52 protein-coding genes (1 of these 52 running past the window's edge) are annotated in these 57,671 nt (G+C 36.4%); 16 read left to right on the top strand and 36 right to left on the bottom strand.

The window, feature by feature from the left end; genetic code table 11:
• Window positions 1-652: 652 nt before the first annotated feature.
• Window positions 653-1,387 carry a hypothetical protein gene (locus BC781_RS24060; RefSeq protein ID WP_109622860.1) on the top strand — a complete coding sequence of 245 codons (735 nt, stop codon included), beginning with the start codon at window positions 653-655 and terminating at the stop codon, window positions 1,385-1,387.
• A 76-nt stretch (window positions 1,388-1,463) separates the two neighbouring features.
• Here BC781_RS24060 and BC781_RS24065 read toward each other — a convergent pair whose 3' ends face one another.
• On the bottom strand, window positions 1,464-2,453 hold the full coding sequence (locus tag BC781_RS24065) for an aspartate-semialdehyde dehydrogenase (protein ID WP_109622862.1): 990 nt from the start codon (window positions 2,451-2,453) through the stop codon (window positions 1,464-1,466).
• A 315-nt stretch (window positions 2,454-2,768) separates the two neighbouring features.
• Here BC781_RS24065 and BC781_RS24070 point away from each other — a divergent pair, with 315 nt between their 5' ends.
• Window positions 2,769-3,254, top strand: coding sequence for an energy transducer TonB (locus BC781_RS24070; RefSeq protein ID WP_109622864.1), 486 nt, complete (start codon window positions 2,769-2,771; stop codon window positions 3,252-3,254).
• 41 nt (window positions 3,255-3,295) lie between these two features.
• On the opposite strand, the gene BC781_RS24075 is transcribed toward BC781_RS24070, so the two are convergent.
• A complete protein-coding gene (locus tag BC781_RS24075) occupies window positions 3,296-3,697 on the bottom strand; it encodes a (deoxy)nucleoside triphosphate pyrophosphohydrolase (protein WP_109622866.1) in 402 nt (133 codons plus the stop codon).
• A 112-nt stretch (window positions 3,698-3,809) separates the two neighbouring features.
• On the opposite strand from BC781_RS24075, the gene ruvC reads away from it, so the two are divergent.
• Window positions 3,810-4,373 carry a crossover junction endodeoxyribonuclease RuvC gene (ruvC, locus tag BC781_RS24080; RefSeq protein ID WP_109622868.1) on the top strand — a complete coding sequence of 188 codons (564 nt, stop codon included), beginning with the start codon at window positions 3,810-3,812 and terminating at the stop codon, window positions 4,371-4,373.
• A gap of 24 nt (window positions 4,374-4,397) precedes the next feature.
• Here the strand turns inward: ruvC and BC781_RS24085 are convergent, their stop codons facing one another.
• The 6 genes from BC781_RS24085 to BC781_RS24110 form a co-directional block, all read right to left on the bottom strand.
• Window positions 4,398-4,925 carry a DUF4269 domain-containing protein gene (locus BC781_RS24085; RefSeq protein ID WP_109622870.1) on the bottom strand — a complete coding sequence of 176 codons (528 nt, stop codon included), beginning with the start codon at window positions 4,923-4,925 and terminating at the stop codon, window positions 4,398-4,400.
• A gap of 36 nt (window positions 4,926-4,961) precedes the next feature.
• Window positions 4,962-6,125 carry an ABC transporter permease gene (locus BC781_RS24090; protein WP_109622872.1) on the bottom strand — a complete coding sequence of 388 codons (1,164 nt, stop codon included), beginning with the start codon at window positions 6,123-6,125 and terminating at the stop codon, window positions 4,962-4,964.
• Between the two features lie 61 nt (window positions 6,126-6,186).
• Entirely contained in the window at window positions 6,187-6,855 is a 669-nt protein-coding gene (locus tag BC781_RS24095) for an XRE family transcriptional regulator (protein WP_109622874.1), read from the bottom strand.
• Between the two features lie 106 nt (window positions 6,856-6,961).
• A complete protein-coding gene (locus tag BC781_RS24100) occupies window positions 6,962-8,203 on the bottom strand; it encodes a nucleoside recognition domain-containing protein (RefSeq protein ID WP_109622876.1) in 1,242 nt (413 codons plus the stop codon).
• A 121-nt stretch (window positions 8,204-8,324) separates the two neighbouring features.
• Window positions 8,325-8,933 (bottom strand): OmpH family outer membrane protein, encoded by a 609-nt coding sequence (locus tag BC781_RS24105; RefSeq protein WP_109622878.1) that lies wholly within the window; start codon window positions 8,931-8,933, stop codon window positions 8,325-8,327.
• A 210-nt stretch (window positions 8,934-9,143) separates the two neighbouring features.
• Window positions 9,144-9,893: a beta/gamma crystallin-related protein gene (locus BC781_RS24110; RefSeq protein WP_109622880.1), complete on the bottom strand. Its 750-nt coding sequence runs from the start codon at window positions 9,891-9,893 to the stop codon at window positions 9,144-9,146.
• A gap of 80 nt (window positions 9,894-9,973) precedes the next feature.
• On the opposite strand from BC781_RS24110, the gene BC781_RS24115 reads away from it, so the two are divergent.
• Window positions 9,974-12,010, top strand: coding sequence for a BatA domain-containing protein (locus tag BC781_RS24115; RefSeq protein ID WP_109622882.1), 2,037 nt, complete (start codon window positions 9,974-9,976; stop codon window positions 12,008-12,010).
• 155 nt (window positions 12,011-12,165) lie between these two features.
• Window positions 12,166-13,215, top strand: coding sequence for an FAD:protein FMN transferase (locus BC781_RS24120; protein WP_109622884.1), 1,050 nt, complete (start codon window positions 12,166-12,168; stop codon window positions 13,213-13,215).
• 79 nt (window positions 13,216-13,294) lie between these two features.
• Here BC781_RS24120 and BC781_RS24125 read toward each other — a convergent pair whose 3' ends face one another.
• Window positions 13,295-13,729, bottom strand: a complete 435-nt coding sequence (locus BC781_RS24125; RefSeq protein WP_146201772.1) for a hypothetical protein — start codon at window positions 13,727-13,729, stop codon at window positions 13,295-13,297.
• Between the two features lie 392 nt (window positions 13,730-14,121).
• Between BC781_RS24125 and BC781_RS24130 the strand changes: the two genes are divergently transcribed.
• On the top strand, window positions 14,122-15,429 hold the full coding sequence (locus BC781_RS24130) for an anthranilate synthase component I family protein (RefSeq protein WP_245935658.1): 1,308 nt from the start codon (window positions 14,122-14,124) through the stop codon (window positions 15,427-15,429).
• Window positions 15,430-15,464: 35 nt separating this feature from the next.
• Here the strand turns inward: BC781_RS24130 and BC781_RS24135 are convergent, their stop codons facing one another.
• The 13 genes from BC781_RS24135 to BC781_RS24190 all read right to left on the bottom strand — a co-directional run bounded on the left by BC781_RS24135 (window position 15,465) and on the right by BC781_RS24190 (window position 28,529).
• A complete protein-coding gene (locus tag BC781_RS24135) occupies window positions 15,465-15,926 on the bottom strand; it encodes a hypothetical protein (protein ID WP_109622888.1) in 462 nt (153 codons plus the stop codon).
• A gap of 14 nt (window positions 15,927-15,940) precedes the next feature.
• A complete protein-coding gene (locus BC781_RS24140) occupies window positions 15,941-17,392 on the bottom strand; it encodes a BCCT family transporter (RefSeq protein WP_109622890.1) in 1,452 nt (483 codons plus the stop codon).
• Between the two features lie 95 nt (window positions 17,393-17,487).
• Entirely contained in the window at window positions 17,488-18,213 is a 726-nt protein-coding gene (locus BC781_RS24145; RefSeq protein ID WP_109622892.1) for a head GIN domain-containing protein, read from the bottom strand.
• Between the two features lie 61 nt (window positions 18,214-18,274).
• Complete coding sequence (locus BC781_RS24150; RefSeq protein ID WP_109622894.1) at window positions 18,275-18,988, bottom strand: head GIN domain-containing protein; 714 nt, start codon at window positions 18,986-18,988, stop codon at window positions 18,275-18,277.
• A gap of 120 nt (window positions 18,989-19,108) precedes the next feature.
• Window positions 19,109-19,306 carry a hypothetical protein gene (locus BC781_RS24155; RefSeq protein ID WP_109622896.1) on the bottom strand — a complete coding sequence of 66 codons (198 nt, stop codon included), beginning with the start codon at window positions 19,304-19,306 and terminating at the stop codon, window positions 19,109-19,111.
• A complete protein-coding gene (locus tag BC781_RS24160) occupies window positions 19,299-20,105 on the bottom strand; it encodes a hypothetical protein (protein ID WP_109622898.1) in 807 nt (268 codons plus the stop codon). The genes BC781_RS24155 and BC781_RS24160 overlap by 8 nt, the downstream gene beginning before the upstream one ends.
• A gap of 64 nt (window positions 20,106-20,169) precedes the next feature.
• Window positions 20,170-23,016 (bottom strand): excinuclease ABC subunit UvrA, encoded by a 2,847-nt coding sequence (uvrA, locus tag BC781_RS24165; protein ID WP_245935659.1) that lies wholly within the window; start codon window positions 23,014-23,016, stop codon window positions 20,170-20,172.
• Between the two features lie 131 nt (window positions 23,017-23,147).
• On the bottom strand, window positions 23,148-24,797 hold the full coding sequence (locus BC781_RS24170) for a S41 family peptidase (protein WP_109622900.1): 1,650 nt from the start codon (window positions 24,795-24,797) through the stop codon (window positions 23,148-23,150).
• 188 nt (window positions 24,798-24,985) lie between these two features.
• The gene (gene rnpA / locus BC781_RS24175) at window positions 24,986-25,381 is read right to left on the bottom strand and encodes a ribonuclease P protein component (protein WP_245935660.1); all 396 of its coding nucleotides are present in this window, start codon (window positions 25,379-25,381) and stop codon (window positions 24,986-24,988) included.
• Window positions 25,382-25,438: 57 nt separating this feature from the next.
• The gene (locus BC781_RS25815) at window positions 25,439-25,564 is read right to left on the bottom strand and encodes a hypothetical protein (protein WP_262510279.1); all 126 of its coding nucleotides are present in this window, start codon (window positions 25,562-25,564) and stop codon (window positions 25,439-25,441) included.
• A 49-nt stretch (window positions 25,565-25,613) separates the two neighbouring features.
• Entirely contained in the window at window positions 25,614-25,772 is a 159-nt protein-coding gene (rpmH, locus tag BC781_RS24180; protein WP_109622905.1) for a 50S ribosomal protein L34, read from the bottom strand.
• A gap of 192 nt (window positions 25,773-25,964) precedes the next feature.
• Window positions 25,965-27,353 carry an aldehyde dehydrogenase family protein gene (locus BC781_RS24185; protein ID WP_109622907.1) on the bottom strand — a complete coding sequence of 463 codons (1,389 nt, stop codon included), beginning with the start codon at window positions 27,351-27,353 and terminating at the stop codon, window positions 25,965-25,967.
• A 267-nt stretch (window positions 27,354-27,620) separates the two neighbouring features.
• The gene (locus BC781_RS24190) at window positions 27,621-28,529 is read right to left on the bottom strand and encodes a nucleotidyltransferase family protein (protein ID WP_109622909.1); all 909 of its coding nucleotides are present in this window, start codon (window positions 28,527-28,529) and stop codon (window positions 27,621-27,623) included.
• A 237-nt stretch (window positions 28,530-28,766) separates the two neighbouring features.
• Here BC781_RS24190 and BC781_RS24195 point away from each other — a divergent pair, with 237 nt between their 5' ends.
• A complete protein-coding gene (locus BC781_RS24195) occupies window positions 28,767-29,960 on the top strand; it encodes a M28 family metallopeptidase (protein WP_158281576.1) in 1,194 nt (397 codons plus the stop codon).
• Between the two features lie 6 nt (window positions 29,961-29,966).
• Entirely contained in the window at window positions 29,967-30,980 is a 1,014-nt protein-coding gene (locus BC781_RS24200) for a metal-dependent hydrolase (protein WP_109622913.1), read from the top strand.
• Between the two features lie 65 nt (window positions 30,981-31,045).
• On the opposite strand, the gene BC781_RS24205 is transcribed toward BC781_RS24200, so the two are convergent.
• The 4 genes from BC781_RS24205 to BC781_RS24220 all read right to left on the bottom strand — a co-directional run bounded on the left by BC781_RS24205 (window position 31,046) and on the right by BC781_RS24220 (window position 35,370).
• Window positions 31,046-31,519, bottom strand: a complete 474-nt coding sequence (locus tag BC781_RS24205; RefSeq protein WP_109622914.1) for an Lrp/AsnC family transcriptional regulator — start codon at window positions 31,517-31,519, stop codon at window positions 31,046-31,048.
• Between the two features lie 362 nt (window positions 31,520-31,881).
• Window positions 31,882-32,595, bottom strand: a complete 714-nt coding sequence (locus BC781_RS24210; RefSeq protein ID WP_146201773.1) for a CAP domain-containing protein — start codon at window positions 32,593-32,595, stop codon at window positions 31,882-31,884.
• Window positions 32,596-32,642: 47 nt separating this feature from the next.
• Entirely contained in the window at window positions 32,643-33,998 is a 1,356-nt protein-coding gene (locus BC781_RS24215) for a sensor histidine kinase (RefSeq protein WP_109622916.1), read from the bottom strand.
• Entirely contained in the window at window positions 33,988-35,370 is a 1,383-nt protein-coding gene (locus BC781_RS24220; protein ID WP_109622918.1) for a sigma-54-dependent transcriptional regulator, read from the bottom strand. Before BC781_RS24220 ends, BC781_RS24215 begins: the two co-directional genes overlap by 11 nt.
• Window positions 35,371-35,746: 376 nt before the next feature.
• Here BC781_RS24220 and BC781_RS24225 point away from each other — a divergent pair, with 376 nt between their 5' ends.
• Together BC781_RS24225 and BC781_RS24230 are read left to right on the top strand one after the other, a co-directional pair.
• A complete protein-coding gene (locus BC781_RS24225; RefSeq protein WP_109622921.1) occupies window positions 35,747-37,417 on the top strand; it encodes a sensor histidine kinase in 1,671 nt (556 codons plus the stop codon).
• A gap of 87 nt (window positions 37,418-37,504) precedes the next feature.
• On the top strand, window positions 37,505-38,296 hold the full coding sequence (locus tag BC781_RS24230; protein ID WP_146201774.1) for a hypothetical protein: 792 nt from the start codon (window positions 37,505-37,507) through the stop codon (window positions 38,294-38,296).
• Between the two features lie 63 nt (window positions 38,297-38,359).
• On the opposite strand, the gene BC781_RS24235 is transcribed toward BC781_RS24230, so the two are convergent.
• Window positions 38,360-39,532 carry a thioesterase domain-containing protein gene (locus BC781_RS24235; RefSeq protein ID WP_109622924.1) on the bottom strand — a complete coding sequence of 391 codons (1,173 nt, stop codon included), beginning with the start codon at window positions 39,530-39,532 and terminating at the stop codon, window positions 38,360-38,362.
• Window positions 39,533-39,852: 320 nt separating this feature from the next.
• Between BC781_RS24235 and BC781_RS24240 the strand changes: the two genes are divergently transcribed.
• Window positions 39,853-40,620, top strand: coding sequence for a hypothetical protein (locus BC781_RS24240; protein ID WP_146201775.1), 768 nt, complete (start codon window positions 39,853-39,855; stop codon window positions 40,618-40,620).
• Between the two features lie 101 nt (window positions 40,621-40,721).
• Here BC781_RS24240 and BC781_RS24245 read toward each other — a convergent pair whose 3' ends face one another.
• Window positions 40,722-42,155 carry a glutamate synthase subunit beta gene (locus tag BC781_RS24245; protein ID WP_109622927.1) on the bottom strand — a complete coding sequence of 478 codons (1,434 nt, stop codon included), beginning with the start codon at window positions 42,153-42,155 and terminating at the stop codon, window positions 40,722-40,724.
• Window positions 42,156-42,657: 502 nt separating this feature from the next.
• Entirely contained in the window at window positions 42,658-47,085 is a 4,428-nt protein-coding gene (gltB, locus tag BC781_RS24250; protein WP_245935661.1) for a glutamate synthase large subunit, read from the bottom strand.
• 494 nt (window positions 47,086-47,579) lie between these two features.
• Between gltB and BC781_RS24255 the strand changes: the two genes are divergently transcribed.
• A complete protein-coding gene (locus BC781_RS24255; protein WP_109622931.1) occupies window positions 47,580-48,845 on the top strand; it encodes an aminotransferase class I/II-fold pyridoxal phosphate-dependent enzyme in 1,266 nt (421 codons plus the stop codon).
• 42 nt (window positions 48,846-48,887) lie between these two features.
• On the opposite strand, the gene BC781_RS24260 is transcribed toward BC781_RS24255, so the two are convergent.
• The 4 genes from BC781_RS24260 to BC781_RS24275 all read right to left on the bottom strand — a co-directional run bounded on the left by BC781_RS24260 (window position 48,888) and on the right by BC781_RS24275 (window position 51,312).
• The gene (locus BC781_RS24260) at window positions 48,888-49,331 is read right to left on the bottom strand and encodes a MarR family winged helix-turn-helix transcriptional regulator (RefSeq protein WP_109622933.1); all 444 of its coding nucleotides are present in this window, start codon (window positions 49,329-49,331) and stop codon (window positions 48,888-48,890) included.
• 10 nt (window positions 49,332-49,341) lie between these two features.
• Window positions 49,342-49,821, bottom strand: coding sequence for a glutathione peroxidase (locus BC781_RS24265; RefSeq protein WP_109622935.1), 480 nt, complete (start codon window positions 49,819-49,821; stop codon window positions 49,342-49,344).
• A gap of 197 nt (window positions 49,822-50,018) precedes the next feature.
• Window positions 50,019-50,582: a 30S ribosomal protein S16 gene (locus BC781_RS24270; RefSeq protein WP_109622938.1), complete on the bottom strand. Its 564-nt coding sequence runs from the start codon at window positions 50,580-50,582 to the stop codon at window positions 50,019-50,021.
• Between the two features lie 160 nt (window positions 50,583-50,742).
• Complete coding sequence (locus BC781_RS24275; protein ID WP_109622939.1) at window positions 50,743-51,312, bottom strand: hypothetical protein; 570 nt, start codon at window positions 51,310-51,312, stop codon at window positions 50,743-50,745.
• A 124-nt stretch (window positions 51,313-51,436) separates the two neighbouring features.
• On the opposite strand from BC781_RS24275, the gene BC781_RS24280 reads away from it, so the two are divergent.
• The 4 genes from BC781_RS24280 (at window position 51,437) to recG (ending at window position 55,179) form a co-directional block, all read left to right on the top strand.
• Window positions 51,437-52,063 (top strand): rhomboid family intramembrane serine protease, encoded by a 627-nt coding sequence (locus BC781_RS24280; protein WP_109622941.1) that lies wholly within the window; start codon window positions 51,437-51,439, stop codon window positions 52,061-52,063.
• Between the two features lie 6 nt (window positions 52,064-52,069).
• Window positions 52,070-52,348: a SelT/SelW/SelH family protein gene (locus BC781_RS24285; RefSeq protein WP_109622943.1), complete on the top strand. Its 279-nt coding sequence runs from the start codon at window positions 52,070-52,072 to the stop codon at window positions 52,346-52,348.
• Between the two features lie 129 nt (window positions 52,349-52,477).
• Entirely contained in the window at window positions 52,478-53,041 is a 564-nt protein-coding gene (locus BC781_RS24290) for a KdsC family phosphatase (RefSeq protein WP_109622944.1), read from the top strand.
• Window positions 53,042-53,076: 35 nt separating this feature from the next.
• Window positions 53,077-55,179: an ATP-dependent DNA helicase RecG gene (gene recG / locus BC781_RS24295; RefSeq protein ID WP_109622946.1), complete on the top strand. Its 2,103-nt coding sequence runs from the start codon at window positions 53,077-53,079 to the stop codon at window positions 55,177-55,179.
• Between the two features lie 31 nt (window positions 55,180-55,210).
• Here the strand turns inward: recG and BC781_RS24300 are convergent, their stop codons facing one another.
• From BC781_RS24300 to BC781_RS24310, 3 genes are all read right to left on the bottom strand, one after another.
• Window positions 55,211-55,789 (bottom strand): hypothetical protein, encoded by a 579-nt coding sequence (locus BC781_RS24300; RefSeq protein ID WP_109622948.1) that lies wholly within the window; start codon window positions 55,787-55,789, stop codon window positions 55,211-55,213.
• A 132-nt stretch (window positions 55,790-55,921) separates the two neighbouring features.
• The gene (gene lptC, locus BC781_RS24305) at window positions 55,922-56,518 is read right to left on the bottom strand and encodes an LPS export ABC transporter periplasmic protein LptC (RefSeq protein WP_109622950.1); all 597 of its coding nucleotides are present in this window, start codon (window positions 56,516-56,518) and stop codon (window positions 55,922-55,924) included.
• Window positions 56,519-56,808: 290 nt separating this feature from the next.
• Window positions 56,809-57,671 carry the 3' portion of a hypothetical protein gene (locus BC781_RS24310; RefSeq protein WP_146201776.1) on the bottom strand. Its footprint extends 682 nt past the window's final position, so only the last 863 of its 1,545 coding nucleotides appear in the window; the start codon falls outside the window, past its right edge — the gene reads right to left on this strand; the stop codon is at window positions 56,809-56,811.

A 57,671-nucleotide genomic window follows, 5' to 3' on the forward strand; every position in this document is an offset into this window, starting at 1 on the left:
ACTTACCTGATTACTACATAACTATTCTTTCAAAGAACTTTTGAGACTTTCTATCAGAATTTTAAAGCATTTAAAACTCTCAATCTCAATGTAAAAACTGACTTCTTCAGCCTCTATTTATTTCGTTTTCTGAGTCGTTTTCCTCAGAAGACGGATGCAAAGGTAAGAACTTTTTCTTTTCAACTCCAAAACTTTTTTCAAGTTTTTTTTTTGGAGTGTTTTGAGAAGCATTTCTTCAAAACCTTTACGCATGACATTGTTTTACGTCTTTTCAGTGAACGTTTTCACTGAAGACGGCTGCAAAGATAAGAGATTTAATTTGATCTTTCCAAATCTAATTTTGTTAAGCGATTTAAATAAAGTGAACTGACTTCATTTTCAGTATTTAAAGACTTAAGCTTTCTCTTATTTCTTTAGCAAACTTGTGTTTGAACCTTGTTTCCCAAGCGTGCTTCTCGTTTGAAGCGGGTGCAAAAGTGAGGGTTTTATTTGGACTGTGCAAACATTAAATGAATAAAATTTCACTCATAACATTTAACACACTGATTTTGTATTAGAAAAGTTACACATAGAATCTTCACTGCACTTTTTTTATACTTCGAGTTTCGTAAATTCGAAAAAAACATATTACCGTACACTAACTATATTAACAATGAAATTTGTATTTGTTTCATCTTTAATTTTGCTACTACTACAATCACTTTCTCTTTCTGCACAAGAGTTCAATTCTATTCAAGAAGTCGAAAACTACATGAAAACTCATGATGACTTCAAAAAGAGGATGGATGACGGTTGGTATAAAATCTATTTTGTAGAAGACAAAAAAGAAGAAAATTTAATTGAGGGCTTTGCCTTACTACATGATGGGTTTATTTCTCAAGTGTATTCTAAAGATGCTAACTACATCTTGAAGGTCCAATCAAATAATAGAGTTCACCATGGGAAAGGGACATTCTATGATTTGGTCTACGAAGAGACGGATAACATGGCTGAAGTAATTCCTCATCACAAATTCTCTGCATATTTTATTAAGAGTACAGTTGAGGAGAGTAACAAAAGCCCACACTTTGATGGCCATTGGATGGCATGGACTGATTGGTCTGGCGTAAATAAGAACCATGGCTATTTTATTTTCTTGAAAGAAAGTACTGCTGAAGAATACCAACTTGTTGGGTATTTGGACAAGCACACTGCTGACCAACCAAATTCATGTGTTCCTTCTGAAGGTGATTGGTTATACCTTCCGATGAAACAAGGGGAATATGATTATTTAGCGGTGAAAAATAGTGTAAAGGTTAATAGACATATGCCAACTAAATCGGGTAAGCTGAGAATTAAAGCTGACAATTGTCCTAAACTTTACCTTTCTAAGAAATTAAAATCATAATACTTTTTTAGGGGCAAAAGAAAAGGGATTCCAAAAATGGAATCCCTTTTTATATTTTTCGATTAATCTATAAAACTTAGATTAACTCATTTTTCACAAGGTATTCTGCGATTTGAACAGTATTGGTTGCAGCTCCTTTTCTAAGGTTGTCTGCCACAATCCACATATTCAAAGTATTTGCTTGAGACTCATCTCTTCTTAGACGACCAACAAAAGTTTCATCTTTATTATGCGCGGTCAATGGCATAGGATAAACATTATTTGCAACGTCATCTTGCACAATGATTCCATCTGCACTTTCTAAAATACTTCTCACTTCTTGAAGATCGAAATCCTCTTCAAACTCAACGTTTACAGATTCTGAGTGACCACCAATTGTAGGGATACGTACGGTAGTAGCTGTTACTTGAATAGTATCGTCACTTAGAATTTTCTTCGTCTCATTGATCATCTTCATTTCCTCTTTCGTATATCCATTATCCATGAATACATCAATATGAGGTAATACGTTAAGATCAATTTGGTGAGGATAAGCTTTTTCTCCTTCTACGCCTTTACGCTCATCCATTAACTGATCTACTGCTTTTTTACCTGAACCTGTTACTGACTGATAAGTAGATACCACAACACGCTTAATCTTATAACGGTCATGAAGTGGCTTTAATGCTACCACCATCTGAATAGTAGAACAGTTAGGGTTTGCAATAACCTTATCGTCTTTTGTTAACTCAGTAGCATTTACTTCTGGTACAATCAGCTTTTTGGTAGGATCCATTCTCCATGCTGAAGAATTATCAATTACTGTAGTTCCTACTTCAGCAAATTTAGGAGCAAACTCTAATGATGTACCTCCTCCTGCAGAGAAAATAGCTACATCTGGTTTTTCCTCAATTGCTTGTGGGATTGTAATAATCGTATATTCTTTTCCTTGGAATTCTACTTTTTTTCCAGCCGATCTTTCTGAAGCTACAAGCAGTAACTCATCAAACTGAAAATTTCTTTCTTGGATAACTCTGAGCATTTGCTCACCTACTAATCCTGTTGCGCCAACTAATGCTAGTTTCATTTTATTCGACGATTAAATTATCATATTCTCAAAAACAAAGTAAAAATAGAGTATTATTTTAAAATTATAAGCAGTAAAACCGTGATTTTTTTAAAACTTTTTGAAATGTGTTATAAAAATAACACTCTATAATAAAGTATGTTTGTTTTCATTCCTTCCAAATTCAAATCTGATTGCCTAACGTAATCACAAAGTATAATGTCGAAACTATTAAGTTTCATTAATTATGAAGACAGAACATATAAGTAGCTTCCACTTCAGATAAACTGAATTATTCTTATTTTTGGTTTAATGCATTAACGAAACCAAAAGGCTATGAATAAGAAATCATTTAAGATTTTTACTTTTTTGATATTGGTATTCACTTCTTTTCTGAGCAATGCTCAAGTAAAAGTTAATCCGAATATTAAATCCACTAGTGAAAAAACTATCCTTTATTATGTAGAACATTTCCCTGAAAGTAAAAGTGATCAAGTATACGACCTTAGTACAAGCGACCCTGCTGCACCACTTGGAGGAATGGGGTATTTTCTCAATCAACTTTATGATGAAGTGAAATACCCTAAACAAGCTGAAAAGAATAATGTATCGGGAAAAGTATTGGTCAGGTTTATTGTGGAAAAAGATGGTACTTTATCAAATATCGAAGTTGTAAAAGGCTTAGGTTATGGTTGTGATAAAGCATCTATCAAAGCAATTAAAAAAATGGGGAATTGGCGCCCTGCCGTTCATAAAGGAGAACGAGTAAGACAAAAGTGGCAACTCCCTATTGGTTTTGCACCGAGAAAACTAAGACAATAACCACATTTGAGTCTCCTTATCTTTCATCGATAAGGAGATTTTTATTTTTTAGTTTCCCTCATTAATAATTCTACAGTAGGAATATCTGCTTCTGCCCAAACTAAACTTTTAAGATTTTGGGGTGCCAACCAAATAGAACTTGCATGTTCATGTAATACAGGTTGTCCTTCTAAAATTTCAACTTCAAAAGTACTGAAATGCACAATGACCATTTCATACTCATGGGTATTGGAACAGATATGATTTTTCACTTTTACTCTACACCCTAATTCCTCCCAAATTTCTCTGACTAGACTTTCCTCTGCCTGTTCACCTTTCTCTATTTTACCTCCAGGAAATTCCCACAAATTGGGTAATGTCATATTTTCAGATCTTAAGGCACAAAAGATCTTACCGCTTTTATCTTTTATAACAGCACCGACCACATCAAATTCTTTTTTCATCAGTGTTCTCGTTTATATGTAATTCTAGAAAATAATAAGAAATCAGTTATAAACTTACTATGTTTCTTTAGGAGGACATATTCTAAAAAATATTTTTACGACCTTTGAAATTATGAAGGAGGTAAAGAAAGATAGGATCATACTAGGAATAGACCCCGGTACAAACGTAATGGGTTATGGCGTTATTCTTATTCAGAAAAACAAACCCAAACTTTTACAATACGGCGTTATTCACCTTCAGAAATATGGCGATCACTATACCAAACTTCAGAAAATCTATAAAAGAGTAGCTTCCATTATTGAAGAATTTGAACCCGATGAAGTTGCTTTAGAAGCTCCATTTTTCGGACAAAACGTTCAATCTATGCTCAAACTTGGCAGAGCACAAGGTGTTGCCATGTCAGCAGCCCTAAACAAAGGGATTCCAATCACTGAATATGCACCCAAAAAGGTAAAACAAGCAGTTACGGGAAGTGGACTTGCCTCTAAAGAACAAGTAGCTCGAATGCTGGAAAATATTCTTGGTTTTAAACTAAGAGAAAAAGAAATGCTTGATGCGACTGATGCCCTTGGTGTTGCTATCTGTCATTTCTATAATAATGGTGTCAATTTAAGTAAGGCTAAAAGTTGGGAGGCATTCTTGAAAGATAATCCTAATCGAATCAAGATAAAGTAGAACTTCAGTATTCTATTTTATCCTCTAATCTTCAAACTGTAAAAGTGCCTCATAAGGATTTCCCTCTAAACCTAATTCTTTGGCAAAGGCAGGTTCTGTTTTATACCCTTGTTTTTTCAATTCTATAATTTTCTTCCGAAATTCTTCACCTTTTTCTTCAATCAATTTAGCCTCCACAATCATATGTCTATAGGCATTCTGTTGTTTGGTGGGATTCTTCTGTCCAAAAATTTCGATTTCGAAACCAGCAATTTCAAAACTCGACACGACAGCTAAAGTTGATAACTTATGATTTTCCCAAATTTGAAATGTCGGTAAATCACCAAAAAGTCCTTCAATCTCTTTCCTAAAACTATCTTTATCCGAAAAGCAACAGATGATATCTAAGTCACTGCTTTCTATATCAATATTTATAGGTATTGTTCCTACCAAAATGGGTTGATACTTTTTCAGTTTTCCTAGAATATCATTATCGATCAACAGATTGAAAACTGCTTTTTGTTTTTCATTCCCTGCCTTCAGATAATTTATATCTTCAAAGTTTATATCCATTGCAATCCAACTTCACCCACAACCTCTTTTAACTATTTAAGAACGCATGGCTTCTGAAGGTTCAGTAATCGCACCGTACCAAGCAGGAATAATTGTAGCTGTGATATAAGGTACCACTGCCAAAGCAAGAATCATGAGTACATCTGACAAGTTGATAACAGGGAAAAGATTATATGATGGATACAATACTGACCAACCAATTAGGAATGGTTTTAACAAAGGCGCTTCAAAAATAAAAATATGAACGTAAGCCAAGATAATTCCCGTTAGGGTTGCCGAAAGAGAAATGATGGCACTTTCCCAAAGCTTCATCCAAAGTACATCTGAAATTTCCCAACCAATTCCTTTTAGTATTCCCAATTCTTTCTTCTCCTCATTACTCAAGCCAGAAGCTTTATCCCAAGCAAGAATCAAGAATGCGAGAATAGAAATAATAGAACCGTAAATGAAAATTCCTCCTCTCCAACCGAAAAGCGTTTCAAAAGTAGCCCTCAACTGATCTGAAGTCACTACCCGAATTCCTCCAAAACGTTGATCTATTTTCTTTCCGATATTCTCAACTTCATCTACATTATAAATTTCCAGGCTTATATCTGTGAACTGGTTTTGCTCCATTCCCAATACATTTCGAGCGGCGTCGGGATGAAGAATGATTAAATCTTTGGTCAATAAATCGGTATTGGCACTGAATGTTCCCACAATCTGAAAACGTTGCAAATGCCCTTCACTATCTTGAAGTCGGAAATAGTCTCCAATTTGTAAACCTCTTCCTTCTAAAAGACCTGTACCACAAAGTGCCATTTCTACACCAAGATCACCATCATGAATTGTTTCCAACATTTGTAGATGATTAGGTAACTTTTCATGTCCTAAAATAGTGAATACCGCTCCAGAAGATGTATCAAAATTATAGCCCCAAATTCTAGGAACTACAGATTTCACTCCTCTAATATCTTGCAAAGAATCTACCCAATTTTGGTTGACTAACTGTAGTCTTCCCCCTGCCAATTTTTGAACCCATAACTCAGGAATATCTTCCAACACCACTTGTGTTTCTTCCTTTAAAGAAGTAGTAAAAAACACAACTGAGGCAAAAAATCCGACCACAATCGTATAGACCAATATGATAGCGAGTTGCTTCTTCCAATGTCTCCCCAAAGACAATAATGCATACTCGAGTAGATTAAGTTGTTTGTTCATAGTCAATAAAAAAACGCCTACTTTTTGAATAGGCGTTTAATATAAGAATGAATATTTAATATCAGAATGAAATACGTTCGATACGTCCTTTTACTGCGTAAACTCCTAGTACTTGATCTTTCTGAACTTCGATATCATCGTAATGTTCATTTTCAGATACCAATCTGAAACACGTATCATCTTCGGCTTTACGGATATATTTCAGAAGTCTTTGCTCATTGGTTACAACTAGGTACATTTCGCCGTAATCAATAAAACCTGTATCGCTCAGTTTTTTACAAAGTACAATATCACCACTTTTTAAACGTGGGAACATTGAATCTCCCCAAACATTTACAGCAAAATCGCAATCAGAATAATTTGGTAGGTAGAAGAAATCTTTTACCATTTCGGCATTTTCTTCAAATACCAATGTATCTCCTGCTGTAGCCTCTATGTCAAAATGAGGAATTGCATTAGAATAATTAATACGCTTTTTCTCATCTTCTTCTTCTGAAAAGAACATTTTCCCTTTCCCAATGAATAGCCAATTCGGATTGAGATCAGGGTATGCTACAAAGAGTTTCTCTAATCGGGCAATACTGATTGATGACTGCCCCTTGATGATTTTTCCAATCATCCCGTTAGAGAGCCCCATCTGAAGTTCTAACTCTCTGTTCGTCAATTTCTGGTTAAAGAGAAATTCTCTCAAACGGACAGAAAAGCGATTTGCTGTAGCAAGATTTTCCATAACAAAAGAAAAATAAGGAATTACAAATAGGAAATATTCTAATTTTCTTGAAAATAAACTATATCCTAAACGAAATCAAAATATTCTCTAATTTTTTTCTAATTTTTTACGCTAACCATTCGAAAAATAGATAAGAAATTAGAATGGCAGCGATTACCCCCACAAAATCAGCCCATAAGCCACAAGTTACTGCATATCTTGTTTTCTTAATTCCTACAGATCCAAAGTAAACCGCAATGATGTACATTGTTGTATCTGTAGCGCCTTGCATTGTAGATGCTAAACGTCCTTGGAAAGAATCTGCACCATAAGACTCCATGATATCTACCATCAATCCTCTTGCTCCAGAACCACTTAATGGTTTCATCATAGCCACAGGTATTGTATCTACAAATTTAGGATCGAAACCAATAAACTCTACAGCTCTTTTTACCGCATCCATGATTAAGTCCATTGAACCAGATGCTCTAAAAATTCCGATAGCTACCAAAATTGCGACTAAGTAAGGGATGATAGTGATTGCGATATCGAAAGCACCTTTTGCTCCTTCCACAAACGCTTCGTAGACATTGACATTTCTATAAAAAGCCAAGCCCACAAAAGCTGTTATAATAGAGAAGAGAATTACACTACTCAAAGTCTGAGATACTACTTTTACTTGCTCTGGCGACATCTGTGAAAATGCGATAATGGTAAAAGCAATCAGAGCGACCAAACCACCCAAATAGGCAAGAATTACTGGTTGGAATAAATTAATTCGTTGGTAGATCGCTACTATGGTAAGTCCTGCTATTGTTGAAAATGCGGTTGCTAAAAGAATAGGGATAAATACATCTGCTGGATTTTCAGCTCCCATCTGTGCTCTGTATACCATAACAGAAATTGGGATCAGCGTAAGACCAGATGTATTTAAGGTCAAGAACATAATCATTGGGTCAGAAGCTGTATCTTTTTTGTCGTTCAGCTCTTGCATCTGCTTCATTGCTTTCAAGCCTAAAGGAGTTGCGGCATTGTCTAGCCCCAACATATTGGCTGCAAAGTTCATCACCATAGATGACATGGCTGGATGCCCTTGTGGAATAGCTGGGAAAATTCTTCTGAAAAATGGATCGACAAGTTTTGCCAAAATATTTACAGCACCACCTTTCTCTCCTACATTCATAATACCTAGCCAAAAAGCTAAAGTACCCGTAAGACCTATAGAAAGGTCAAAAGCTGTTTTTGACATATCGAATGTCATGTCAATAATATTCCCAAACACCTCCGTATCTCCCCAAAAAACCAACTTGATGGTTGCTACAGCAAATGCTATCAGAATAAATGCAACCCAGATATAATTCAAGACCATGAAATGAGTGTTGTTAAAAAATGAACGTATTTAGTTTTAGGTCAAAAAAAAACTTGTTCCCTACTACGGCTAGTTGTAGAGAACAAGTTTCTAAGTCGAAGAGTCTAAAAGTAATAGGTGATTACTTCTTCTCTGCCTCTGCTTCTTCAGCAGCCTCAGTCTTTTGCTCTTCTTCGTAAGCTTTGTTCAAACCTTCAATTACTGCTTCAGTGATATCTACAGTATTAGGCGTTGACCAAATAAGAGTAGCGTTAGCAGCATCTACACCAAGAACTACGCTAAAGTTTTGCGTTTTACAGTACTCGTCGATATATGCTTTTACTCTTTTTCTAATTTCTTCTCTCATCTCAACTTCTTCAGTCGCTAGACCTTGTGCTTGAGATTGTTGAGCTACAGCCAATTCGTCTCTTTTCAACAACAGTTCTTGTTGTTTCTTTTGCATGTCATTATTAGACATTAAGCCTGCTTGTGCTTTCTTTTGAAAACGGTCAAACTCTTGTTGAAGCTTTTGAGCTCTTGTCTGTAGTTGTTTCTCCCCTTTGTCTACTTTTTTACGGAAGTCCGCGAAACGGTCTTCAGCATAAGCATAATATGTAGATAAAGAATCGTTATTGATGATTGCGATCTTTTGTACATCCCCTTGAGCAGTTTGCACTGCACCTCCTTGTTGTTGACAAGCCGAAAACAGAGCCATCAAACCAAGTACCGTAACTATTAAAAACTTCTTCACTTGTACCTATGATTTATAATTCCTGTCAGAATAGTTTACCTAAAAAAAACAACAAGGATTATTCTTCCCGTTGAATACATTACCGAAAAGTATGATTTTTTTCGCCCATTGTCCAAATTTAGAAACTTAAAAAAGGTGAAAAAAAGAATCGGACTTTTACAGATTTCAAAGCCCGATTAAGATTTATTAGAATATTTTTAAAAACTTACATTACTCGACTCCTCTTATCTTATAATGTACTTTTCGGTAATACGGACGGAAATCTGTACCCGTATTTATATACATACTACCGAGCTTTTGTTCACTTACTCCATTGAGCTTGATTTTCTCAGAGCGAAGTACTTTTTCATCACCCCATGATTCTACAACAACATCAACCATTACTTCCGCTTCTATAGAACTCGGGTTTCTCAGATATACTTCCCCGCCATATATTCCTTTCTCTTCACTTAGAATAATCGTACTGAGTTGTGCTTTTGAAACACCTCTACTCTTGTAGATTTTCACCGAACTGATTTGGTCATCCCAATCAGGGTTAGCCTCTTCAGCACTCCAATTCCCTTGTATCTCCAGTCTTTCTCCTTGATAATTCTCTAATTTATAAACCACCGCCGTCCAACCAGGTGGTACACTTATCGAACTGATTCTATTGTACCATGGGTTAATTCTTGGTACAGTCCAATCTTCAGAAAGTATTACATTTTTCCCTTTAAATTCATGGAATTCGTATAAAACGACCCCTACTTGTCCCTGTTTTGTTTCTTGCGCTTGAATGTTTACGGAAAAAAGACTGAATAAAGCAACGAGAAGTACCCTTATCAGAAAAGGATACTTATTTTTGGTAAAGCCCTTCATATCAACAGATTGTTTTTCAGTAACTGAATTGTATTTTTCAATGAAAGAACATTTGAAAAAATGAAATAATTTCGCTCTCAAAGGTTCGAACTTAGTTTGTTGCATGAAGAATTGTTTTGTTGTCTTCCTTTATCGTTATTTAATATTGCAACTGCTGTCAGTGTAAATTAAAGCCAATAATAACTATGAGTTTTCTGATCCCGTCTGCCTTATATGCTTTAGCTTTGTTAGCTATCCCCATTATTATTCACCTTTTCAACTTCCAACGTGCCAAGAAGGTCTACTTTACCAATGTAGCTTTCCTAAAAGGGGTCAAACAAGTCACAAAGAATCGTAATCGATTGAAGCATATTCTGATTTTACTCAGTAGAATGGCATTTATGGCTTGTCTTATCATTGCTTTTGCAAGACCTATTTTACCTGTTGAAAATGGACAAGAAGTAAACTTAGGTAGAAATATCAGTGTATACCTTGATAACTCATTCTCCATGCAAAATGAACTGAGCAATCAGGCTGTCATGGATATTGGAAAGGATTATGTAGAACAGATCACTAATATCTTTTCTGACAAAGGCTTATACCAACTCATCGATAACTCATTTAGTGGAAACTCCTATTATTTTACAGAATCAACTCGATTAAAAGATAAGTTGGCGGAGTTAGACTATAGCAATATTAGTAGAGGTTTACAGCAAGTCTACGACAAGCAAAGCAATGTACTAAGAAGCTATGCTGAGGCTCCTTCAAATCAAATTTTCTGGATTTCAGATTTTCAAAAATCATCTGTAGGCGACCTTTCTGCACTAAAAACAGACACTTTAAATAAATTTTATATTATTCCTCTTTCTCCAGATCCTGCTCCTAACTTATTTGTAGATTCTGTTTGGTTGGAAAGTCCATTCATCAAAGCAAGAGAAAATAATATTCTTCATGCTAAAGTTGTAAATAGCGGTACTGATGATATTGTTGATCGACAAATCAAGCTCTTTGTTGGTGACGTTCAGGTATCGAGCTCCAATGTGAGTATTGAAGCAGGCAGTGATCAAACCATAGAAATGACCTTTGCTGTAAATCAGAAAGGGCAACATGCCTGTAGACTTAGTATTGAAGATTATCCGATTACTTTTGACAACGACTATTTCTTTGTGGTGAAAGTTGCTCCTCAGATCAATATTGTAGCCGTTACAGAAACGGATCAAGGCTATTTGAAAGGCGTTTATGGTAATGAAGATTTCTTCAACCTAACCGTTTATACAACTAAAAATGTAAACTACAACGCACTTTCAGAAGCTGACTTAATTATACTCTCTAATCTACCTAACATTAATTCTACACTCTCAAAAGAAATTAGCAAAGCTTTTCAGAAAGGTAAAAACATTGTGGTCTTCCCTTCTGAAAAAGCAGATTTCAAATCTTATTCGGCTAGTCTTGGAATGAATTTCAAAGCTGTAAATCAAGGTGGAGAACCCGCTCAAATCGGTATTCAGCCTCCTTCAGAAGAAATTCCATTTTTCAAGGATGTATTTGAAGATGTATCTCCTCGTATGAATATGCCTCAAGCAGCGCCTGTTTGTTATTGGAATTTGAGAGGAAACAACCTTTTAAAACTTAGAAATGACCGTCCATTTTTTAGTGAAGTTCCTGTCGGAGAAGGCAAGTTATTCCTATTTGCTTCACCACTAAATAATGATTTTACAAACTTCCATCAGCATGCGCTATTTGTGCCTGTAATGTATAATATGGCCATTGGCAGTAAAACCAAAGCCGTAAAACTAGCTTACTCTTTTGATGGTACACTTGCCAAAGTAGATGTTAAAGACCTAAAGCCAAACGATGTCGTTAAACTAACACATGGGGAAACAGAGCTTATTCCCGCTCAAAAGATATTTGCAAATTCTTTAACGATAGATATTCCTAAAGGAAAATTACCTGCAGGAATTTATGAAGTAAAATCAGCCGAAACAGACCTAACTTACAATCTAGTCGCGTTCAATTACCCTAGAGAAGAATCTTTGCTTGACTATTACACGACTAGCGAACTACAGAAGATTTTTGAATCAAAACCGAATGTACAAGTCTTTTCAGACCTCCAACAAGAAAGTTTTACTCGTACATTTAGTGAGAAAAATAAAGCTCAGCCTTTATGGAGGTACTTCCTTATCGCTAGTATTCTTTTCTTGATTATTGAAGTTCTGATTATTCGCTTCTGGAAAACGACATAAAACATTCAAACGAAGGAAAGAACAAAACCCTGTATAATACACTTAAAATTATACAGGGTTTCTTTTTAAGAATTGATAATTCAATTGAGCCAGTTATCCTCTGATTTTTTGGCTAACTTTAGTCCGAAATTAAAACTATTAATTCGTAATAAACTATGGCAAGACAGACTCATTCAAAAGAAGAACTTCGTAAAAGGAATCTGATCTATTCCTTCATTCTTTTCGGTCTAATAGGCGCTGTTTGGTTATATAGAAACGTCATTTCTCCAGAAAAACCGACGCATTTTTATGTAAAAGGCATCACTATGGGAGTTGTTCCTTATAATGTCAAATACATCGATGAAGAAAGTCGTGATTTTAGAGAGCCAATTGACGACCTACTTGTTGCTTTCAATCAATCTCTTTCGACGTACATTCCAGATTCAGAAATTTCGACTTTTAATAAAAGCAATGAATTCAACTTTACATCAAACTTCTTCTACCCTGTATTGGTAAGAGGAGAAGAAATCTATAAAGAAACTAAAGGAGCGTTTGACCCTACGATACAACCGCTGGTGAATAGATGGGGATTTGGACCTGAGGAGGAAGATAAAATTCCGACACAAGCTGAGGTAGACTCGTTAAAAGAGTTAGTAAATTATTCGAAAATACACTTCGATAAAAAAGGGGTTAAAAAAGACGATCCAAGAATGCAACTTGACTTCAGTGCTATTGCAAAAGGATATGCCGTTGATCTTGTGGCTGATCTTCTCAGAGAAGAAGGTATCAACAACTTTATGGTTGAAATCGGAGGTGAATTAGTTTGCGGAGGAATAAATGAAAAAGGTAAACCTTGGCTTATCGGGATTGATAATCCTGAAGCAAAAGGGGCGCAAGATGGAATTGCTTATGTTCGTATCTCTGATAAAGCATTAGCTACTTCAGGGAATTACCGTAACTTCTATGAGAAAGACGGGAAAAAGTATTGGCATACCATTGATCCTCGTACAGGCTATCCTGCAAAAAGTAATATGATTTCAGCTTCCGTAATCACAAATGATTGTATGTCTGCAGATAGTTATGCTACAGCTTTTATGGTGATGGGCTTCGAAGAGGCTAAAGCTCTCGTCGAAAAAAATAAAGACTTGGAAGCTATCCTGATCTATGATAACAATGGCGAACTTGGTGTTTATACAAGTAACGGAGCTAAAGCTATGATGAAATAGATCTTCTCTCAATTTTCAAAAAAACAAAAAGAGGTATTCTGAAAAGGATACCTCTTTTTGTTTTTCTATGCTTTTTAGCCTAGGCTTTTTTTCTTCTTTTCATCTGCTTCAGAACAGTTTTTCTTTCCTTATTCAACTTCTGAATTTTTTGTTGCACACTTGCAAAATCATTCTTCCCTTCATCAATTCGCAACAAAAGTGCCTTCTCATAATACTCGAAAGCCATATCATACAATCCGTTCAGAGCAAGGTAATCACCTTTTAGCTCCATATTGAGTGCAGTTTCTTTGATTGCAATTGAATTCTCTAGCCACACATAAGCCTCATTCATGTTTGTTTTCCACTCAATACAAATTCGAGCAGCTTCAGCAGGGGTTCTCCAGTCACTTACTTTAGCGGCTGCGACCTCTTTTCTAAGAGTTTTCACCCAATCCTTTTCGGTTTTTTCGGCAAAAGCTGAAAGTGAAACAAACATCAACAATACGGATACGCAAGTAGCAATGAACTTTTTCATAATAGTGATTAAATAAGATAATTTTGACACTGACGATTATAATTTGACTTTATAGCCTTCTGACACTGAATACTTTAATAATTATTGGCTATGTGATTAACTAAGATTCCAAACTTGTGCCACAAAATTATAAACCACTGATTTTCAATATATAAAATCAAATTATCATCAAAATTTGTCTCACTTTAGTATCCGTAAATGTGACATAGCTGTACATTTCCGAACAAAAGAATTAGCATTGCCCTAAATGTTCTTCAGACTTATCTGTAAAAGGATTCCTATTGTGACTCAAAAAATTTAAATTTGCGTTTTCTTATTGTAAAAAGTTTAGGCTAAGCTTCTGATTTAAAGCAAAGAAAGACTTAATTAGGAGTTTCTAAAAAGATAATAAAATGGGTGTTGTAGGTGTAAGAAGTGATCTTGGAAAGTGGCTTTCATTTGAAATATCTAATATGGATATGTTCAAAAAGAAAGCACTACAGTGGGCGATGTCTTTTGACGTCTTCTCTTTCCTTGAACACAACAATATTTCATACCCTAATCAACCTTTTGAAAACCTCCTTGCTGTAGGCGTAAAAAGTACTTGTTCTTTTGAGCAAGGTGATACTTTTGAGACACTTCAAAAATTCCACAATCTTCAAAAATCTTGGTTATTCGGTTTCTTCACCTATGATCTTAAAAATGAGGTTGAAGATTTAGAAAGTCATAACCCCGATAGTGTTGACATGCCTAAAGCTCATTTCTTTCAACCAAAGCATTTGTTTAGGTTCTCAGATACACATGTTGACCTTCTCACAGATGAAAATCATGAAGAGATTATTTCTCAAATTGAAAAACTAAACTTTGAGGAAAAAAATACGGCTTTTCAGATTCCTGTTACTCAAAAAATAAATAGAGATCGATACCTAGAAAAAGTAAGGAAAGTTCAACAGCATATCGTTGAAGGCGATGTTTATGAACTTAACTTTTGCATGGAGTTTTTTGCTGAAGAGGTAAATGAAGATCCTTTAGATTTCTTCCTTCAATTGAACGCTCTTTCCCCAATGCCTTTCGCATCTTTTTTAAGAGTTCATGATAAATTTTTGATTTCAGCTTCTCCAGAAAGGTTTTTACGTAAAATCGGACAGAAGCTGATCACACAACCTATCAAAGGGACTATCCGACGAGGAAAAGACGCTGAAGAGGATAAATTGCTTCGTTATCAGCTTCGTAATGATGAAAAAGAAATTGCGGAGAATATGATGATCGTTGACCTTGTTAGAAACGACCTTGCTCGTTCTTCTCATTTCGGGACAGTAAAAGTGGCTGAACTTTTCGGGATTTATGCTTTCCGTCAAGTCCATCAAATGATTACAACTGTAGAATCTCAATTACGAGAAGAATATGGTTTTGCAACAGCCATAAAAAATGCATTCCCAATGGGAAGTATGACAGGCGCTCCCAAAGTTATGAGCATGGAGCTAATCGAGAAATACGAAGAAAGCAAAAGAGGTTTGTATTCGGGATCGGTCGGTTACATCACTCCAGAAGGAGATTTCGACTTTAATGTAGTCATCCGAAGTCTACAGTATAACACATCCAATAAATATCTTTCTTTCCAAGTTGGTGGTGCCATCACAATTGATGCTGTTCCCGAAAAAGAATATGAGGAATGTTTATTAAAGGCTAAGGCTATTATGAATTTATTGAATCAGAAGTAAAGCAGCCCTCCAAAAGTTCACACTAAACGCTACTTTTAGTTGATATCGACAGGTATTATCATTTGTGATATTTTCTTTTCGCCTGTACTTGAGATAAAAGGACTAAACTCTACATTAACTTCTTTAATTGCTTCTATCACTCGATAATCAATCAAAGAATCAATTCCTTTGATAACCTGATAATTTGATACGATTCCTAAAGTATCAATTTGCAAACCTATATAAACTTTCCCTTCATAATCTGTCCTTCCATAGGGGTATCTAAAAACTTTCTTTACCATTTCAACATAAGCTTGCAATCCAATTTTAGGCTCATTGTAGGGCTTTGTCAAATCTAAAGGAAGTTCTATTTTTTCAATTGGGTACGAACAATCAGTTGTAACAACATTAGGTAAAACCACTACACCCTCCTTTATTGAAAGCTGATCATCTTCTTTACAACTCAATAATGCCAGTTGCAATAAGGAAAGTACAATAAACTCTTTTCTAATATTCATCACAAAAAAATCATTTATCTAATCTTCTGCCACAATTTCCAACACAATCCCAACATAATAAAACCCATTGGAAAAGCAGATAGAATCAGAAGATTACTAGCTGTTTGAAGTACTTGTTGCCCACTGATGTAAAGCATTGTCATTGTCAGAAGAGGAAAGAGAATCCCCCAAAAAACACGTAGTAATTTCGATGGGACTTCATTTCCTTTACTACTCATCATACTTAATACATATGTCGCAGAATCTATTGATGTAATAAGGTATGTTCCTAATAAAATGATGGTAACTACTTTAAGAATTAAGCCATTTGGCAAGAAACCAAAGAATAGAAATAAAGACGAAAATAAATCGGTCAATTGATTCGGTTCTGCAATTTCACCTGTACCAATCAGATTAAACGCACTACCACCAAAGACTGCAAACCAAATGCAACTTCCCAAAGTTGGAACGATCAATACTCCTGTAACAAATTCCCTAATCGTTCTACCCTTTGATATTCGTGCGATAAAGATGCCTGTAAATGGTGCCCAAGCCAACCAAAAAGCCCAATAGAATACTGTCCAATCTTTTACAAAAGAAGGATTCCCATTATAAAAACCTGTATCTATACTCAAGATGAAAAACTCTTTGAGGTAGGCAAATAATCCAATCCCGAAAGCAACAACAATAGCCCAGATATTACTCTGAATAAACACATAGATCATCAAACCTAAAGAAAGAATAATATTTAGGTTAGAAAGCCATTGAATCCCTTTACTAATTCCTGTAAGTGCTGAAATCAAAGACAACAAACCTACTACTGAAATAAGCATGAAAACCGTTTTAGCCGATGCTAATTCTGGGAAAACTTGTCTCACTCCTTCCATCAATTGCGAACTCCCCAAACCAAGAGCTGCAACTACACCAAAAATTGTAGCGATAGCCGTTAATATGTCTGGCAGTTTTTCTCCTAGTTTCGATCTAAGGTTTAGAATCTCTCCTGTAGTAAATGCGTCCTTTTTGCTATATCTGAAATATGCGATGACTAAACCAAAAACAGCATAAAATCCCCAGGCGGTAAATCCCCAATGGAAAAAGGCATATTTCATCGCTTCTTCTACTGCTAAAAGATGTGGCAATTTTTCTCCACCTACAGGATTCAAATAATAATAACTCGGCTCTTGAGTAGCCCTAAGCAATAAGCCCGATCCCATTCCTGCACTATACAACATGGCAATCCACGAGAAGTAAGAATACTCAGGCTTAGAATTTCCAAGCTGTACTCGCCCATATTTTGAGATGGCTAAAACCACACAAAACAGTACAAAGAATAATCCTACAAAAAGATAAAACCATCCGAAATGAGAACGGAGGAACTGATTGGCAAGATTGGTTGATTGCCACAATTCTTCTGGAAAAAATATACCTGTAAGAATAAAAATCAGACTGATTCCTACAGCCCCTGCCGTCACTTTCTTGTCAATCATAATTACTTAGTAAAAAGATACAGTCTGAAAGTTACAAAAAAGGAGTAAGCCAACTAAATGACTTACTCCTCCATTATATCTAAATCTATTGTAGATTATTTTATCTTCTTAACCGCTGAGCTACCTGTTGTAGATTCCTCAATTTTTGGTTCTCCCTTGTAATATACAATAGACGACCCCGATAGACTTGCTGTAAGTGTTTCAGTAGCAAATACTCTAGATACACTGCTTCCACTTTGTTGTGCAGTCACATCTTTTACTTCCATATCTTCTGTATCTACTTCACTATCTCCAGACATTGAAATCGTCAACTCACTTGCTATTCCAACTTCAACATCAAATTTTGATTCACCAGAAAGACTCACTTCTACTTCATTTGCTAGTAAACTCTCTGCCGAAATATGAGCATCACCACTCGCTGCTACTGCTAATTCATCTATATCAAATGGATTTACCATAAAAATCTTTGAAGCGCCAGAAGCACTCAACTCTTTTATCATCGGGCTAGTAATATAAATCTCAAGTCCATCACTCTTGCTAACATTCTTATCGTACTTAAACTTTAAAATATTATCTCCTGAAATAACAAGGTCTAAATTATCGATTATATTAGACTGACCTACTATTTTAAGACTTGTAAGCTCAGACTGCTGAATAAATACTTTCATATCATATCCTACAGATACACCTTCTATATTATCTATTGGATGCTCAACTTCAATTTTCTCTCCTTCTCCAATAATATTATGTTTTTCATCATCACAAGCAGTAAATACTACGAATAAGAGTGATAAGATCGATAACAGATTTAACTTTTTCATGTTTGATTGTTTTTAATAGTTTATAATTTCAATAATTAGGTTTGTCATAAATTTTGGAAACTTAATCTCTAATTTGAATTACATTTCCACTACCAGAGACCCGCTTTGTAACCTCTGGGTTGCCTCGATAATATATATTACCACTTCCGTCAATATTCGCCTCTAGTTCAGTACTTACATTTAAATTTGCTGAACCAGAACCACTAATTGAAGCTTTACATTTTTCTACCTCTAATTCATCAGCTCTTATTTGTCCTGAACCAGCTATGTTACTCTCTAAAAAGTTGCCTGTTCCTTCAACCTCAATTGAACCCGAGCCAGAAATTGCTGCTTTTACATTCTGAGCTATTGTTTTTACACTTACTCTCCCAGAGCCATCCACACCTAAGTCAATATTATCTGAATCCAAAGTCTTTAAAGAATAGATTTTTCCCGAACCAAAAACTTTTAAACGTCTCAAATCTTCTTGAGTCTTGATGTAAAACTGTATGCCTTTATGGTCCTTCACACTTCTACCGAAATCAATTCTCAGAATGTTATCTCTCATTATCAATTCTACGTTATCTATGACATTTTCCTGTCCGACAACTGTGAATTCTGATACCTCCGATTGTTCGATATAAACATCTCCAGCAAGTTTCAGATCAATACCTTCTATTCCCGAAAGCTCATAACTTACTTGGATTGGCTCTCCTTCTCCCTTAATCCCACATGAAGAAAAAGTAAACACACCTAGGATAAACGCGATTGTATATAGTCTCTTAGAAATTCTCATTTTTTAATCTTATTTGTCTCTAAGTAGACTTCAGAAAAAAATACCCCTATTGAAAACTGAAAAAATTTTAAGTTTTTTCTTAAGCACAAAAAAAGAGACCTATTTATGTAGGTCTCTTTCTTATTGTCCTTCTTTCAAACGCTTGAAATACTCGGCTATACGTTGTTCTTCATCTGTTGGATCATGTTTGATCTGAAAATGATTTTCTCTGGTACGTGCGCCTAAAGTTTTAAACTTTTTGTACTTGATCTTATTTTGCGCTTGATCAATCTTTTGATACAATTTCTGGAATTCGAAATCCAATTCTCCTTTATCCATTCTGGGCTAAATTTTTAAGCTCTTCAAATGTTTTTCGTTGTAAACTCTGTTGGATAGCTCTGCGGATATTAACATCTAAACTCTGCCATTTATTCATCCGCATTAGCATCACGAGAATACCTTTATGTTTACGGAAATTTTTGTTTTGGGTAGAGAAAAAAGTGCGTAAAGTCCACGCATCCTTTGACTCATTCATGTCTAATTTACATAGAAAATCATAAAAATTATTCAATTCTAATTCATTAGGCATCTGAATATTATTCGCGTTCGGTCTATGCTGGCTCACAGCTTTTCCCTCATTCACACTTGCACTATACTGGCTCAATGCATCAGAAGAATACTTGTTCTGCCCCAACAAATTATCTAAGGTTTGTTTCTTTACTCGCTGACGCCTTGCTACTTGTTGTGCTCGGGCAGAAGAAATCAATATTTCAAGCTCATAAATCTTTTCCGAAATAGATTTACGAAGTATAATTTCATCTGTTGAAAGACCTAATTCAGTAGCTTCTTCAAGCAAATCTTCCAATTTCTTCTGATCGGGATTAGCTGCTAAAAACTGCTCTTGTTCTTCATGAATTTCTTCCATTTTACCCAACTCGCTTACAATACCTTTCATGTAAACGACCGCAACCTCAACCTCTCCTCCAAACATTCCACAAATCCATTGGAAATGAGATTTGATAGCCTTGCCTCGGTAAGCTCCTTGCAGTTCATTAAAAACTGCAAACCCTTCCATGTAAGCCTTCGCCAACTCTTTGTGTTTGGTTATGATTGTATGATAAAATTGCTCGAAATCCATTTCAGTAATAACAGACTTTTCCCTCAAATGCTAAAGCTCATTGAAATAGCTTAACAGTTTTCCTTTACTTCAGTTCTTCTCTCAAGAATTTCGCCGTGTGACTTTTCTTATTTTTAGCTACTTTTTCTGGAGTTCCTGTAGTCAAGATTTGTCCTCCGCCACTTCCACCTTCAGGACCAAGGTCAATGATATGATCGGCTACTTTTATGACATCCAAATTATGCTCAATAATCAAGACTGTATTTCCTTTGTCTACGAGCTTATTTAATACATCTAGCAAATGCTGAATATCTTGGAAGTGTAGTCCCGTCGTTGGCTCATCAAGAATATAGAAGGTATTTCCTGTATCTTTTTTAGAAAGTTCTGTCGCCAATTTCACACGTTGCGCTTCTCCACCCGAAAGCGTTGTGGCATGCTGACCGAGAGTTACGTAGCCTAGCCCCACATCATTTAGAGCTTTTACTTTACGTAAGATTTTAGGCTGATTCTCGAAGAATTCGACTGACTGCTCAACAGTCATATCCAATACATCTGAAATAGACTTCCCTTTGAAACGAACTTCTAATGTCTCACGGTTGTAGCGTTTTCCTTTACAAGCTTCGCATTCCACGTATACATCAGGAAGAAAATCCATTTCAATGAGCTTCTTTCCTCCACCTTGACATTCTTCGCAACGTCCACCTTTCACATTAAAGGAGAAACGTCCTGGTTTATATCCTCTGATTTTTGATTCTGGAAGACTTGAGAATATTGCACGAATGTCTGTAAACATCCCTGTATAAGTTGCAGGGTTTGAACGAGGTGTTCTACCAATCGGTCTTTGATCTATCTCAATGACCTTATCTAAATGTTCTAAGCCTTCAATAGACTTATAACTCATTGGCATTTTCTTCGAACGATAGAAGTGTTGATTCAGAATTGGGTAAAGCGTATCATGAATCAAGGTAGATTTTCCACTTCCCGAAACTCCCGATACGCAAATCATTTTCCCAAGCGGGAATTCTACACTGACATTTTTAAGATTATTTCCTGAAGCTCCTTTCAGAACTAATTTATGTCCATTCCCTTCTCTACGTTCTTTAGGAACAGCTATTTCCTTGACTCCATTTAAGAATTGTGCTGTCATGGAGTTTTGTGCAATGAACTTGGCAGGATTACCTTCAGCAACTACTTTTCCACCGTGAATACCAGCCCCTGGACCAATATCTAAAATGTGATCCGACTCAAGCATCATATCTTTATCATGCTCTACAACAACGACAGTGTTCCCTAAATCACGAAGGTCTTGAAGAGAACTGATCAGTTTCACATTATCTCTTTGGTGTAGCCCGATACTTGGCTCATCCAAAATATAAAGCACACCTACGAGCTGTGTACCAATCTGAGTAGCCAAACGAATACGCTGCGCTTCCCCACCCGAAAGAGTTTTTAGTGGTCTATTCAAATTTAAATATCCTAAACCAACGTTGAGTAGAAACCCTAATCGCTTTCTAATTTCTTTTAGAATCTCAGTAGCAATTGCATTTTGCCTTTCAGTCAGACGGTCTTCTAAGCCTTCAAACCACTGCCCTAGAGACTCCAAGTCCATTTCTGAGAGCTCTGCAATATTCTTATCTGCAATTTTAAAATGTAGAGATTCTTTCTTTAATCTCCCTCCATTACAGCTCGGACAAGTACTGATTACCGTAAACTCTTCAGCCCACTCACGTACTTTGTCAGAACCACTTTCTATATGCTTTCTGAGGTAATTAATTACCCCTTCAAATTTCGTATTCCATTCCGTTCCCGGATATTTCACCGATGCCAAGAACAATTCTTCATCAGAACCATACAGAAGTTGTTGCATTACTTCTTCAGGTAAATCTTTGATCGGTGTTGAAATATTGAATTTATAATGCTTCAATAGGGCATCAATCTTCTTGAAAATCCAAACATCTCTGTATTCTCCTAGCGGAGCAAGTGCTCCTCTACTAATGCTCAACTCTGGGTCTGGAATAATAGACTCTCTTGAGAATTCTTCTATTTGTCCTAAACCATTACATTCTGGACAAGCACCATACGGAGAGTTGAAAGAGAACATATTTGGCGCAGGCTCATCATATGAAATTCCTGACACAGGGTCCATCAAGAATTTTGAGAAATGTTGAACTTGCTTTTCTTCGGGAAGATCGGGGAAGTAGGCCATCATAATTCCTTTGGCTTGAACCATAGCCGTTTTGATGGATTGTACAATGCGGAATCTATCTTCCTCTTTTACGACAACTCTATCGATAACAATTTCTACATCATGTGTCTTGTATCGGTCAAGTTGCATTTTTGGAGCTATCTCTACAATTTCTCCATCTACACGAACCTTATTGTAACCTTGCTTTCTGATCTGAACAAATAGCTCACGGTAATGACCTTTACGACCTTTGACCACTGGAGCCAAAATCACCATTTTTTGATTAACAAACTTATCAAAGATCACTTCAATGATTTGATCTTCTGTTTGTTTGATCATCTCTTCACCAGAAATATAGGAATAAGCAATACCTGCACGTGCAAAAAGCAAACGCAAGAAATCATATACTTCAGTAGTTGTACCTACCGTAGAACGTGGGTTACGTGATGTTGTCTTCTGTTCGATAGAAATCACAGGACTCAAACCTTCAATTTTATCTACATCAGGACGTTCCATATTCCCGATAAATGAACGAGCGTAGGCAGAAAAACTCTCCATATAACGGCGTTGTCCTTCTGCATAAATCGTATCAAAAGCCAATGAAGATTTACCACTTCCACTGATTCCTGTTACAACCACAAGTTTATTTCTAGGAAAACTGACACTGATGTTTTTGAGGTTATTCTCTCTCGCCCCGTAGATCGCGATTTCCTCTTCTTGAAGATTTTTCTTGTCCGCTTTTTTCACGATTACCCGATTTATTTGTTGGTTCAACGGTAAAGGTAAGGATTTGTCTTGAATCTATTATAAAACAAACTACCCTTACCGTTAAGTAAACAACAGTAAGGGTAGATTGATTGGTATAAACTTTTTAAAGCTTAATTTCCAGAAAGGATTTTATTGTAACGTTCAGTATCATTCAATACATTGATTGCCTCTGTTAGGTCATCATCATAGTCAAATGAAGCTTCAATTTCTCCTCTCTGCAAGTAATATCTTTTCGCAATTTCTGTTTCTAAAATTGCTTTAATTTCATCTTTGAATTTGTACAAATCAGATGCTTTATCAGAAGATATTTTTTTAGAAAGTGCATCTATTTGCTCTTTGATTCCATCGTAATAACGATCTTCTTTAGCTGCATCTTCTAAACTGATAAGTGCATTTTCTACTTGGGTTTCGTAGTTGTAATCTTTTTCTTTTAACCACTCTACAAAGTCCTCGTACTCTTCATCTGTCAACTTAAACTCCTTTGCATCAGGAATTGTCTTTGTATTGAAATGAAAAACAGTAGCATAATCGAAGATGTGTCCTTTGAGTACCAATGCTCTAGTAATTTGAGCTGGCATTCTCATGTCTACAGTAATGTCTGGAGCTACTCCACCACCATCATACACTGTTCTGCCATTTGCAGTTTCAAAAGCAACTCTCAATGAATCTGGAACTTTGTTCGCATGCCCCTCTCCATCTCTGTGCGCATAGTCAATCGCTTGAATACATCTTCCGCTAGGAATATAATATTTGGCTACAGTAACTTTTAGTTTTGAGTTATATTCTAGGTCACGAGTAGCTTGTACCAAACCTTTTCCAAAAGAACGTTGGCCAACCAAGACCCCTCTGTCATAATCTTGAATCACTCCAGAAACAATTTCTGCTGCCGAAGCACTATTTCCATTGATCAGAACTGCTACAGGTATATCTACATCAATTGGACGATTATTACCTTTATGCGTTTTATTCCACTCTGTTCTTTTACCTTTCATCGTTACGATATCCGAACCTTTAGGTAAAAACATATTGGAAATATTCACAGCCTCTTGTAAAAGTCCTCCTGGGTTCCCACGTAAGTCGATAATGATTTTTTCAGCTCCTTGACTTTTCAAATCCTTCAAGGCTTCACCAACTTCTTTACTTGCTGTACGCGTAAAATCTGTTAACTGAATTAATCCGATATCATTATTAACCATACCGTAGTATGGTACATTTTTAAGCTGAATGTTTTCACGTACAAGGTCTACATTGAAAGGTTCATCAACCCCAAAACGTTTGATATTTAGAGTCACTTTTGACTTCGCTTGTCCTTTTAAAAATTTGCTTATCTCTTGTGTGTTGTTCTCATCTACAGTACGACCATCAACAGCCAAGATTTCATCTCCAATCTGAAGACCAGCCTTGTGCGCTGGATATCCTTCATTTGGCATCAACACTGTTACTTTTCCATTATGAGCACCAACAACAACCCCAAGTCCACCATATTCACCAGTGGTCATGGTACGATAATCTTCAATCTTATCTTCTGGAATATAATTCGTGTAAGGGTCTAAAGTCTGTAGCATAGCCTCAATCCCAGTATTCATAAGTGTAGTAGGATTGACATCTTCCACATAATAGCTATTCACTTCTTGATACAACTTGGCAAAGATTTGCATATTCTTTGCGATCTCGAAGTAACGATCTGTAGGTGTAAATGAAAAGAAGATTGCCGCAATACTCAGAAGCCCCCCGACAAGTAACTTGTGTTTCTTTTGCATGAGAATTATTTGTACGTAGGTTAATTGTTCAGATACATGATCGAGTAAGAAACTCCATGTATATCAATAAAGCCTAATGGCTGGTTGAAAATATTTAGTTTAAGTTACAAAATATTTAACCAGAAAATCATGAAGATAATTGGCCTTGTTTACATCTGTCAAAAATTGTGCTTTTTTAACAAACTAATCTAGGCTTTTTCTCCAAGTGTATATAGGAGTTTACGTAGTTTTCGATCCATTAGGTCAAAAGGTTCAATCTTTTTCCCTACATATACCACACCAATAGCATGTAATGAAGTTCCCGATTCTTCGAGAATTGCTTTGTGTAATCTATAATTTTCACGGATCATTCTTTTGATACGGTTTCGGTCTACGGCATGTTTAAAATTTCTTTTAGAAACCGAAACTAAAAATTCAGGGTATACAAAAGAAGTCGTCTCAGAGGATTGAGAAGATGGGAGGTAATATAATTTGAAAGGGTAAGAGAACACCGAAGAACCTTCGGTGAACATTTCTTGTATGACTTTACGGCTTTTCAATTTTTCCTTACGAGGAAAATTCTGCTGTCTCGTCTTTATTTTCATAGACAATGCCATAACAACCTTCCTGTCGGAAAAGAAAAAGGGGCATAATCCTTAAGATTATGCCTCAGCTTTTGCGTTTCTTTCGTAACGAGCCATTACAGTCTCAGCTTTCGCTACCTGACCTTTGTTGTAGTTCAAAGTCTCTTTGTTCTTTAGGATCTTTTTTGCTACTCTCTTTTTCATAATTCTAATATTTTGAAGTGATTGTTTACTTTACGAAGCTATTTAGCAATTACGCTTTGTGCTTTCTTTCGTCAGAAACAGTCAATTTTTTTCTTCCTTTTGCTCTTCTAGAAGCTAACACGTTTCTTCCACCTGGAGTAGACATTCTTGATTTGAATCCGTGCTTATTTTTTCTTTTTCTATTCGAAGGTTGAAATGTTCTTTTCATCTTTTCTCGCTATTAAATTTTTACGGCTTGCAAAGCTACATATTTATTTTTTAAATACCAATATAGCCTTCCGTTAATAGATTTATTTTCAAGATATTGCAATTAAAGCACCTCTAAATCGGTGTTTTATAGCGCTTTATTTAGAAAAATTAAAGCTTAAGAGGGCCTAATACAATCAAATTTACGGCTCAATTATTCCCCTTGATGGATATACTCACTCCTTCTGAATTGGTATACTTTAGGGTTAACGAACGCTCTTATACCTAAGTGTAGCATTCCCATATTGGTTCCTGAGTTTTTACGCCCAGTCCATGACAGTCTCGGACTTTTGCGATCACAACAGTTCCAATAAACCGTACCACAGTTGATTTGTTCGAGCACAAAATCTGCTTCTTCTTTTATATCTGAGAAAACCGAGGATGCCAAACCAAAGTTTGTATCATTCATAAAATGAATTGCCTCATGCGGACTAGCTACTTTTTGAATACCAATCACAGGTCCTAAGCTTTCATCCTTCATGATAAACATATCATGATTTGCATTCCCTAGAACCGTTGGCTCAAAGTAAAAACCATCTCTATCGATTCGTTTCCCTCCAGTATAGCAAACTGCTCCTTTCTCTAAAGCATCCTCAATATGTTCTTCAAGAAGTCTGATCTGACGTTCATGTATAAGAGGTCCTAAGAATGTATCTTTCTTTTGTGGATCGCCAACCTTGTACGTTTCTATTTGAGCCAAAAACTCTTCTATAAAGCGATCATAAATGGCATGATGTACATAAATTCTGGCTACAGAATTACAGCTTTGTCCATTGTTCTTAAATACAGCTCTTGCTATTTGCTTTACTGCCTTCAGCAAGTTTTCAATATGCTTAGAAACAAATACAGCATCTTTACCACTTAGTTCCATATGACATGGTACTATTCTGTGTGCAAGTTTATGCTGAATCTTTTTACCTGTACGGTGCGAAGCCTTTACAAAATAGGCATCAAGAGGCATATCTAAGATTTGCTTAGCGGTATCTCCATTTCCTATAATTGTTTTGAAAGCATTTTCGGGAATACCTGTATCATACAAGAGTTCTTGTAGCTTCAATCCACTCAAGAATGAGAATCTTGATGGTTTATACATTACAGCATTTCCAGAAAGCAATGCTGGAATGATCACATTTACGGCATATAAGTAAGGTCTACTCCAAGCGGCAATAACGCCAATGACTCCTTTAGGTTCGTATATTATTTTTTCCCTAAACTCATCATCTTCCACCAACACTTCATCTTGTAAATGTTGGATTGCATTGTTCAAGAAGTAAGCTATTCTATCTTTGGCGTCATTGATCTCTTCTATTGCTTGTAAAATAGGCTTTCCAGTCTCTTTTGTAACTATTTCTGCCAGCTTTTCTTTTTCTTGCTCAAGCAGTAAGTATAGTTTCTCAATACAAACAAGCCTACGGTCAATAGACGTCTTTTGCCATTCTTTCTGCCCGTCTCTCAAATGCTTGAGAATTGCAGATAAATCACGAGTTTCCTCGAATGTAGATATAACCTTTTGAGTAGACGGATTAACAGTTTCAAATACCATTACACTATTATTGTTTACACAAATTAGGTGTCAGCCCTAAAAAGATAACTTATTGCTGTTATACGCAATTCCGTTTTTTTCTTTACAGCTTAAACAAATTTTAAGTTTCTAGTTTAGAATTTTAATGAATCAACTAAGTCGTTAATCTATTTCTGTGCGATATTAAGCACTAGAGCGAATGGATAAAACTTTATCTTTAAATAAAATTGCATAAAAAAATCTCATGCTTATTTCAAACATGAGATTCTTTTGATTTGAGAAAACCAATTACCACAAAGGTGCTTGATAAACTTCTTCATCTACTAGTTTTTGGATTTTATCTACAGCGATTTCCTTATCTTCCTTATAAGTCACTCCAAACCATTTTGCATCGGTTGTCAGTACTTTAAATTTAGAAACGCCTTCTTGAATCATAGTATTTACTACTGATGGTAAATAAAACTCTGATTTCAATTCATTTCCTCTTGCTTTAATGAATAGCTCGAATTCTCTTTCAAAGTATTCAAACGCAGCAGGAGTAAAGCCCATCAAATTCATAGAAGCTACTGAGTCTGGAGAAAGCGTATGATCTTCTTGATCATCATCTCCTAAATACTCAATGTGATCTCCTACAGTCTTAATTTGTGTTCTCTCTGTGATAGACTCCAAATTATCTGCATTATCTACAACACAAATACCTCTTGATACAGAACCAAATTCCGATAATGTGTTTTCTAAGCGGTAACCAACCATACATTGCTCAGAGACATCTGATGGATTTAGTTTCACTAAGAAATCAGCCATTGTCTTAAATGCATCACTTCCATAGAAGTCATCGGCATTAATTACAGCAAAAGGTTCTTGAATTTTATCTTTAGCTACCATTACAGCGTGTCCTGTTCCCCAAGGTTTCACTCGGTCTGCAGGTAACTCCACTCCTTCTGGTAAATTATCCAACTCTTGGAAAACATATTCTACTTCAATTTTATCAGAGAATTTGTTAAAGATTTCATTCTTAAACTCTTCTTCTAAAGATTCTCTAATAACGAAGACCACTTTACCAAAGCCTGCTCTAATAGCATCGTAGATCGAATAATCAATAATTTTTTCTCCTGAAGGCCCAAACTTATCGATTTGCTTTAGTGACCCATATCTACTTCCCATGCCTGCGGCTAGTACTAAAAGCGTTGGTTTCATATTATATTTACAGTTCTTGATTTTGTCAAAGCACAAAATTCTTTTTGCAAAGAATTTGGCAAAGTTAATGATTTTCAGATTAATTGAAAGGGATTTCAAAGTGTAGAAAAGCGATTCATTAAAAAATGACTCCCTTTTATTCTTAAAAACAGAAGTTCTATTTAAATGATAAGAATCCGTCTATTTTTTTTCTCTATGCTGTTCATTTTTTCTTGTTACACATCGATTGGACAGGATATGAAAGCAGTTAAAAAACATATTAAATATTTATGTTCTCGAAAATTACATGGTAGAGGTTATACTTTCCAAGGTAGTGATAAAGCTGCGGAATATATCTTTAATTTTTACAAATCAAGGTCTCTAAAATCCTATACTGATTCATACTTTCAAGAATTCCCTCTGAGTATAAACACATTTCCTTTAAAGCCAAAACTCAAAATTGATGATAAGAAACTTAAAGTTGGAAGAGATTATATTCCTGTTTCTACATCTGCAAATGGCGAAGCTATAACCAATCTTTTATTCTTAGCCGATTCTATTTTTGAGAATCCACCAAACGACTTATCACATCTAAATTTAGAAGATCATGCGCTAGTCATATCCGATAATTATGCCAACAAACTCTTTACACTACCAAAGTCATTCGTTTCTCAATTGATAAGAGCAAAAGCCCTCATATTTTCTACTGACAAACTCACTATGGGAGTTGGCAGATATCAACTTCCAATCCCTCAATTCTATATTTTGGAAAAGCATATCAAAGATGGTGCTAAAATAGATTTTGAGCTCAAAACAGAATTCAAAGAAGATTATTTGAGTAAAAATGTCATCGGATATATCGAAGGGAGTAGTAAAAATGATTCGTCCATCGTTTTTTCAGCGCATTATGACCATTTAGGAAGCATTGGAAAAAAAGTCTATTTCCCTGGAGGGAATGACAATGCCAGTGGAGTAGCTATGATGTTGGAGTTAATAGATTTCTACACTAAAAATCCACCAAAGTATAATGTTGTTTTTATGGCATTCGGGGCTGAAGAAGTCGGGCTTATAGGTTCAAAATATTATGTAAGTCATCCGCTCTTTCCACTTGAAAAGATTCGTTTCTTAATCAATATAGATTTGATGGCTTCTGGAGAAGAAGGTATGACAGCTGTAAATGGAAGTATTTTTAAGAAAGAATTTGAAGCTATTAAACGCATTAATGACAAACACAGCTATTTACCTTTGATAAATGCTAGAGGTAAAGCGGCAAACTCTGACCATTACTTCTTTACCGAAACAGGTGTTCCTTCCTTTTTCTTTTACTTAATGGGAAATTGGAAAAACTATCATGACATCTACGACACAAGAAAACTTCCTCTTAATCGATTTTCTGAAACATTTCAGTTGATTGTAGACTTTGAAGAATATTTAGAAAGTGGAAAAATATAACAAACAATGGACTCTTTATCTCAATTTGTATTAGGTGCAGCAATCGGAGAAGTCACTTTAGGAAAAAAACTAGGAAATAAAGCTTTACTGCTAGGCGGAATTGCTGGTACTATTCCTGATTTGGATGTTCTCTTCAATCCTTTTTTAGATACAGTAGGCGAACTCACTTTTCATAGAAGTGTATCACATTCTTTACTCTTTATGGTCATTGGAGGATGGTTATTCGCTTGGCTTGCCAAAAAATGGTCTACATCTATTTCATTCAACCGATGGTATGTTTTCTTCTTTTTAGCCTTTTCAACACATAGTTTATTGGATTGTTGTACGACTTGGGGTACTCAACTTTTTTGGCCATTCTCTTCCTATGGTGTAGCATTTTATAATGTCTTTGTCGTTGACCCTCTTTACACTATTCCATTTTTAATAGCATTACCTATTCTCTTATTTCTAAAAAAGGAAAATCCTACTAGACAGAAATTAGTGAATCTTGCTTTAGGCTTAAGCACATTATATCTCATTTTCGGATTTAGTATGCAACAAATCGCGACAAGTCACTTTAAAACTGCATTGGAAGATAAAGGTGTAAAAATCAATAGGTATATCACAAAACCAACTCCATTCAATACACTTCTATGGAGTATTACTGCCGAAACGGAAGAAGGTTACTACACTGGTTTTTATTCTGTTTTAGATGATAGTCAAAACGAAATATCATTTGGCTTTGCGCCTAAAAATCATGATTTATTAAAACCATATTCTGACCATAAAGACCTCCAACGTTTACTCCAAGTGACAAAAGGTTTTTATACTGTAGAAAAAGCAGGTGAAAAGCTATTGGTCAATGATCTCAGGTTTGGACAATTCAATGGTTGGCTAGAAGCAGATGAAGCTCCCGAATATGTTTTCATTTATCAAGTCATTCCTTCCGAAGATGGTATTTTCATTACCCAAGATGATTATAGAAAAGTACCTGATGAAGCTTATATGAAAGAATTTTTCAATAGAGTTGCTGGAAAATAGATTAAAATAAAAAAGGAGTGATTAACTAAATTAATCACTCCTTTTAAAAACACTAAAACATAGTGTTATGGGATTGGAATTGTATTACTATCTTTTGGTGTAGACAATACGACCATAGACTGTACATCATCAATTTCCTCAATAGCACTGATCTTATCCAGTAATACTTTCTGATAAGTTTCAATATCTGAAGTAATGATTTTCAGTAAGTAATGGCTATTTCCTGTTACTTGATGACATTCAATCACTTCAGGAATCTCATTTGCCTTTCTCAAGAACTCTTCCGTATTTTCCTTGTTGTACTTAGCCAACTTCACATTTACAAATGTTGTCACACCAAGCCCTAAAGCTTTAGTATTCAATTTAGCGTGATAACTCTGTATAATCCCCGCATTCTCAAGCTTTTTAACTCTCTCCAAAGTCGGAGCTGGAGACAGTTCAATATCTTTTGACAATTGCGCATTTGTAATTTTTGCATGACGCTGAAGGATATCGAGTATCTTTCTATCTGTCATATCTAACTTTGCAGACGCACTCATGATCTTCGTGGTTTTAAATGGTTAAAAAACTCCTGCTTATACCTTAATGTCGGAAAAAATGGAGTATCAATTTACTTGTGCTATAAATCCTCTCTTCTATAGTCAAAACAAATATATTGATAAATTATTCTGCATTCAATCTATTTAATGAAAAATAATTCTCCCTATATCTTATTCCACCTTATTTTATTACAAAACGATGACTTTAATTCCCTGTAAGAAACAATTCTGCTCTTAAATAGAAGTCGTAATCAGTATCAATGATGCAAATGTAAAATTTTTGAGAAAAAAGGCACAAGTAATAATTAAATATTTCCTAAGTCAACATAAAAGATTGTTTTGCTTATCCCTCAGAAGATTGATTATTTATTTTGGCCTTCGTCTTCTTTGAAGTATGTAAAAAAATTCTGAGTACTATAAACTTGAGGTACTTGATCCTGTTTTTTCACTTTTTTAGGATAGTTTCCACAGCCCAAATGAGTAAACTTAGGATTGAGAATATTGGCTCTATGTGGCTTGGAGTCCATCCACATTTTTACTATTTGCACTGCCATTTTTGCATAAGTTCTGATCGTTATAGGCTTCCCTTGATACTCTAAACTAAAATAACCCTTATTTACAGATGGAGGAAAGTACGATTGGTCTTCAAGTGGATACATCAAGCCAATTGCTATATTTTCGGCACAAACTTGCCAATGTACGCCTTCTTTTTCTAAACGCTTTGAAGTTGTTTCTCTTCCTTTTTGAGGGTTTGAATGACTAAAAAAATCACCTTTTGACATGTCTTCCGAATGAAGAAGGCTTGCCCTCTCGGCTTCTTTAGAATAAATGAATAAAGGAAGTTTTTTCTTTGCTCGCTCTCTGTTTGTTTCATAAAAAATAGCGGCATTTAGAAGAGGAATATCAAGTGTTTTTGAGTCTAGATTTTCTGAAAAGGCTTCATAAGAAGTATAACTTTTATAAGTATACTGATCATACATTTCTACATTCCAAGCTGATCGTTCACTAGAATTAAAACTTGTGAACAATAGCAAAAAACTAAGGCATACAATAATACTTAACTTCTTATTTCTCATTGTGTCAACTACCACTCTACTTTGATTCTATATTAAGAACGTTAGAATCAGAATTTTAATATAAACTCTGTTCCTTCTCCAACCTTTGAGTGGACAGTTATGGTTCCTTTATGGTATCGCATAATTTGTTTTGACAAACTTAAACCGATACCTGAACCCTTTGGTTTTGTTGTGAAAAATGGAATGAATATACGGTCTAGTGCTTCACTATCAATCCCTGCACCATTGTCACGAACTTTAATTTCAGGCTTACCTGTTTGCGGATTAACCTTAGCTTTTAAGGTAATACATTTAGGCTCTGACTTTGTTTGAGTCTCAAAAGATTGAATCGCATTTTTGACCATATTGATCAGAACTTGCTCAATTTGCCCTGCGTCAACAGTTATCAGAAGAGACTCTGGATCAACGATTGTATTCAATGAAATATCACACCCATTGCACTCCGAATCCATGAGCAAACGGATATGAGCAAATATATCTTCGACTCTCGTATGAGCTAATTTAGGTTCTGGTACATGAGTCAGACTTCTAAATTCATTTACAAATCTGATCAATGACTCACTTCTTTTTTGGATAACTTGAACAGCCTCTGTAAAATCTTCTAGTTCTTCTTTCTCAATATCATCTTCTTTCTCCATCAAATATTCAAGCTCTCCTTCCAATGTACCTGCTAAAGAAGAGACAGGCGTTACAGAGTTCATAATTTCATGTGTCAAAACTCGAATTAAGTTTTGCCATGCTTCCATTTCCTGTTCTTCTAATTCATTATGAATATTCTGAAAAGTGGCTAATTTATATTCTTTCCCTTGAAGATAAAGTTCGATAACATAGATAGCTAGCTGTACTTTCTCTTTCCCTACTTGTACTCTCACTAACGTTCTGGCTCCTGTTTTCAGATTCTTTAATGCCTCATAAAGTTCTTCACTAAAGTCTTCCAATTCGTGTACAAAACGAATCGATTGAAAACGAAGAAGTCTTTTTGCTGCATTGTTAACTATCTGAATTTTACCTTGAGAATCGAAAGACAAAACACCAATTCCTACATGATGAATGATGTTTTTCAAGTATTGATAATGAGATTCTTTTTCAGCTCTAATTTCTCTAAAACGGGCTAATACTTTATTAAACTCTTGGTTCAAATCAGCAAATGAAGCATCCGTATTTTCAGAACGGTAGGTACTCGAAAGATCATCATAACGAATAGAATTGAAAAAGCTGATCATTTCTTGATTTGAACGATCAACCAAATTTATCAATGCTAAAGTCTGATAAACAACCAAAATACCCAATAGAATACCTGTTCCATACATATGCTCATAAAAGAGCGCAGTCATGAAATAGATACTAACACAAAGCCCAAGTACGCGGGCAATTATATTTTGTCTGAAATTCTTAAAGCCCATGCTTCTCCAATCGTCTGTATAAAGATGCTCTCGTCAAGCCCAAAGCTTTAGCTGCTTTTGAAATATTCCCAGAATGCTTACTAATCACTTTCTGGATCACCATTTTCTCTACTGTTTCCAAGTCATATTCTGAGAATTCAAACTCTGCTTCATCACTTTTCTCAATTAAGAACATGAAATCAACAGGTTGTAAAACATCTCCATCTGCCATAATCACGGCTCTTTCGATGGCGTGTTGCAACTCTCTGATATTTCCTGGCCAATGGTATTTCTGTAGTTTCTTTAAAGCTTGTGCCGAAAGATCTCTGATGTCTTTTCTATACTTTTTACTGTACAACTGTGTGAAGTGAGTAGCCAAAGCAGGAATATCCGAAGCTCTTTCACGAAGTGCTGGCAGATTTATTTCTACCGTATTCATACGGTAGAGCAAATCTTGACGGAATTCGTTACGCTCAACCATTTCATGTAAGTGCATATTTGTAGCACAGATCAGACGGATGTCGATCGGAATTACCTTATTCGCTCCTACACGAGTTACTTCTCTTTTCTGAAGTACAGTCAACAGCTTAGACTGCAAAGGCATTGATAGGTTACCGATTTCATCTAAAAAAAGTGTTCCTGAGTTCGCAATCTCAAAACGCCCTGCCCGATCTTCTTTCGCATCGGTAAAAGCTCCTTTTTTATGTCCGAATAACTCACTTTCAAAAAGTGTTTCAGTAACCGCACCCATATCTACACTGATAAAGACATTGTCTTGTCTCAGTGAATTTTCATGAATGGTTTTTGCAATTACTTCTTTTCCCGTTCCGTTTTCTCCCAAGATCAATACATTGGCATCTGTCTGTGCAACTTTATTGATAAGGTTGAATACATCTACCATCTTTTCAGAATTTCCGACGATAGTTGTCTCACCACTTGACTGCTTTAGAGCTGTAGTTAATTGTGCTTTTTCAGCCTTCAAATCCTCCACTTGGTTGTAAGATTTTCTGAGCTTTACCGCAGAAGTTAGCGTAGCAATCAACTTTTCATTTTGCCATGGTTTCATTACAAAATCAGTTGCACCAGCTTTCAGCGAACGGACAGCCATTTCTACATCACCGTAAGCCGTAATCATGATTACAACTGCTTTCGGATCAATTTCCAAGATTTGTTCTAGCCAATGAAATCCTTCTTTACCCGAAACTGTATCACGAGTAAAGTTCATATCTAAAAGAATAACATCGTATGAATCATGATTCAGAAGAAAAGGGATTTTACCCGGATTTTTCTCAACTTGTACCAAATCTGCATGCTTTTTAAGTAGCATTTTGGCAGCAATCAATATATCTTCATTATCATCTACGATGAGGATTTTGCCTAGTGGCTTGCCCATAACAATTAAGTATTTAAATCAAGTAATAAACGGTCGGAAAAAGCGAACTTCGCTGTTAAAGTCTTTAGGTGGTTAAAAAAAGAAACTATATTTCTAGCATACCTCAAAAGAAATCCCTCTCAATATTTATAACAAAATATTCACAAAGCTCGATAGTGTCTAAAAATAAGAAGTATTTATGGTTTTTGCAGAAAAAATCACCTTTGAAGATTTACGCGCAACGTTAAAAAAAGTTTAAAAAAATAGCATCATACTTCCTTTTCACCTCATTTAGAGACTTGTTTTCCTTATTTAAAAAATTGTTTATTCGTACCAAAGTAAGTTCTTGAAGGAAGTGAGTATCTAAGAAAATGTGTTTTTGAAGTATTTTTATTGTATGAAGTATGCAAAAGAATATGTAAATAAATCATACTGGATTAGACTCTCAGACCCATACGGAGACTACTCGATGGAACAACGTATTTTGGTCTTCTGTAACCTTGCCGCAACTATTGGGAGTTCCTTATTTGCTTGCTTCGAAATCTTCAATGCTAACTGCCCTTACCAAATTACGTTTAAGGTATCTATCGCCCTTAGTTTCTTTCTCGCTTTCTTTCTAAGTAGAAATAGAAGAAAATTTTATCTCCCTTTTTTTATTCAAGGGTTCAACAATACCATTTTCACAATTAATGCTTGGCTCAACGATGGTGGTCTTGAAGGCATCGCTCCCCTCATGTTCGTTATCTCGATTGTCGTTTATGCTCAACTCCTAAAATCAATATACTTCCCATATGTAGCTATATTCTTTTGCTTCTTACTTCTTGCACTCACACTCTACTCTCTCAATTTCCAAATTGAGGATTTCTTTAAACTCGATATCATCCTCCAACAACGTTTTGCCTTTACTATGATCATCATGCCCCTTGTGGGAGGTATTGTCTCGACATTCAGATCTACCATTGAGATTTATCGCAAAAAAATATCGAAACAAAACCAAGGGCTAAAAAAGAGTCAGAAAAAGTATAAAGAACTTATTGAATCGATCAAAGACAATTTCTTTCTAGCAACCCTAGATCATGAGCAGAACTTAACTTATGTCAGTCCTTCTATTGAAAACATTCTAGGTTATCAAAAAGATGAACTTTCTTCATTAAAAGACATCTTACTGAATGGTAAATCACTCGAAGATTTATTTCTAGAAAAAGAAATTGAGGTTAGAGCTGCTGATGAAAGTATACATTACATGACCATAGCTGTCAATAAAAAAATTGAAGATGGCATACTAAAAGGATACGAATGCGTGGTACAAGATATAACTGCAAGAATTCGTCATGAACAAAGCTATCAGAAAACTATCCAAGAACATGAGGAGCTTATAAAACTCAAGTCCAAGTTTTTGTCTATGGTTTCACATCAGTTCAGAACTCCTTTAGCCGTTATTCATTCTTCTATTGACCTGATTGAATTTCATATTAAAAAACACGCAGAATCAGCACTCAACATTAACAGACACACTCTTCAAATTCATCAAGCCCTTGAGCAATTGACAAACCTTATGGAAAACCTTCTAACGAAGGATAAAATTGAGGCTAAAACAATTCATTTCTCTCCTTCTGTTATTTGCTTTAATCTGCTAGTTAAAAAAATCATAACGCAATATGATCTTCTCTTAACTGATGAGCAGAAAATTGAACTTGAAATAAGAGGTGAGTCAAAAACAATGTGGATGGATGGTAAGCTTGCAGAAAATATCGTTTCTAATCTTTTCTCAAATGCCGTCAAATACTCTAAAGGAAAAAAGAGTCCGAAAGCAATTATTCAGTATCAAGAAACATCAATGATTTTTCAAGTTCAAGACTTCGGGATTGGTATTGCGAAAGAGGATATTCCTAATCTTTTTCAGCCTTTCTTCAGAGCTAAAAACACTGAAAATTTCAAAGGAACTGGTGTTGGACTTTCAGTCGTTAAAGAGTTTGTTGATTTACATGAGGGAAAAATTGAAGTAGATAGTGAACAAGGTGTACAGACTACTTTCACGATTACCTTCCCATATTTAAAAGAAAAATAGCGTGTTCATTCAAAGTAATAATGGCTTAGGATATCTGCATCTCATCGTTTACCTTCATAGTTTATTATAATAGCAAACTTTTTAATAATGAGATTATTTTTAAACTTTCTGACTGTTCTCAGCTTATTTTCTACCACAATGGTAGCACAAGAAGTTGATCAATCTAAAAACTTTCTTTATTTCTTTAATGGCACTGTTCAATACGCAAAAACTATCGACTACAAGAGACCTGTATTTTTAGGTTCTGCGTCATTCAGAGTAGACCAAGACAAGCAAGCTGTAACCAACGTCAAGTTTTACAAAAACGAAACGGGATTTTTTGCAAACACTGTAAACATTACAGGCAGTAATCTTTTCAGCGAACGAATCCGAAAAGGTAAAATCAACTTGTACGAGACTGCACAAACCGTTTACAATCCGGGAACATACAATGCTGGTACTGGAATGTTTATGGGAGGCGGAGGTTCTTCTACAAAGTTGAAGTATTATTACAACAAGGGCTTTGAAGATCTCAAAAGAGCAAACTACACAAACCTTCTTGTAGATTTGGCTGACAACCCTGAAAGTATGAAACACATGCTTGAATATAAGAAGGTCAAAAATACGCAAACAGGATTCATTGTTGCTGGCTCAGGATTAGTTCTGGTCGGAATCATCAAATTCTTATCTAGTAGCAGTAATGAAACTAATGACACTTCATCTATGTCTTCTAGCTATGATCCTTATTCAACTAACTCATCTTCTTCATCTCTTTCATCTGGACAAACCACTGGGATTGCCTTAACACTACTTGGAGCAGGATTGAACTGGATTGGGTATTTCACAGGATTGAAAAAATATGATCATCTTTCTAATGCGATTGATGCCTACAATAGATAATTTCCTAAATACTAAAAGTCAGTAGCTATAACGCTACTGACTTTTATCTCTCTCTAACTTTTTCTAGTAGCTTTTCCTTTCAGACCAGTCATCTTGTGGAGACACAGTATAACGTCCTTCTACTTGATCCCATAAATATCTATCTCCCATCATTTCTCGAATTCTACTGTCTGAGGTTGAAGCTGAAGCGCCATCTTTTCCTGTTGACTTTCTTTGCCACCAACTTATCGTACATTCTACTGGTGGATCAAATGCCATACTCCAAAAATAATGATGCCTTACATAGACATGTTTATTTGCAATATCAAAGCCATTCAAGTACCAAAGCCGAAGTTGAACGAGTGCAACATCACTTTCAAATGAGGTATTTTGGTCTCCAATACCTAAATCTAAAATGGCAGAAGATCGATACCATGTAACTGCTGTATTGTGATTATTAATCAACTCTCTCCCATACCAACGGCAGCGTTCACCTGTCCAATCATCATTACCATCACCATTTTCATCTCCCAAATAGCTTTTCGCTGATTTACTCCAAAAAGGATCTAACAATTCTATACGTTTAGGTACTAATTGACTATGTCCATTTTCATCTAGTAAATGAGCGACATTCAGAGCCAATTGATTCCCTAAAGAGTGACCAGAAAGTCTAAAATTGCCACTCGAGTTATTTTGTAGTACTGCGGCTACCTGCTCAAAAGCCATCTGACTTACACTCACATTTAATGAAGAACTATTTGCATAGCTCCCGTCCGATTTTCGATAACGCATTCCTCTTGGTCCATTAGCCGACCATATTTTAGCTTCAGCATCTTTCACTTCCGCCTCATTCGCAAACTGATCCCAATAAAATACACCGACATTCCAGCCTTGTGCTTTCCATGCTTCCATGGTATTGACATCTACATTCAGCGAACTATTTGTCAATTGAAATGACTCTCGCTCATCTGAGTTAGGTTGCCATCCATGAAAATGAATGATTGTTGGTTTATGATTAGAATAATAATTGGATGGGACATTCTCTACTTGCCCCGTTGAATGATTAAAGCCAGAAAGACTTTGCCCGTTTCCATCAAACCAATACAAGCCATAGTCCAAGCCTGTTGCAGCTCTTTTGGCTATTGATTGTTGATTAGAGTTTTCTTCTTCAAATGGTTTGAATTGGTCGTTTTTTGTACAAGACGTAACAAAAAGTAATAGGCAAATGATGCCTATAGGTAGTTTTAGTGATTTCATTTGTGTTAATGGATTGAGTAAAAAATCCTTTTTTGATGCACTGTAATTTTATAAGTGTCGATGAAAGATGAGTTAATTGAGAGAGAGATAGTTTTTCATCGATCTATATAAAAATTAAGTAGAATAATAGGATAAGACAAGATGGATTTTCAATTCCTTAGATTAATCTAATTTGAATTTGAGCTTAAAAATGAGGGATTTATAGGCGAATTATGTTAATTAACAGGCATTATTAGCTTTTACTTAGGTTTTTGAAAATCAAACACCTACTTTAAAAACGAACTTTTTAAATACAACTTTTAGACTAATACTTTTTTGAAATGAAAAACTTTTTAAAAACACTTTCATCATCACTCATTTTATTGTCATTCACCATGCTTTTTAGCTGTGAGCCTAGCCCTCGAAAAGTAAATGTGAAAATCGACAATGAATTCGTAAAGAATAATAAAGTTATTCTCGATGACTCTATCCGAATCCCCTTTTACAAAACGGACAACGAGTTTGCGAATATGGTCTTGATGTCTGGTGAACATCATGTAAGCGTAAATGATGGCCCTAAAATGCCTTTTACAGTTGGTATTGATGGAGGAATCCTAAATGTAAGTAGAAGAGATTTCGTCATCTACAGCATCAAGTACGAAATGGGGAACCCTAATCCTCTTGCAGGACTTCTTGGTAACAACGTAGATATCCCTGAAGAGCTAGCTGCACAGCTAAATTCAACGGTAGTAGAGTATGAAGTTCCTTTACTTGTAGATGGCTATGTGGTCTACAATAAGACTCTAGCTGAATCTCAAGAAGACTTAAAAAAGGTTCTGAAAACCAAATCTAAAAGTAAATTCGATACACATCTAGTTTTTGTTCCTGCAGCTGAGTTGTTCATTCACAAAACTTGGGATTTTGATATCCATGAAACAGCTCCAGAACAAGTTGAGATGAGAGTAGAAGAAGGACAACGATATGCCAAAACTTACCGTTCTTCAATTATGGAAGCAACTACCTTCCCTCTTTATGCTATGTTCTCTGGCGAATACAATGTAGAAAAAATCACAGATGAAGAACTTGCTTCTACCATTGGAAACTGGTAGTCTCAATTAGAGTTTTAAGGACAAAAAAAGGCAGTGCACACAAATAATTGCGTACACTGCCAAAACTCTATGTTGAAAGATTAAAATACTTTCCTTAAACTTTAAACTGTAGCTTTAACGACGTCTTCCTCTGTCTCTTCCAATAGAACTTCCATGATATTGAAAGCAGCTTCTCTACCGTCTAAAGCAGCTGTTACAACCAAGTCAGCACCACGAACAGTATCACCTCCTGCATAAACTCCTTTCTTAGAAGTTTCTAACTTATCGTTAGTTACAATTGCGCCCCATTCGTTTGTATCAATGCCATTCGCATTTAGATACTTACTACGCTCGTTGTCAAAACCTAGCGCAAGAATTACGATATCAGCTTCTTCGAAATGCTCACTTCCAGCTACTTCTGAAGCTCTTTGTCTTCCTGAAGCATCTGCTTCGCTCAGTTGCATATTTACAAACTCAACAGCTGTGATATTTCCTGCTTCATCAACTTGGAAACGTTTTGGTTGCTCCAAGAACCTGAATTCTACACCTTCTTCTTTGGCTGCTGCAACCTCTTTACGGCTACCCGGCATATTTATTTCATCACGACGATAGAAACATCTTACCGAAGCAGCATTTTCACGGATTGAAGTACGCACACAGTCCATTGCTGTATCACCACCACCAATCACGATGACATTCTTTCCTTTTACATCGTACTTTTTATCGTACATTTTCTCATCCAATTTCTTTTGCGTATTGGTCAAGAAAGGAACAGCCATGTAAAGGTTGTCTGTATTATAATTCTCGTCTGAAAGAACTTTACCTTGTGTAGCCCCAATTCCCATGAACACCGCATCATGCTTATCATAGATTTCTTGGAAAGTAACATCTTTTCCAATCTCGGTGCTAAGGTGAAGCTCCATACCTGCTTCAAGCAAAGAATTTACTCTTCGCTCAACAGCTTTTTTCTCCAATTTGAAACCAGGAATACCGTAAGTCAAAAGACCTCCAGCAGCATCTGCTTTCTCATAAACTACAGGTGTAATCCCTGCTCTCAACAAGAAAGTTGCACACGAAAGACCTGCAGGTCCTGATCCGATAATTGCTACTTTATGTCCTGTTTTTTGAGAAGCAAACTCAGGTTTTAAACCTGCTTCAAATCCTCTTTCAGAAATGGCTACTTCAATTGAACCAATCGTAATTGCTCCGATTGTATGCTCATCATTTCCATCATTCAAAGTACAAGCTCCTTCACACAGACGATCTTGCGGACAAATACGTCCTAAAATCTCTGGAAATGGAGATGTTTCGTTTGAAATACGGAAGGCCAATTCCAAATCTTTTTGTGCAATGAACTTAAGCCATTGCGGAATATTATTGCTCAAAGGACAGCCCGATGCACTACAGTAAGGGTTTCCACACTGAACACAACGACTTGCCTGTGAGCGTGCTTCCTCCTTAGTGTACTGATGACTGATTTCTCTGAAATTATCTACACGTTCGTTAGTTGGTTTCAACTGCGGAACGATTCGTTCTATTTTAGTGAATTCCTGCATTTGTTCTTTGGTTAATTAAGATGTTGTGATGAAATAAACACATCCCTTATTCAGCTTGATTCTGCACTAGACTTCTTCATTTTACTGTAGTTATCTCTTTTTTCTTTTGGCTTGACCCAAAAGAAACAAAAAGTCAAGGCTAAAATACTTCACCTAAATTCTATTACATTTTCGCTAAAAACCCTAAACTCGCTTCGCTCAAACATAGTGTTTTTTAACGCTTTCATTTCATATAATTCTTTACGGCTACGTATCTAATGCCACTTTTATAATCACCTCAATAAGCGGGCTGTTTGCCCCACGTGAGAAGCTTAGGCTGTCTTGTGGGAAGTAGATTCGATGGGGCTTGACTTTTTTTGCTTCGTTTTTTGTGTCAAGACAAAAAATGAAGGCTGCAATTCCTTAAGAATCTACTTTGTCCGCTGAGATAGACTATAATTAAATGATACTACAATCAATCTAGTATAATCCTACTTTCAAAGGTTTGATCGAGAATACCCCATTAATCTCCTTCCATAGGGTTAAGAGGAGCTTTCATGTCTTTGGACGTAACCAAATAGAAATTACGTGACTCCTCACGGAAATTATCCAAAATGCGTTTTGCTTTTTCACTTGACGTACGGTAGTGATAGCTTCTCAAGATACGTAGTAAGTAATAACGAGCCTCATCTTGATCATCTGTATCAATACGCTCAGCTTTGATCAACTCTTGGTTCATCTTATCTACGAACTTACGATCAGGGTCATAAACAAATGCAGCTCCACCTGTCATACCTGCACCGAAGTTGTATCCTGTTTCACCCAAAATCACTACTGTACCACCTGTCATATATTCACAAGCGTGGTCTCCTGTACCTTCTACTACAGCTAGGGCTCCTGAGTTTCTTACACCGAAACGCTCACCTACAGTACCCGCTACAAATAGTTTACCACCTGTTGCTCCGTAAAGACAAGTATTACCTGCTAATCCTCTAGCCCCAGACAAGTCACTTGAAGTGATGATGATCTGTCCTCCACGCATACCTTTACCAACATAATCATTGGCTTGACCGTAAAGTTTCAACATCATACCTCTAACAAGGAATGCTCCGAATGATTGCCCTGCCGTACCTGTTAGGTTTAGCGTAATCAATTCTTTAGTCAATCCTTTATCGCCGTAATGACCTGCAATTTCACCGCTAATCATTGCACCAAAGCTTCGGTTTGTATTGACAATTTTCTTGTCCAATACCACTTTCTGATGTGGTGCTCTAATCACTGGCTCAAGTTCTTTCAAAATCGCTTTTTCATACACATTGTCATCCCAAGGTGTATTGCGTTTTGACTGACGAACATTAAATCCTTCGCCATTATATAATACATCACTGAAGTCAAATTTCTTCGCAAACTCATCGTTGATTACTTTCAACAAGTGTGTCTGACCGATAATATCATCCAGTTTTTTATAGCCTAATTCTGCTAAAATCTGACGAACTTCTTCTCCTACTGCTGTTAGATAGTTTACAATACCCTTTACAGTACCCACATAATATGCTCTCAACATTTCATCTTGTGTAGCAACACCTACACTACATTTGTTGAGGTGACATACACGAAGGATTTTACATCCAACAGTTGTCAAGATTGTTGTACCGAAAGCATAACTCTCTGCTCCAAGAATTGCAGCTTTTACGATGTCAAGACCTGTTTTCAGACCTCCATCTGTTTGCAATTCTACATTTCCACGAAGACCATTCGCTTTCAAAGCATTGTGTGCTTCACTCAAACCAAGCTCCCAAGGGTTACCTGCAAACTTGATCGAACCTAGTTGTGCAGCTCCAGTACCTCCGTCAGCTCCAGAGATAATGATCTTATCGGCATAAGCTTTAGCTACCCCTACTGCAATTGTACCTACACCTGCACTAGATACTAGTTTTACAGAAACTCTTGCTTTCGGGTTCACTTGCTTCAAGTCGAAGATCAACTGTGCTAAATCCTCTATCGAGTAGATATCGTGGTGAGGAGGTGGAGAGATCAAGGTTACTCCCGGGATAGTACAGCGAAGTGTAGCGATGAGAGGCGTCACTTTAGAACCTGGCAATTGCCCACCTTCTCCAGGCTTGGCTCCTTGTGCCACCTTGATTTGAATCTCTTCTGCACTACGTAAGTATTCAGGAGTCACCCCGAAACGTCCGGAAGCAATCTGCTTGATCTTAGAGTTCAAGTTCGTGCCGAAACGTCTTTTAGCTTCCCCACCTTCTCCCGAGTTGGACTGACCGCCCAATTGGTTCATAGCTTCTGCAATTGCTTCATGAGCTTCTGGAGAAATAGATCCCAAACTCATGGCAGCAGATGCAAAACGCCAAGTAATATCTTTCAGTGGTTCAACTTCGTCTATTGAGATAGAAGGTCTTTCAGAATTAAATTCGAAGAAATCTCGAATCATCTTCTGCCCTCTATGATTTATTCTATCCTTGAATTCTTCATAAGCCTCTGGCGTACCCTTACGTGCAATCTTGTGGATTTGCTGTGCAACTTCTGGAGAGAAGTCATGGTACTCGCCATTGTCCATGTACTTATAGAAACTACCTACCTCTAATGGGTACATACGTTTCATATAATGACGTTTGAACGCTTGCTTATGATTTTTATGAATTCTGAATTCGATATCATCAAATGATAATCCTTTCAGAAGTCCTACAGATGAAGTAAAACACATTGATCTTACTTCTTCACTCAAACCAACCACATCAAACAATGCCGAATTTTGGTAACTATCCAAAGTAGAAATACCCATTTTCGACATGATCTTCAATAGACCAAGGTTGATTGCCTTCTGAGTTTTCTGAAGAACTTTCTTCTGTTCTTGCCAACAATCTTCCTTCTTACGTTTAGCCAATTGCATTACTGTTGACCAAAGCAAATAAGGATAAACTGCTGTAGCTCCATAACCCAACATTACTGCTGCAGAGTGAGAGTCATAAACTTCACCCGTAATTGCAACGATTGAAACAGCTCCTCTGATTCTTTTCTCAGCTAACAATTGATTGACATAACCCACCACCATAGCCATCGGAATCAAACGGTTTTTACCATCTAATGATCTATCATCAAAATAGATGATCCCTGCCTTATCGTCTCTTACAGCTTTAACTACTGCTTCACCTAAATCAACCAAAGATTGTTTCAAGTCTTTTTTGAAAGTAGTAGAGAAAACAGCACTCTTATATACTGGGTCATAAAGGAAATTCCCCTTTTCTCCATGTGCCTTCAAGACATTCATTTTTTCGAAAGAAAGCAATGGATTCATTGTCTTCAGACGGTGACTACCATCAGGACCATTACGCAATGGGTTGTTTCTTGGTCCGAAAGTAACCGAAGTCGACATTACAATACGCTCACGTAGTGGGTCAATCGGAGGATTGGTTACTTGAGCAAATTTTTGACGGAAGAAATCGGTAAAACTACGTTGTACAGTAGAGAAACATGCCAAAGGCGTATCATCACCCATAGAACCTGTTTCCTCTTTTCCTTTTTCTACCATTGGTGCGATTACTTGCTCTACCACTTCGTTCGTGAAGTTGTGGTATCGCTGCATATCCACCATGTTATCATATGAATAATCGGCAAAGTCTGTAAAGTTCTTTCCGATATGATCTTTCAAATAATAGTTATTCTGACGAAGCCATTTTCCCCAAGGACGTTGATCTTTCAAATAATCATTTACTTCCTCATTTTTCAGGATTCGACCATATTTCAAGTCGATAGCCATCATCTCGCCACCTTTCAAACGACCTTGTTCTACGATATCTTCATCATCGATATCAACCACACCATATTCACTGGCGATTACAACACGGTCATCTTTAGTGATGATATATTTTGCTGGTCTCAGACCATTTCTATCAATCATACATGCGATGTAACGTCCGTCAGTAAGGTTTACTGCCGCAGGACCATCCCATGCTTCAAAGTTACTTGACAAATACTCGTAGAAGTCACGTAATTTTGAATCAATCATTGGCGCATTTTGCCAAGGCGCAGGAATTACACAACGAGCTGCCTTGAAGAAGTCAACACCCGCTTGTACCAAAAACTCAAAGAAGTTATCTAAACTCGCACTATCACTTGCACCTTCTGTCAGAATTGGAAAAATTCTGTCTAACTCTTCTTTTGAGAACACAAGACTCTCCATCAGTTCTTCACTGACCTTAACATTGAACCTGTTTGCCTGAATAGAGTTGATTTCGCCATTATGGGCTAAAGTTCTGAAAGGTTGAGCTAGAGGCCAACGAGGGAGTGTATTTGTTGAGAATCTTTGGTGGAAAAGAGCAAAACTCACTTCAAAATCATCTTCACTCAAATCAAGGTAGAAATCCTTGATTACGGTAGGCATTACCAAACCTTTGTATGAGATTACTCGATCTGAGAATGAACAGATATAGAAATCTTCTTCATCCTTGAGCGCATGCTCAACTTCTTTTCTTACTAAATATAATAATGAAGAGAAACGACGAGTTGAAATCAAGCTATTCGGGATAACAAAAGCTTGTGTGATATTAGGTAGTGTTTCTTTGGCTTGCTCTCCAAGTGGTTGAGTATCTACAGGTACTTCTCTGAAGAATAATACGCGTAAATCACTTTTCTCACAATACTCACAAAATACCTCTTTCTGACGTTCGTTCGTGAGGAACATCATGGCAATTGCATAGGTTTCGGGAAGGTCGAAACCATTAAGTTCAGCTACTCGATTCATAAACTGATGAGGCATAGAGAACAAAAGTCCACTACCATCACCACTTTTTCCGTCAGCGGCTACAGCCCCACGGTGAATCATTCTGGATAGTGCTTCGATCGCATCTAAGGTCATCTGTCGAGATGGGATATTGCGAGCATGTGCCACCATACCAAAACCACAGTTGTCCTTGAAGCTGGTTAGTCTTTCTTTCATAGAGTTCATTGGTAATTGCGCTTTAGGCTAGTATAATCTGATTCGATTATTTCTGTGGGGATAAGAGACAAAGAAAAGCAAACATCTCTTGCATAAAACCAAAGAGAGATTGCTATAATTCTGACTACTTAAGTTTAATAAATAGAGTCCCACACAACGTTAAAGTATTTCAAATATATAAGTTTTTTTTATAATTAAAATAATAAACTCCTTTTTTTAATGAGATTTTACTATCAAAACACCAATTTTATTATCTATTTGTTATTGATTAACCATTATTTACATTCTTTTTCAACATTCATTGTTTCGAATAAAAACCAACCTAGTTTAATTTTATAAAATGAAATATTTTACAAAATAAAGGATTGAATTTATCCCTTTGGCCTTGTTTTTGGTTTAGTGAATCAACATTCATCACTAAGTATTTTTTATAAAACTTTCTTCTAACCAGAGAGAAAGTTTATGCATTTACAATCTTATCATCACTATTTACAATGAACAAGGTACTATTAGAAAGTACGTATGCGTCTGTAAAAGCATTGGTAGATCAGCAGCTTGCACAACATATTGTTGATACTCCAGCACTTGATGGACGCCTAATTCACATTAACGGGAGAGAGGTTTTACATTTCGGTTCTTGTAGTTATTTGGGACTAGAAATGGATGAAAGACTGAAAGAGGCAAGTATTAATGCCATCAAACAATTTGGCACACAATTCTCTTCATCTCGTTCATTTACAGGGCTAAAGCTTTACCAAGAAGCTGAGGACTTGTTACAACAAATTTACCAAAAGCCAGTGTTACTTGCTCCTACTACTACCCTAGGGCATATGAGTGCACTTCCTGTAGTTGTAGGAACGAAAGATGCTATCATTCTAGATCATCAAGTTCATATGAGTGTGAAAAATGCTGCACAGATTTCTAAGGCAGATAACACTCATGTTGAGCTAGTCAGACATAACAACTTAGAGCTTCTTGAAGAGCGTATTATCGAACTTCAAAAGACACACGAGTTAGTTTGGTATATGGCTGACGGTATTTATTCAATGTATGGAGACGGTGCTCCTGCTAAAGAATTAATGGCTTTACTAGATAAATACGAGCGTTTTAGACTTTATGTCGATGATGCTCATGGATTTAGTTGGGCTGGAGAAAATGGTAAAGGATATTTCATGTCAAAAGTAGAGGAACACCATCCTCACCTTTTCCTGACAGGGTCTATGGCGAAGAGTTTCGCTTCTGCTGGTGGAGTTATTGTTTTACAAGATGAAAAGCAAAAAGAGCTTGTTCAAAACTGTGGTTCTACTTTTATTTTCTCTGGACCTATCCAACCTTCAGTGTTAGCTGCGTCAATTGAATCGTTAAAATTACACTTAACGAATGAAATCACGGTTCATCAGAATGCACTTATGGAGAGAATGAAACACTTTGTGGCTTGTGCAAATAAATATGCACTACCTTTAGTTAGTGAAGAATTATCTCCGATCTTCTATGTAGGTGTTGGTTCACCACAAGTATGTCGTAAAATTTGTAATAAACTAATGGAAAATGGTTTCTATGTAAACCCAGCCGTATTCCCTGCTGTTCCTATGCAACGTTCTGGTTTACGAATCACAATTACGAACCATCATACAATGGAAGATATTGAAGGCTTAATGCATACCATCTCGGTTGAACTTGACCAAGCTTTAGCTGAAGAAGGTGGCACAAGAGAAAAAATCTTCAAAACTTTCAAGTTACCGCAACCTGTAACACTGTAAAGACGAAAAAGCCTTCTTGAAGTTAAATCAAGAAGGCTTTTATTATTTTATTTTATCAATAAGATTTTCCAAGTCTGCTTTTAGACGTAAAGCTTCTTCCAAATCCATTTTGGTAGCTTGTACCAATTCTTGAGGAATACAACTTGCTTGCTCTCGCATTTTTTTTCCTGCTTCAGTCAGAAAGATACAAACCACACGTTCATCTTCTTTTTGTCGCTTTCTTTCGACAAGCCCCATTTCTTGCAGACGTTTCAGTAGTGGCGTTAGAGTATTACTATTCAATAAAAGCTTTGCTCCTATTTCTTTAACAGCTACACCATCTTCTTCCCAAAGAATTAGCATCACAAGATACTGAGGATATGTCAACCCAAGCGTTTCAAGCAATGGTTGATACAAACGTGTCATCAGTCGTGAGGCTGCATAAAGTGGAAAACACAACTGATTATCCAACTTCATTAAATCATTCTTATCTTCACCCTCCTTCATCACCTCTCTTTTATAATAAGTCAGAAATATATGAATCTATTTTTTCAGGCTTAGTAGTCGGTGCAAACCTCTTAACAGGGCGTCCTTCTTGATCTACTAAAAACTTAGTGAAGTTCCATTTAATTCGGTTCCCTAAAGTTCCTGGTAATTCCTTTTTCAAGTGTTTGAACAATGGGTGGGCATTATCTCCATTTACCTCTACAAGATCAAGAATTGGGAATTTCACACCATAATTAAGTAAACACACTTCTTCTATGTGTGCACCTCCTTCTGGTTCTTGATTTGCGAACTGATTACAAGGAAAACCTAAAATTTCTAGCCCTTGGTCACTGTATTTTTCATACAAGGCTTGTAAACCTTCAAGTTGAGGTGTCAAACCACATTTACTTGCTGTGTTTACTACTAAAACTACTTTTCCTTTGTAGTCTTCTAGGTTTACGTCTTTTCCTGCTCTGTCTTTTGCTGAGAATTGGTAGATAGATTTACTCATTGTCAAATTGTGATTTAGATACTATATCGTAAACGACTAAATCTTGCAAAAGTTTTGAGGTAGAGATATATTTTTTAACAAAAAATCCCAACCATTTCCATGGTTGGGATTTATATCCGATTTGAATTCACTTATTCGAACTAAGTTTACGGGGTATGTCTTATTTGCATACCTTCAACTTGAAGTTGATTTTGAGATTACTCTGCTGACTCTTCAGCTGGAGCGTCTGCCTCACCTTCTGCTTCTTCTGATGCTTCCGCTTCAGCTGCTGCTTTAGCCTCTGCCTCTGCTGCCGCTTTTGCTTCTGCCTCAGCTTTAGCTGCTGCTTCAGCTGCCTCTTTTCTTAGGCGAAGACCTTCTTCTTGGTCTGCTACCAATTTCGCTGCTTTAGCTGCTTTCTTAGCCTCATACGCCTCAGCTTGTTTAGCATCTTTTGCTGCCAACCACTCAGTGAAGATAGCATCAGCTTGCTCTTGAGTTTTAGCTCCTTTGTTTACACCAACTTGCAAGTGTTTTTTGTACATAACACCAGCAGTTGAAAGGATCGTACGAGCTGTATCAGTAGGTTGAGCTCCTACAAGTACCCAATGTACACCACGGTCGATATCCAAAGAAATCGCTGCAGGGTTTTCATTAGGGTTGAAAGTACCGATTTTCTCGATGAAACGACCGTCACGAGGTGCTCTCGCGTCAGCAACTACTACATCATAAATAGGCTTTCTCTTTCTACCTCTACGTGCTAATCTAATTTTTACTGCCATAATTAATTGAATTTTGGAGGATCACGTCCTCCGATTTCGTTTTTGTTTTATGAAATTGACAGAACCCGTCTGTCTTAACAGGCTGCAAATATACAAGAATAATTTCAATAATCCATAGATCAGCAAGTTATAAGACTTTAATGAATCTGAAAGTTTACCCTTATTCTATCGGAATATTAAAACTTCCCTCAGACAGTTCTACTTCTTGGAAACTGTTATCGGGTAATTGTCTGTAACTTCTAAAGTTGAATGTTCCTTTTAAAAAAGTAGAACTAAACTCTGTAACTTCTATTGTACCTCTTAATTTAAGACCATCTTCATTGAGTGAGGTATCATATAAATCTGCCAGATCTGTGTAAAATGCTCTAGCATAATGTGGACTTTCCTCCTTTCCTTGTTCAATTGTATAAACTCCTTCTGAAATTGCATGATCATCATAGAGCCAAAGACTTATGGTCTTATCTTCCAAACCTTCTTCTGCCGAACTACCCGTAATTTTCAAGATATGAACATTCGTTGTGGCTCCTGGACTTACTTTTTCAAAATTGATTAATTGACTGTTAGGAATATTATCCGAGTCATCAGCTTCTACTACCCTCCAATCTGAGCCATCAATTTTGGCTTTCATGAAGACTGTTGGTGTGTCGTCTTCACTAATTGGATCAACGTTAGCTGTATTGCATGAAAAAAGTAGAGTTAGTAGAATGAGTGTGTAGTTAATTGATTTCATAGTTAGGTTGGCTGGTTGAGTATTAGGTATCGAAAACTTTTGCCTAACAAGATAAAGTGAATTGAAACTGAAAGAAGTATCTTGCGTATGGAAAACCTACACATATACAGAAAATCAAGATTTTATGTTATCTATCACAATCATACTTATTATTAGCATCGGATTGGTGAGTTGGCAAGGATTTCAGAAGCCTCAACTCAAACAGAAACTAATGCATTCGCCATATAAAGTCAGTCACAATAAGGAATATTACCGATTTGTCACATCTGGATGGGTTCATGCCGATTGGACACACCTTTTGTTCAACTTGTTTACTTTATATTTTTTCGGCAGAAATACCGAAATGTATTTCACTTACATCTTAGATAATCCACTTCATGGCAAACTAGCCACACTTGCTTTATTTACATTGGGTGTGATTATTTCAGATATCCCGACATATATCAAACATAAAAATGATTATTGGTATGGTTCATTAGGTGCTTCAGGTGGTGTATCTGCCATGATCTTTACTAGTATTTTATACGATCCTACAAATACAATCTACCTTTACTTCATTCCTATCCCTGGCTTTATCTTCGGATTCTTGTATTTGATTTATTCCAACATGCAAGCTAAAAGAGGAAGAGATAACATCAATCACGATGCCCATTTCTATGGTGCTGTATTCGGAATTGTATATGGAGCCGCTTTATATCCAGAATCACTGACACAGTTTGTTCATAAGATTTCTCAATTCAGTTTATTCTAAAAGAATATGGACAAAGCAAAAATAGAAATCAAATATTGTACACTCTGTGGTTGGTTACTCAGAGCTTCTTGGATGTCTCAAGAATTACTTACCACTTTTTCAGAGGAGATTAGCTCTTTGAGTCTTACACCAACTAAAGGTGGAATTTATGAGATTTGGATTAATGATGAATTGGTTTTCTCCTTCAAGGAAATGAGACGCTTCCCTCAACCAAAAGAGATTAAGCAGATGATTAGAGACCGAATTGCTCCCGAAAGAGACCTCGGACACTCTGATCGAAAATAGATATATAAAACTGTTATTGGATAGATTTCGATAGCAGTTTTTTTATACTTGAATTTATTCTAAAAAGTGCGTTTTCCTTTTCTAATTCCTAAATTGCTTTTTTAGAAACTGAAATCTTTTCGACATAAAATGAACTGGATAGACGAAGCCCTAAGGGAAAAAGCCAAGAAAATTAAAGCAGTCGTTTTTGATATTGACGGAGTAATGACGGACGGAAAAATCATCTACGCCCAATTTGCTGGAACGGAAGCTGAAGGCGAAACACGTGAAATCAAGAATTTCAATGTGAAAGATGGTTTCATGATTAAAGCTTTACAGAAAAATGGAATTATCGTTGGGGCTATCACAGGTCGAAATTCTGCAGTTGTAAAACATCGTCTAACAGAACTGAAAGTTGACTTTCAATATCACGGATCGGGCAGAAAGATGGATCACTTCGATAAGATTTTAGCTGACTATCAGTTGAAGGCTGAAGAGATCGCTTATCTGGGTGATGACATACCCGACTTAGGCGTATTGAAAAACTGTGGTTTGGGCGTCTGTCCTGCTGATGCCAGAAGCTACATCCAGAGTAGAGTCGATTACGTAACCGCAGCTAAAGGTGGTGAAGGTGTATTCCGTGAAGTTGCAGAAATTGTACTAGATGCTCAAGATAAGTTGGAGAGCGTAATTTCGGCTTATGAGAATGAGTAATTTGATAAAATGAGTAGTGTAAAAGGGAAGAGACTGTGGTAAAGAACTTTTTTGATACAAAAATCGAATTTCTAAAAGGTGTAGGCCCTCAGAAAGCATCTTTATTAAATACTGAATTAGGGATTTTCACTTTTGGTGATCTATTGGAGCATTTTCCATTCCGACACGAAGATCGCACAAAGTTTTACCGTGTATCCGAAATTCAAGAACATTTCCCTTATGTACAGCTCAAAGGAAGAATTGTCAAGAAACAATATATAGGAGAAGGCAGAGGGAAAAGACTTTCTGCCCAGTTCCAAGATGATACGGGTGTTTTAGAACTTGTTTGGTTTAAAGGGCATTCATGGATTGACAAAAGTCTTCAGATTGGTGCTACGTATGTGATTTTTGGAAAACCACAGCGTTTCGGTTTCAAATTCAGTATTTCTCATCCAGAAATGGAATTGGTTACAGCCGAAAGCAAACCACAAGGTGGACTTTTCCCTGTTTATCATACTTCTGAAAAGATGAAACCAAAAGGGCTTGACAGTAGAGGAGTTGCAAAACTGCAGCGTACGCTTCTGAAAGATGCCTTTGCCAAAATTGAAGAAACACTTCCCGAATACCTTCTCAAACAACATAACTTCATTTCTAAAGCTTATGCTGTAGGTTATGCTCATTTCCCAAAAGATCCTCAGACTTTAGAACAAGCCTTGAACCGCTTGAAGTTTGAAGAGCTTTTCTATATGCAACTGAAAGTTCTTGCTCAGAAAAAGCAACAACATACCAAACAGTTTGCAGGGCAAGTTTTTGCCAAAATCCCAACCCTCAACACTTTTTATAAAGAGCATTTACCTTTTGATCTGACCAATGCCCAAAAACGAGTAGTTAGAGAAATCTATGGCGATATGAAATCGGGGATTCAGATGAATCGACTGCTCCAAGGTGATGTAGGAAGTGGAAAAACGATCGTTGCATTTATCTGTATGCTCATGTGCCTCGACAATGATGCACAAGCCTGTATGATGGCTCCTACCGAGATTCTAGCCACACAGCATTATCATGGTTTAAAAGAACATGCCGATAAAATTGGTGTGAGCATTGCACTTCTTACAGGTTCTTCTAAAACAAAAGAACGTAGAATCATTGATGAAGAACTCAGAAATGGAAAGCTGAAAATCATTGTGGGAACACACGCTTTGATTGAGGAAAAAGTAGACTTCCAAAACCTAGGGCTTTGTGTGATTGATGAACAACACAGATTTGGTGTTGCTCAGCGTGCTGCACTTTGGAAAAAAACGAGCAAAGCCTATCCGCATATTTTGGTAATGACGGCTACACCAATTCCAAGAACGCTTGCCATGACAGTTTATGGGGATTTAGATGTTTCTGTCATTGATGAATTACCTGCTGGTCGTAAACCCATCGTGACCCAGCATAGAACCGATGCAAACCGCCTTCGTGTCTTTGGGTTTATCAAAGAACAAATCGCTGAGGGAAGGCAAGCATATGTAGTTTATCCTCTTATTGAAGAATCTGAGAAATTAGATTATAAGAATTTGATGGATGGCTACGAAAGTATCTGCCGAGCATTTCCAAAAATACCGATCAGCATTGTACATGGGCGTATGAAAGCTGAAGACAAAGAATGGGAAATGCAACGTTTCGTAAAAGGAGAAACGAAAATCATGGTAGCCACAACCGTAATTGAGGTAGGCGTAAATGTGCCTAACTCCACTGTGATGGTCATTGAAAATGCTGAGAAGTTTGGCCTAGCCCAATTGCATCAGCTCAGAGGACGCGTTGGTCGTGGAGGAAGTCAATCTTATTGTATTTTAATTTCGGGAGACAAACTCAGTAAAGACGGAAAATTCCGTTTGGAAACCATGGTAAGAACAAATAATGGTTTCGAGATTGCAGACGCTGACTTGAAATTAAGAGGCCCAGGGGATATTGAAGGCACACAACAAAGTGGTGTCCTTTCTCTGAAATTCACAGATATCTCAAAAGATAGCCAAGTACTTCAATTGGCTAGAGAAACCGCAGATAAACTCCTCGATGAAGACCCTAAAATGGAAAAGTCAGAGCATTCCATCATTCGTACACAACAAGCTTTTATGGCTCAGAAAAAAACGACAAATTGGAGTCGAATTAGTTAAAAGTAGTGTGCAGTAATATATCTACTGCACACTAAGCTCTTTCAAAAGCCGAAAGACATTCCTCTCGAAGTGCCCAAATTTTATCAAAATCCCAATCAGCGCCCAATTCTGCATTTTTCAACCATTGTTTCACAAAATCTTGGTGATAGAGATCTTTCCACTTTACTGCTTTGTCATGAGGAAAAGCTCTTTCATACATCAGTGTATCAGCTATTTTTTCAAAACTCATACCACCTCCCGTAAAATCATACCGCTTCCCTTCAGAAAATAAGTAGCAATGTGCTTCAGGTAAATAATCTAGACCCGATTTTTCAATATACTTTTTAACCTCTGGAGTATTTTCAGCATTCATTTTGTAAAAGCCCAACACTAAAAATACCTTATTTTCATAGCCTTGTTCTTTGGCAAGCTCCGTTAGAAAAGCATGTTTTGCGCTACAGTTTCCTTTTTTCTCAGTGAGTAAATCTGCTAACTCCTGTTTTTCTGAAAGAATGCCATATGGCATCTGTTTTACACAAGCAATCGCCTCATGAAAGTCTGTTATTCCATTTTTTAATAACAACTCTGAAAGTTGCCCTCTAGGACTGATTTTAAAATTTACAATTTTCATCTTTATATTAGGTTATCGTGTTAATAGTGTGTTTTAATGCGCTTATAAAAAAAGTGTCTGAGAAAACCATATGCTTTGGCTCTCAGACACTTTAATATCTTATCTAAATACTTTTGAGATTAAGTTAGATTCTTATTCGTCCTCATCAATGTAAACCGTACCCTCAATATCTAACAACTCATAATCATCTGGATCAGAACGATTGGCTCTCATACCTTTACCCGTAGTGATTTCACCATCTTTAATGATTTTCACTCGAGCATCTGTCGTAATATCACCAGTTTTCTCAAAGTAATTTAGTGTATCTGTTTCCAAAGTTTGCTCCTTTACTTCGTCCACCAAAACTACATTGCTATAAGCAATGTAAAGGCTACTGTCAGAAATATAGAGAGCACTATCTGCAATCATAGTCGACTCTACGTCTCCTTCCGGAGTATAAGTAATGATCTTGATTCCTTCAGGATAGCGTCTGTTACCTGTTGCATATGAATATTGAGCTCTTGCTTGCATACGCATTTGCAGCTCCTCATTTTCATTGTAGAGTGTTTCTACATTCCATGAAGTAGATTCAGGAACATTGTCTCCCAACTCTATGACTTCATTATTAGCTTTGCGGCTTTCACTACAAGCGAATAAACCGACTAAAGCCGTAACGAATAGGATTGTCTTTTTCAAAGCTCTATTGATTAGTTCTAGACCGAATTTTTTCTGAGTTGATCTCATGGACATTCCTTGGGAATACTATGAGTCTTAACCTCTTCAAAATTAAATATTTGATGGTAAAAAAATACAGCTCTTAACGTTTTTTATCGTCCTCAAAAACGCCCTGTATGTAAAGATAAAAGGCAATTACCATTCGTTTTAGTTTTAGAATATAAGATTTTTTTTTCATTAAACCATATTTCTCACCGAATAGCACACTTTCATCTTTGTCGCATCAAATGAATATAAATAAAAAACGAGCATCTTTTATATGGAAAAGATGCTCGTTTTTATATCATAATTTACACCCTTGCAGATTATTCTGGACGGATACGTAGTGTAGTAGTACCACCAATCCAACCACCTACAGAGTAAGAGCTACCTTCTTTGTATTTAGATGCCAATGTAAATACATCTACTTTAGAAGGGAATTGCTTCTTAGCTGCAGCCATTTTCTTTGAGTTACCAGCTTTAGCATACATATCGTATGCAGCCAAGTAACAGAAACGAGTTTTTACTGCATCTGAAGGATCGATATATTCTTGACCGCTACCCATGTACATATCACCAATGAAAGAGTATGCATCTGCAGCAGTTGCTTGATCTAATTCAGCAGCTTTTTTCGCAGCCTCACGAGCAGCTGACTTCTTACCTTGTTTGTAGTAAAGTCTAGCTTGAGACATTCTTACAGCTGCTTGTTTAGCTACATCGTCACCACTCAACTCAAGAGCTTTAGTATACCACTCTTCAGACTCCGCTAATTTATCTTCGTTTGCGTACTGTGTAGCAATCAAAGTAGCTGTTACTTGTTGTGGCTTGTAGTTGTAGAATGCAACAGCAGACTCCAAGAACAACTCAGGATTGTCTTCACGACACTTGAATTTCAACATGTAACCGAACATTTTCTCTGCCAATTTACCATCAGTAGGATCAGCTTTGAATTTCGGAGCCAATTTCTGAGTCACGAAGTCACAGTCAATTTGAACAATTTGGTTCAAAGTTTGGTCAGCGAAAGACTGTACTTTTCTTACTGGAGCAGCAGCTTTCTCATTTTTAGCATTCTCCAACTGGTAGTTCAAGATTGCAGAGATTCTGTCATACTCATCCAATACCCACTCTTCGTTGTAAGGACTTGCATCACGCTCAGCTTCAATTTCAGCGATTTCAGCTTTTACAGCTT

Source organism: Sediminitomix flava, assembly GCF_003149185.1.
GTDB classification, from domain to species: domain Bacteria; phylum Bacteroidota; class Bacteroidia; order Cytophagales; family Flammeovirgaceae; genus Sediminitomix; species Sediminitomix flava.

Coding starts and splice junctions, on each gene's coding strand:
- BC781_RS24060 (WP_109622860.1), top strand. CDS start 653: ATGAAATTTGTATTTGTTTCATCTTTAATTTTGCTACTACTACAATCA.
- BC781_RS24065 (WP_109622862.1), bottom strand. CDS start 2,453: ATGAAACTAGCATTAGTTGGCGCAACAGGATTAGTAGGTGAGCAAATG.
- BC781_RS24070 (WP_109622864.1), top strand. CDS start 2,769: ATGAATAAGAAATCATTTAAGATTTTTACTTTTTTGATATTGGTATTC.
- BC781_RS24075 (WP_109622866.1), bottom strand. CDS start 3,697: ATGAAAAAAGAATTTGATGTGGTCGGTGCTGTTATAAAAGATAAAAGC.
- ruvC (WP_109622868.1), top strand. CDS start 3,810: ATGAAGGAGGTAAAGAAAGATAGGATCATACTAGGAATAGACCCCGGT.
- BC781_RS24085 (WP_109622870.1), bottom strand. CDS start 4,925: ATGGATATAAACTTTGAAGATATAAATTATCTGAAGGCAGGGAATGAA.
- BC781_RS24090 (WP_109622872.1), bottom strand. CDS start 6,125: ATGAACAAACAACTTAATCTACTCGAGTATGCATTATTGTCTTTGGGG.
- BC781_RS24095 (WP_109622874.1), bottom strand. CDS start 6,855: ATGGAAAATCTTGCTACAGCAAATCGCTTTTCTGTCCGTTTGAGAGAA.
- BC781_RS24100 (WP_109622876.1), bottom strand. CDS start 8,203: ATGGTCTTGAATTATATCTGGGTTGCATTTATTCTGATAGCATTTGCT.
- BC781_RS24110 (WP_109622880.1), bottom strand. CDS start 9,893: ATGCAACAAACTAAGTTCGAACCTTTGAGAGCGAAATTATTTCATTTT.
- BC781_RS24115 (WP_109622882.1), top strand. CDS start 9,974: ATGAGTTTTCTGATCCCGTCTGCCTTATATGCTTTAGCTTTGTTAGCT.
- BC781_RS24120 (WP_109622884.1), top strand. CDS start 12,166: ATGGCAAGACAGACTCATTCAAAAGAAGAACTTCGTAAAAGGAATCTG.
- BC781_RS24125 (WP_146201772.1), bottom strand. CDS start 13,729: ATGAAAAAGTTCATTGCTACTTGCGTATCCGTATTGTTGATGTTTGTT.
- BC781_RS24130 (WP_245935658.1), top strand. CDS start 14,122: ATGGGTGTTGTAGGTGTAAGAAGTGATCTTGGAAAGTGGCTTTCATTT.
- BC781_RS24135 (WP_109622888.1), bottom strand. CDS start 15,926: ATGAATATTAGAAAAGAGTTTATTGTACTTTCCTTATTGCAACTGGCA.
- BC781_RS24140 (WP_109622890.1), bottom strand. CDS start 17,392: ATGATTGACAAGAAAGTGACGGCAGGGGCTGTAGGAATCAGTCTGATT.
- BC781_RS24145 (WP_109622892.1), bottom strand. CDS start 18,213: ATGAAAAAGTTAAATCTGTTATCGATCTTATCACTCTTATTCGTAGTA.
- BC781_RS24150 (WP_109622894.1), bottom strand. CDS start 18,988: ATGAGAATTTCTAAGAGACTATATACAATCGCGTTTATCCTAGGTGTG.
- BC781_RS24155 (WP_109622896.1), bottom strand. CDS start 19,306: ATGGATAAAGGAGAATTGGATTTCGAATTCCAGAAATTGTATCAAAAG.
- BC781_RS24160 (WP_109622898.1), bottom strand. CDS start 20,105: ATGGATTTCGAGCAATTTTATCATACAATCATAACCAAACACAAAGAG.
- BC781_RS24170 (WP_109622900.1), bottom strand. CDS start 24,797: ATGCAAAAGAAACACAAGTTACTTGTCGGGGGGCTTCTGAGTATTGCG.
- rnpA (WP_245935660.1), bottom strand. CDS start 25,381: ATGAAAATAAAGACGAGACAGCAGAATTTTCCTCGTAAGGAAAAATTG.
- BC781_RS25815 (WP_262510279.1), bottom strand. CDS start 25,564: ATGAAAAAGAGAGTAGCAAAAAAGATCCTAAAGAACAAAGAGACTTTG.
- rpmH (WP_109622905.1), bottom strand. CDS start 25,772: ATGAAAAGAACATTTCAACCTTCGAATAGAAAAAGAAAAAATAAGCAC.
- BC781_RS24185 (WP_109622907.1), bottom strand. CDS start 27,353: ATGGTATTTGAAACTGTTAATCCGTCTACTCAAAAGGTTATATCTACA.
- BC781_RS24190 (WP_109622909.1), bottom strand. CDS start 28,529: ATGAAACCAACGCTTTTAGTACTAGCCGCAGGCATGGGAAGTAGATAT.
- BC781_RS24195 (WP_158281576.1), top strand. CDS start 28,767: ATGAAAGCAGTTAAAAAACATATTAAATATTTATGTTCTCGAAAATTA.
- BC781_RS24200 (WP_109622913.1), top strand. CDS start 29,967: ATGGACTCTTTATCTCAATTTGTATTAGGTGCAGCAATCGGAGAAGTC.
- BC781_RS24205 (WP_109622914.1), bottom strand. CDS start 31,519: ATGAGTGCGTCTGCAAAGTTAGATATGACAGATAGAAAGATACTCGAT.
- BC781_RS24210 (WP_146201773.1), bottom strand. CDS start 32,595: ATGAGAAATAAGAAGTTAAGTATTATTGTATGCCTTAGTTTTTTGCTA.
- BC781_RS24215 (WP_109622916.1), bottom strand. CDS start 33,998: ATGGGCTTTAAGAATTTCAGACAAAATATAATTGCCCGCGTACTTGGG.
- BC781_RS24220 (WP_109622918.1), bottom strand. CDS start 35,370: ATGGGCAAGCCACTAGGCAAAATCCTCATCGTAGATGATAATGAAGAT.
- BC781_RS24225 (WP_109622921.1), top strand. CDS start 35,747: ATGAAGTATGCAAAAGAATATGTAAATAAATCATACTGGATTAGACTC.
- BC781_RS24230 (WP_146201774.1), top strand. CDS start 37,505: ATGAGATTATTTTTAAACTTTCTGACTGTTCTCAGCTTATTTTCTACC.
- BC781_RS24235 (WP_109622924.1), bottom strand. CDS start 39,532: ATGAAATCACTAAAACTACCTATAGGCATCATTTGCCTATTACTTTTT.
- BC781_RS24240 (WP_146201775.1), top strand. CDS start 39,853: ATGAAAAACTTTTTAAAAACACTTTCATCATCACTCATTTTATTGTCA.
- BC781_RS24245 (WP_109622927.1), bottom strand. CDS start 42,155: ATGCAGGAATTCACTAAAATAGAACGAATCGTTCCGCAGTTGAAACCA.
- gltB (WP_245935661.1), bottom strand. CDS start 47,085: ATGAAAGAAAGACTAACCAGCTTCAAGGACAACTGTGGTTTTGGTATG.
- BC781_RS24255 (WP_109622931.1), top strand. CDS start 47,580: ATGAACAAGGTACTATTAGAAAGTACGTATGCGTCTGTAAAAGCATTG.
- BC781_RS24260 (WP_109622933.1), bottom strand. CDS start 49,331: ATGAAGGAGGGTGAAGATAAGAATGATTTAATGAAGTTGGATAATCAG.
- BC781_RS24265 (WP_109622935.1), bottom strand. CDS start 49,821: ATGAGTAAATCTATCTACCAATTCTCAGCAAAAGACAGAGCAGGAAAA.
- BC781_RS24270 (WP_109622938.1), bottom strand. CDS start 50,582: ATGGCAGTAAAAATTAGATTAGCACGTAGAGGTAGAAAGAGAAAGCCT.
- BC781_RS24275 (WP_109622939.1), bottom strand. CDS start 51,312: ATGAAATCAATTAACTACACACTCATTCTACTAACTCTACTTTTTTCA.
- BC781_RS24280 (WP_109622941.1), top strand. CDS start 51,437: ATGTTATCTATCACAATCATACTTATTATTAGCATCGGATTGGTGAGT.
- BC781_RS24285 (WP_109622943.1), top strand. CDS start 52,070: ATGGACAAAGCAAAAATAGAAATCAAATATTGTACACTCTGTGGTTGG.
- BC781_RS24290 (WP_109622944.1), top strand. CDS start 52,478: ATGAACTGGATAGACGAAGCCCTAAGGGAAAAAGCCAAGAAAATTAAA.
- BC781_RS24300 (WP_109622948.1), bottom strand. CDS start 55,789: ATGAAAATTGTAAATTTTAAAATCAGTCCTAGAGGGCAACTTTCAGAG.
- lptC (WP_109622950.1), bottom strand. CDS start 56,518: ATGTCCATGAGATCAACTCAGAAAAAATTCGGTCTAGAACTAATCAAT.